The sequence below is a fragment of the Ruegeria sp. CH6 genome, from assembly GCF_056537005.1.
Genome location: NZ_JBQFQS010000005.1, coordinates 1 through 57039, shown reverse-complemented (window position 1 = coordinate 57039; position 57039 = coordinate 1). Strand labels below are relative to the sequence as shown.

Here is a 57039-nt window from a genome sequence, read left to right as displayed (position 1 = left end):
GACGCGGACGTAGTAGAACGCCCGTTGTGACGGATCGAAGTCGGGGTCCTGCCAATACGTGATCAGTTCTGGTGCACCTATTGTGTTGGTCCAAGTGGCGTTTTCCACGTCAACGGTGTTGCCGACCGAGGGCAGCTTGCCGTCTGCTCCGGGTGCGCGATCACCGCCCCACGCCACGTTATAGACCTTTTCGCCGCGCGTCCCGTCGGCGTTCAACCAGCCTTTGATGACCTGAACGCGGTCAAGGTTTCCGCTGTAGGGGTCTTTCAGCGCTGCAATCAGGAAGTTTGGCGCACCGTCACTTGGGTTGTTTGGCAGGTCCGATCCCATCGGAACACCCTTGGCATAGCCGATATCGGCCGGCAGTCGGGACAGCGCATCCTCTTCCGCAAAGTCCCAACCTCCGAAGAACCGTACAAGGATACGAGAGCCAGTAGTGCCGTAGACTTCGCGCCGCTCCAGCGCATCAAAGATAGCTTCACGCGTGTTTTCGACGGCCCAAACTGCCGCGTAGCCGCCTGAGGCCTGTTTCCATCCATAAATCGAAAACTCGGGGTCCGGCGCCTCGATAACCAGATGCTCCCACCGGTTTGGTTCAGGTTCAACGCCGGAATGCTTGCCAAAGAAGTTTTCTTCTTCCACAGCCGCCATACCCGTATGTGCATCGGTCGAGCCAATCTGACCGACCTTATAGGGATTGATGCCCAGTTGCTCTTCCAGCATCAGCCCGGTTTTGTAGGCCTCGCGCGAGTATTCGTACTGCAGCATGTCCTGAGTTTTGGCCTCGGTACCGTTCAGGTTCGACGCATCCCAGGTGTCGAAATCAGCAAACTCGTCGTCTGGGCTCAGGAATGGATGCGCCTCACTGTCACCTTTGATCTGGGTTGTTTCGATGACCGGTTCGAACCGGGCACGCAAACGCGCGTTTTCTTCTGTCAGCGGGGTGCCGTCGAAATTCGACACAGAAAACAGCCGTCCATTGGAGAGGTTGCCGTTATGCGGAATCGCCAAAACGTCGCCACCGGTTCGATCTTCGTAGTCAGCCAGATGTGCCCAGAGATCTTCGGGGTTTTTGCTGTCGAATTGCGAGAACGGCAGCACCTGATTGGCCATGGCCGCGCCATCCCTGAAGATCACGTTGCGGTGGATGTTGTCTCCACCTTCAGACGTCCATTCGTACCCGATCAGCGCTGTAAATACGCCCGGCTCGTTATAGTGATCTGCGAGCGCCGTATAGTTTTGCCAGGCATCCTTGATCGCTCTGGGGTTATCTATCGGCGGTTCATCACCTGACAGTGAGGCGACAATTTCCATTGCGGTCGCAAAGACCAGATCGGAATCGTTGCTGGTCAGCGCATCGTACCAGGCTTTGCCCTGTGGCGTGGACAGGACATTCTGATCGCCCCCAAGCAACTGAGGCATCAGCCCATACATCTCTGCATGGTCCGAGATAACAAGCCAATCAAGTGGTCGAGACAGTTTCGCCTGAAGCCCGTGCGTCGTGGTGACCTCGTGACCACGCGCGAAGCGGAAGGCATCTTCCTGACTTAGCCGGGTCATCGTTCCAGCGTCTACAGATACTTCAGTGTGGAGATGGGTATCACCCCACAGAGGCTGCGTCGGGAAATTTCGGCCCGCATAGGGTGAGAAATGATCCGAAGTGAACCGTTCGGCGACATCGTCCTTGCTGGGCAAAGTGTCCTGTACCTGCGCATACGCAGCGCAGCTGCAAGCAATTCCGCCAATCGTTGAAATCAAGGTTGCTGATAATCTGTAACGCTTGGTCATCATTGCAGGCTCCGTTGAACTGATCGCTGGCAAGTGACCCTGAACTGAGGTCACTGGCGACGAGCCTAGCATAGTTTGCGTTCAAATTCTAAAATTCGCATTTTGTAAAACGAAAACGGGGCTCCGATGGAACCCCGTTTCAAAATCAGAACAGTCGAAACTGAACTTATTCTTCAGCTTCCTGACCGACGACTTCAACTTCGTCTGCGGCCACTTCTGCTTCATCACCTTCTTCGTCGTCGCTGGTCGACAGGCCGGTCGGTGCCGAAACGTTCGCGATCACGAAGTCACGGTCGATGGTCGGCTTGGTGCCTGCGGGCAGGTCAACCGACGAAATGGTGACAACGTCGTTGATGTTCATTCCGGTTACATCGACAACGATCTTCTCAGGAATGTCACCTGCGGTGCACATCAGTTCGACTTCCGGGCGGACAACGGTCAGAACGCCGCCCTTTTTGATGCCGGGAGCTGCATCTTCGTTGATGAACTCAACGGGGATGAACAGTGCGATCTTTGTGGTCCGACGCAGGCGCATCAGGTCCAAGTGGGTCGGCAGGTCTTTGACAACGTCACGCTGAACGTCGCGGCAGATGACGCGAACATCTTCGTGGCCTTCGACCTTCAGGTTCCACAGGGTCGACTTGAACCGGCCTGCTTTCAGGCGCTTGAATAGGACGTTGAATGGGATCTGGATCGGCAGCGGCTCTTTGTCACCACCAAAAACAATGCCCGGAACCATGCCGTCGCGGCGTGCTTGACGAGCGGCGCCCTTGCCTGTCCCCGTCCGTTCCAGAGCTACGAGATCAGGAATCTCTCCAGCCATGATAATTCTCCAATGTTAGGGCGGGCATCCTCCAAGGCTGTATGCCCGCGTGAAGGCTGCCGTTTAAACCGGATTGACGAGGTTGAAAAGGCCTAAAATGCTATGGTTTTGGCTGGACGAGCGCAATTGGCTGTGTCAGCGGTAGCGTATGCGAATTAAGGACGATCTGTACGCGTCACGACGGGCGCTGGCCGGTTTTGTCGTGATTGGGTTGGGCTGGGCAAGTTTCTCGGCCCAGATGCCTGTGATCAAGGCGCAGGTGGACGTAAGCGATGGGTTCTGGGGTGCCCTGGTTCTAATGGGGTCGACAGGGGCCTTGATGGCGATGTGGCTGGCTCCTCTGGTCTATCGGGTGTTGGGGGCATGGGCGATGATCGCCGGTGCCTTCGTGATGGCAAGTGGCTTTGTGTTGGTCGGAATGGCACAGGGGCCGTTCGTCCTGGGCCTGGCGCTGTTCCTTGCCGCGGGTGGGTCAGGTGTGGCGGACGTGTTGGCCAATGCCGAGGTCAGCGAAGCTGAGGCTGAGACAGGTCGGAGCCTGATGAACCTGAACCACGGGTGTTTTTCGTTGTTCTACGCCTTCGCCGCTGTTTGCGTAGGTGCAGCGCGAGGCGCTGGATTAGGGCCGGTGATGATATTCACTGGGACCGCGATGGCGATCGCAATCCTCGCGATCTGGATGAAACTGCCAGATCGTCAAGAGCATGATGATGACCCTGCCCAAGCGAAAGGTATGCCCTACGGGCTTGTTTGGGTCGGTGGCTTGGTCGTGCTGTCCGCATTTCTGGGTGAGGCCGCTTCGGAAGGTTGGTCGGCCCTGCATGTCGAGCGCACATTGGGCGGTGGTCCTGCCGAGGGTGCGATGGGCCCGGCGCTTCTGGCCGCAGGTATGGCCGTTGGTCGGCTTGGTGGACACGTGATCGGGGCAGGCTGGCCGCCAATACGAACGATGATAATCGCCTCGTGTATTGCTGGGTCTGGATTGGCGCTGTCAGGGATCGCGCCAGATATTCCAGTCGCCTATGCGGGTTTCTTGCTGGGCGGGCTGGGAGTTTCTGTAGTAGGCCCCTTGGCCCTGGGCCTTGTCGGTCAGGCAGTGCCGGGGCATTTGCGATTGGCTGCGATTTCGCAAGCCGCAGCACTTGGCTATGCGGCGTTTTTCCTAGGGCCAGTTTTGATGGGCTATGTGGCAGAAGGTTTCGGACTGCGGGTTTCGTTTTATGTAATCGCCGCGGTGATGTTTATTGTCGCTGCAGTGCTTGTCCCATTGTGGGCGCGACTGTTGGCAGGGCAGCGCGCAGGTCGGCACATCCGTTCCTGAAACTGACGCGTGCCGACCAAGAGTGGGCAGGATTATTCCTGCCAGCGACCTTCAAAATCTTCGGGGACAAGCAGATTGTGACGTCCCAGATCGCTGACATTCCGCTCTCCGCAGAGCGCCATGGTGGTGTCCAGCTCTTTCTGGATAACCTCCAGTGCTGTGGTCACGCCCTTTTGCCCCATCGCGCCAAGCCCATAGACAAAGGCACGCCCGATATAGGTGCCCTTGGCCCCCAGAGCGAGAGCCTTGAGGACGTCCTGTCCAGAACGTATGCCGCTGTCGAGATGTACTTCAACGTCATCGCCCACAGCGTCCATGATCTGGGGCAGCATGCGGATCGAACTCAGCGCGCCGTCCAACTGCCGACCGCCATGGTTAGAGACGACAATCGCATCTGCGCCAAGTTTGGCCGCCATTTTGGCATCTTCGGCATCCAGAATACCTTTGAGGATGACCTTGCCACCCCATTGCTCCATCAGCTTTTCGATCTTGTTCCAATCGAGGCTTGGATCAAACTGTTCAGCAGTCCAGGCGCCCAGCGAAGATGCGTCTGAAATGCCTTCGACATGACCGACGATATTGCCGAATTCACGTCGCTTGGCCCCCAGCATCTCGATACCCCATGCCCATTTGGTCATCAGGTTGGCAATGGTCTTCGCAGTCAGCTTTGGTGGAGCGGACAATCCGTTTTTAAGGTCTTTGTGGCGTTGGCCAAGAATCTGCAGATCCAGCGTAATTACCAGCGCAGAACATTTTGCATCCTTGGCGCGCTGGATCAGGCGGCTGACATAATCCTCGTCTTTCATTGTGTAGAGCTGGAACCAGAACGGTGCGCTGGTGTGTTCCGCCACATCTTCGATCGAGTTGATCGACATTGTGGACAAGGTGAATGGAACGCCGAACTCCTCGGCTGCTTTTGCGGCTTTCATTTCCCCATCAGCATGCTGCATGCCGGTCAGGCCCACAGGTGCCAGGGCCACGGGCATCGATACATCCTGACCAATCATTTGCGAGGCTGTTGATCGGCCTGCCATGTCGACGGCGACCCGCTGGCGCAGGCGGATATCTTCGAAATCCGAGCTGTTCTCACGAAATGTCTGTTCGGTCCAGCTGCCGCTTTCAGCGTAGTCGTAGAACATGCGAGGCACACGGCGTTCGTAGATACGCTTCAGGTCTTCGATGTTGGTTATAACGGGCATAAAATCAGACCTCGGGGATTTTTGGTTAGGTTTTCTTACCAATTCAGGGGTGCGATCGCAATGATCTAGCTTGTCGCAGGATTCAATCACCGCAATTCAACAAAAAAAACCGCCGCAGAATTGGGTTCTGCGGCGGTTAGTCGATTTGCTCTCTTAAGCTCTGTATCAGGCGCTGTGTGCACCATCCGAAAGCGATTTTACAAACTCAAGCACTTCGCCAACGGGTTTGCCCGCGCCGATCTGGCTGACGATTGCAGAGCCTACGACTGCGCCGTCAGATACACTTGCGATATTGCGGGACTTCTCTGGTGTGTTGATCCCGAACCCGACAATTACTGGCAGATCGGTTGCTGCTTTGATACGTGCGACTTCCGGTCCGACATCAGTTGCCTGCGCTTCGGCTGCGCCTGTGATCCCGGTGATCGATACGTAATATACAAAGCCCGAGGTGTTCTGAAGAACGCGCGGCAAGCGCTTGTCATCGGTGGTCGGGGTGGCCAGACGGATAAAGTTCAGGCCTGCAGCCTGAGCAGGCAGGCACAGCTCCTCATCTTCTTCGGGCGGCAGATCCACAACGATCAGCCCGTCGATGCCTGCATCTTTTGCGTCGACCAGAAACTTATCGACGCCACGGCTGTAGATCGGGTTGTAATACCCCATAAGAACAATCGGCGTGGTGTCATCGGTTGCCCGAAACGCCTTTGCCAGATCCAGCGTACGCTGCAGGGTCATGCCGCTGTCCAGCGCCCGCTGTCCGGCAGCCTGAATTGTCGGTCCGTCCGCCATCGGGTCGGTGAAGGGCAGACCCAACTCAATTACATCCACACCCGCGCCGGGAAGACCTTTGACCACCTCAAGAGAGGTTTCATAGTCGGGATCCCCTGCCATGACATAGGCGACAAAGGCTTTTTTCCCTTCGGCTTTCAGGGCGGCAAACTTGGCGTCGATACGGGTCATCGGATGTCCTTGCGATCAGGTTTCGACCTGATGTGCAGAAACTTTGCCCGAAAATCAATCCCGCTCCTGACAGGATAAGTCAGAAGCCGTAGTGATACCGAACCAGAAGTGAGTTGACGCCCGGGTTATCATCCTGCGTGCTGGCGTTGGATTTGTGGGTAATAGCCATCGAAATCTTGTTGCCGCTGTTCAGTGTGTAACCGACGCCGAACAGGCTGCGGATCTGAAAGCTGCCACCCAGATCATTCAGAGCGTTTGACTCATCATAGTAACCGGGCATGACGCTGCCCTCGAGGAACCAGCGGTCAGCAAAGGTGTAGATCCCGATCAGGCCAACACCGACATGTGTATCGCCGTCCTTGTCGACCGAAAGCGCACCGCCCCATGTGGCGCTGAAACGGGTGGCTTCGTGAAAGGGCCTGTGCTGATATTCAAGCGAGAAAATCGCCTGATCAACTGATTGGCTGTCGGAGTAGTCCGCATATCCGGCGCCAAAGATTAACGACTGGGCCTGCGCCGCTGATGCAGCGGCCAAAATCGCAACAGAAACGAGTAAAGATCTCATGATGGGGCTTCGCTAATTGTTTGTTCGCAAATCGTTAGGTGGTCATCCTAGGGATCAAATTTCAATGTGCGCAACTGCGCAGGGCGACAACAATTTTGTGATGTTGCCAATTGATCCTAGTTCTGCAGGTCGTTTGTCTGGCTTGCGCATCGACGCTGACCTGCATAGAAGCAGCCGTCGAATGGCTTCAGGAGACCGTCATGGGCTTTAAAATGGGAATCGTGGGTTTGCCGAATGTAGGCAAGTCGACCCTCTTCAATGCGTTGACCAAAACCGCAGCCGCACAGGCGGCGAACTTCCCGTTCTGCACCATCGAACCCAATGTGGGCGATGTGGCTGTACCTGATGATCGTCTGGACAAACTGGCGGCTATTGCCAGCTCAAAACAGATCATCCCGACCCGGATGACATTCGTGGATATTGCGGGCCTTGTGAAGGGTGCGTCCAAGGGCGAGGGGCTGGGCAACCAGTTTCTGGCTAACATCCGCGAAACCGACGCCATTGCCCACGTGTTGCGTTGCTTCGAAGACGGCGACGTAACCCACGTGGACGGCCGCGTCGATCCCGTGGCCGATGCTGACACGATCGAGACCGAACTGATGCTGGCGGATCTGGAAAGCATCGAAAAGCGTCGCGCCAATCTGGTGCGTAAGCTAAAGGGCAATGACAAAGAGGCCCAGCAACAGGACCGTCTGCTGGCCGAAGCGCAAGCGATGCTGGAAAACGGCAAGCCCGCGCGACTGGTCGAAGTATCGGACGAAGACGCCAAGGCCTGGAAGATGCTGCAACTGCTGACCACCAAGCCAGTCCTCTACGTCTGCAACGTTTCCGAAGAGGAAGCGGCAGACGGTAACGAGTATTCTGCCAAGGTTGCCGAGATGGCTGCGGCACAAGGCAACTCTCACGTCATCATCAGCGCCAAGATCGAAGAAGAGATCAGCCTGCTGGAGGATGATGAGGCGCAGATGTTCCTTGAGGAAATGGGACTGGAAGAGCCCGGTCTCGACCGTCTGATCCGCGCCGGCTATGACCTGCTGAAATTGGAAACCTATTTCACCGTTGGCCCCAAAGAGGCCCGCGCCTGGACCATCCGCACCGGTACCGCTGCACCTCAGGCGGCGGGTGTGATCCACGGTGACTTCGAAAAGGGTTTCATCCGCGCCGAGACCATCGCCTATGACGACTACATCGCCGCAAACGGTGAGCAGGGCGCTAAAGAGGCTGGCAAGATGCGCGCCGAAGGTAAGGGCTACATCGTCAAGGATGGCGATGTGATGCACTTCCTGTTTAACACCTGATTAGTGCTGAATTGCCCGGCCTACTGGCAGGCCGGGCGCACTGTATTCGCGGCTCTTAGTTTTCCAAACCAAGCTGTTGTCGCTGCGTGAAGAAATCCCACACAACCCAGCTTTCTGCTATTTGGCCATTAGAAAACCGGTCGATCTGAATGCCGGTCCAGTCAACCGACCGCCCAGTAGCGGGCAGCCCGAGATAAGTGCCATTCTGGGTTCCGTAAAAGCGCCAGTGGGTGGATACACGGTCGCCTTCGGCGGTTTGCCCCAAAATCTCAACCTTCAGGTCTGGAAAGGCCTTATGGTTCTCTTGGACAATGCTGACCCAGGTGGTCAGGTCGATGCTGCCGGTCCCTCCCGTAGCCAAGGGGGCCTGATGGTTCTGATAGCCATCAGTGAAAATCGTTTCATCAATCGTGGAATCTGCGGCCCACATTTCGAGGACCTGTCGGGACAGGTTTTTTGCTGTTGAAATGTCGTTCTCCTGTGCCATGGCACCTCCTACTGCCGTAAAAGCAAGCAATACTGTCAGTATCCATACATGCGCGACCAAGCCGATATGCTGTCTGACCATTGAAACCTCCGCCTGTCATCTCGACTCTGTTTCAAGATAGCGCGCTGTTCGTGAAAGAAGAAAGCGCGTTTCACAGCTCAACTTCATAGTCGGACTACAACTATAGCTTTCACCGCGACGCAAACGCGTTACTGTGCATCTGGTCAGATTTGGGACAACGCTGAATGATCGAAATCCGCGATTTGCAATTGCTCAGCGCTTTGGCGCGGCATCGACACTTTGCCAAGGCAGCGGAGGAATGTGGGATTTCTCAGCCTGCCTTTTCCATGCGCATCCGCAACCTTGAGGATCGTCTGGGAGTCTCCATCGTCCGTCGCGCCAATCGGTTTCAGGGTCTGACTGAGGAAGGCGAGATGATCGTCCAGCGGGCACGTCGTATACTGGATGATACCAAGGCACTCGAACAGCAGGTGCTGGCGGCCAAAGGTGAGATCACGGGTACTCTCATCCTTGGTGTGATCCCAACTGCAATTGCATTTACCGGGCGGCTCACCAAGCGATTGCGGCAGGCGCACCCGCGTATTGTGACGCGCATCGAGACGATGTCCGCTTCCGCCATCCAGCATCGGTTGGACGAGGGGAGTCTGGATGCAGGCGTGACCTATGGCGACAGTATTGGGACTGATCTTCGTCAGGTACAGCCGCTCTACGAGGAAACGTACGTATTGCTTGTTCCGACGCATATGACAGACGAAACCGGGCCGGTTCCCTGGGCGCGAGTGGCCGAGTTTCCTTTGAGCTTGCTGGAGCCTCAGATGCAGAACCGGCGCATTCTCGACCGAATCTTTGCTGATCAGGGGCTGCATCCCGATGTTGTTGCCGAAACCAGCGGATTTACAGCGTCCATGGTCATGGCACGCGAAGGATTGGCGGCAACTGTTGTACCCCGTGTACTGGTTCGTGCGCTGGGCGATCTGAAGGGGACGAAAGTTCTGCCCCTGGTCGATCCTGTTGTAAGTAAACCAATTTGTCTGGCCACACTGACGCGGGATCCGGAATTGCCAACTGTCGAGGCTTTACGCGCTGTTGTGACGTCTTTACGGTGATAACCTGTCGTTATCGTGCGATTGAGATTTGCGATTTGACGATATGCTACTCTGATGAGAGACGGATGTCTCATACGGAGGAAAGCATGGCACCACTGGATACCAAGCCATCCGACGCAAAGGGCGTTTGGAAGTCAGGTAAAGGCAAGGGGCGGCACACGCCCAAAGGCCGACAGTTTACGGATGAAGCACAGGCCGAAATTGCGCGCCTGTTGGGCGATCGCCCGCGCCGCCGCGACCTGCTGATCGAGTTCCTGCATTTGATTCAGGATGAGCATGGCCATATCAGCGCCGATCACATCGCCGCTCTGGCCGTCGAGATGCGGATCGGGCAGGCCGAGGTTTACGAAACTGCGACCTTCTATGCCCATTTCGATGTGGTCAAAGAGGATGAAACGCCCCCTCCGGCGTTGACGATCCGTGTCTGCGATTCCCTGTCCTGCGAAATGGCTGGTGCTCAGCAGTTGCAGAAGGCGCTGGAAGATGGGCTTGATCCTTCCGAAGTTCGTGTGCTGCGCGCGCCGTGTATGGGCCGTTGTGACACCGCTCCAGTGCTCGAGATCGGTCACAACCACATCGACCACGCGACACCGGAAAAAGTGAAGGCTGCCATTGCTGCCGATGATACCCATGCTCACCTACCCGACTACGAAACCTTTGCGGCCTATGAGGCTGATGGCGGCTATGCCAAGCTGAAAGAACTGCGCGACGGTGGCGACTGGGAAAAGGTACAGGAAGATGTCCTGTCCTCGGGCTTGCGCGGTTTGGGCGGTGCTGGTTTCCCGTCCGGCAAGAAATGGGGCTTTGTTCGAATGAACGAAGGTCCGCGCTATCTTGCCGTGAACGGCGATGAGGGCGAGCCCGGTACATTCAAGGATCGCTACTATCTGGAGCGTACGCCGCATGTCTTTCTTGAGGGCATGCTGATCGCTGCCTGGGCGGTCGAGGCTGAGACCTGCTTCATCTACATGCGCGACGAATATCCGGCCGTTTTGGAAATTCTTCGCCGCGAAATCACCGCGCTGGAAGAGGCAGGAATCGTTGAGCCAGGCTACATCGACCTGCGCCGCGGTGCTGGTGCTTACATCTGCGGTGAAGAATCCGCGATGATCGAGTCGATTGAGGGCAAAAAGGGCCTGCCGCGTCACCGTCCTCCGTTCGTGGCGCAGGTTGGGGTGTTTAACCGTCCAACGCTCGTGCACAATGTTGAGACACTCTATTGGGTCTCGAAGATCTGCCGCGAAGGGCCGCAGATCCTGAATTCTGTTGAAAAGAATGGCCGCAAAGGTCTGCGCAGCTACTCGGTTTCGGGCCGTGTGGCGAAGCCTGGTGTTTACCTGCTGCCAGCAGGGTCGACCATTCTTGACGTGATTGATGCCGCCGGCGGCATGGCCGAAGGTCATGTATTCAAGGCGTATCAACCGGGCGGGCCGTCGTCAGGTCTTCTCCCCTCCAGCATCGACGACGTCCCGCTCGACTTTGACACACTGCAGCCGCTGGGCACCTTCATCGGTTCTGCCGCGGTTGTGGTTCTGTCTGATCAGGACACGGCCCGCGATGCGGCGCTGAACATGCTGCGGTTCTTTGAAGATGAAAGCTGCGGCCAGTGTACGCCCTGCCGGGCGGGTTGCGAAAAGGCGGTAAAGCTGATGCAGGCCGACAAGTGGGATCAGGACCTGTTGGAAGACCTGTGCCAGGTCATGGGCGACGCGTCTATCTGCGGTCTGGGGCAGGCCGCTCCGAACCCGATCCGCCTTGTCATGAAACATTTCGCTGACGAAATCTGAGGGAGACAGAGCCATGCTTGATGCAAGCCCAACCAAGACCGTCACCTTCAACCTGAACGGCGAAGACGTTACCGTCCCCGAGGGCTGGACCATCTGGGAAGCCGCCAAGGGGCAGGGGTTCACTATCCCCCACCTGTGCCACAAGCCACAGCCGGGCTATCGCCCCGACGGCAACTGCCGCGCCTGTATGGTCGAGGTGGAAGGCGAGCGCACTCTGGTCGCCTCGTGTATCCGTCCTGCAGCCGAGGGAATGGTCGTCAAGACCGACAGCGACCGCGCCGAGAAATCACGGGCCATGGTCATGGAACTGCTGGTTGCCGACCAGCCCGAGGAAGCGCATGACAAATCGAGCCACTTCTGGGATATGGCCAAGCTGAACGATGTCAGCGACAGCCGTTTCCCGGCAAAAGAGGCCGACAAAATCCCGCTGCTGGACGACAGCCACGTTGCAATGCGCGTCAACCTGGACGCCTGTATCAACTGCAACCTCTGCGTGCGTGCATGCCGTGAAGTGCAGGTCAATGACGTGATCGGCATGGCTGGTCGTGGCCACACCTCACAGGTTGTGTTTGACCAGAACGACCCGATGGGCGCATCAACCTGTGTGGCGTGTGGCGAATGCGTTCAGGCCTGCCCAACCGGTGCGCTGATGCCTGCAACTGTCTTGGACGACAAGCAGCAGGGCGACAGCAAGGACTATGATTCCGAGACCGAAAGCGTCTGCCCATTCTGCGGTGTGGGCTGCAAGGTCTCGCTGAAAGTCAAAGACGGCAAGGTCAAGTATGTCGAGGGCATCAACGGCCCTGCGAACGAAGGTCGCCTGTGTGTCAAAGGTCGCTTTGGCTTTGACTATATCCACCACCCGCACCGCCTGACCAAGCCGCTGATCCGGCGTGAGGATGCGCCTGAGAAGGGCCTGAACGTAGATCCGGGCAATCTGTCGACCCACTTCCGCGAAGCAACGTGGGAAGAGGCGATGGATTTGGCCGCCACTAAACTGAAAGCTCTACGCGCCGAAGATCCGCGTTCAGTTGCAGGTTTTGGTTCGGCCAAATGCACGAACGAAGAAGCTTATCTGTTCCAGAAGTTCATTCGTCAGGGCTTCAAGCACAACAACGTCGACCACTGCACCCGTCTGTGTCACGCCTCTTCCGTGGCGGCGTTGATCGAAAACGTTGGTTCAGGAGCGGTGACCGCGACCTTCAATGAGGTCGAAAATTCGGACGTGGTGATCATCATCGGGGCTAACCCGATCGAGAACCACCCGGTTGCGGCGACTTACTTCAAGCAGTTCACCAAACGTGGCGGCAAGCTGATCGTGATGGACCCGCGCGGCGTTGGCATGCGCAAGTTCGCAGACGAGATGCTGCAGTTCCGTCCGGGTGCTGATGTCTCGATGCTCAATGCGATCATGAACGTGATCGTCGAAGAGGAACTGTACGACAGCCAGTACATCCACCGCTGGACCGAAAACTGGGAAGCCGAGAAAGAGCACCTGCGTCAGTTCACGCCCGAGGCGATGGCGCCGATTTGTGGCATCGAACCGGATCAGTTGCGCCGTGTCGCGCGCACCTTTGCGCAGGCCAAGGCCGGCCTGATCTTCTGGGGTATGGGGGTTAGCCAGCACATCCACGGAACGGACAACTCGCGCTGCTTGATCAGTCTCGCGTTGATGACCGGCAATGTCGGTAAGCCCGGTGCCGGTCTGCACCCGCTGCGTGGTCAGAACAACGTGCAGGGCGCGTCTGATGCAGGCCTGATCCCGATGTTCCTGCCGGACTATCAGTCGGTCACCGATGACAGTATCCGCGCGAAGTTCAATAACGTGTGGGACTCGGACGATTTCTCGAACGAGAAGGGCCTGACAGTCACCGAGATTATCGACCAAGCCTATGCGGGCAACATCAAGGGTATGTACATTCAGGGTGAAAACCCGGCCATGTCAGACCCGGATGTTAGCCACGCGCGTGATGCGCTGGCCAAGCTGGAGCTGATGATCGTGCAGGATATCTTCCTGACCGAGACCGCGAACTATGCGGACATCATCTTGCCCGCCTCTGCGCTTTATGAAAAGAACGGAACCGTGTCGAACACCAACCGTCAGGTGCAGCGGGTGCGTCCGGCCGTGGCACCTCCGGGTGAGGCACGCGAGGACTGGAAGATCACAGTCGAACTGGCACAGCGGATCGGTCTGAACTGGGATTACACCGATGTGTCTCAGGTCTTTGACGAGATGAAGCTGACGATGAACTCGCTCGACAACATCACTTGGGATCGTCTGAAAACCGAAACGATCACCTACCCCTCGCTCAGCGAGACTGACCCTGGGCAGGCGATTGTGTTTGGTGATGGCTTCCCGCGTGCTGACGGCAAGGCCAGGTTCACTCCGGCCAGCGTCATCCCACCGGATGAGGCACCGGATGAGGAATATCCGATGATCGCCACCACGGGTCGTCAGCTGGAGCATTGGCATACGGGTTCGATGACCCGCCGGTCGAATGTTCTGGACGCTGTTGAGCCGGAAGCGAACTGTTCGATGAACCCGCGAACGCTGAAACTGATGGGGATCGAGCCGGGTGAAATGATCCGTCTGACGACTCGCCGTGGCTCAATCGAGATCATGGTGCGGGCTGACCGAGCCATTGCCGAGGATATGGTGTTCATCCCGTTTGCCTATGTTGAAGCAGCGGCGAACATCCTGACCAACTCGGCCATAGACCCCTATGGTAAAATCCCCGAGTTCAAGTTCTCGGCGATCCGGGTCGAGAAGATCAAAGACGCCATCGCGGCGGAGTAATACCACTACCACTCACGAAGCAGGATCAGGCGGCCCGAAAGGGTCGCCTTTTTCACTTCTTGACAGTCGCTTACGCGCAGCCAACCCTTAGGTGGAGTGCAGCCGGGGAGGAATTCATGCCGCGCCGTTTTGTCGATCTGTCCGTACCTTTGGAAACCGGTATCGTATCGGACCCGCCGATCATGTTGCCGGATATTGAGTACATGAGCCATGACCAGACTGCAGAGCAGGTCATGTCATTCTTTCCAGGATTGAAAAAAGAAGACCTGCCCGGTGGGGAAGGTTGGGCCATTGAGCGGCTTCAGATCGCGACACATAACGGAACCCATCTGGATGCGCCGTATCACCATCATTCGACCATGAACAAAGGCGAGCGTGCGATCACAATCGACGAAGTCCCATTAGAATGGTGCATGAACCCCGGCGTAAAACTGGATTTCCGCCATTTCGATGATGGCTACGTCGCCACCGCAGCCGATATCGAAGCCGAACTGAAACGCATCGGTCACGAGTTGCAGCCGCTTGATATCGTTGTGGTCAATACTGCTGCTGGGACGCGCTATGGCGAGGCTGACTATCTGATGAAAGGCTGCGGGATCGGGCGCGGGGCGACGCTTTATCTAACAGAACGTGGGGTACGTGTAACCGGTACCGATGCCTGGAGCTGGGATGCCCCATTTCCTTTGACCGCGCAGGAATATGCAGAAACGCATGACCCCTCGATCATCTGGGAGGGACACCGCGCCTCGATGGATATCGGGTATTGCCACATTGAAAAGCTGACCAATCTGGAAGACCTGCCACCAACAGGGTTCGAGATTTCCTGTTTCCCTTTCAAGATCAAAGGTGCTTCTGCCGGGTTTGTACGGGCCGTGGCTATTTTTGAGGAATAGGTCTCTTTTCATGTGATTAGGTGTCTGATGCGTCCAATCTGGTCAGCGTACCGAATAACGCTGCGGCCCGGGTAGCGATACAGGTTTTCGCGGCGGGCGCTCTGCTGCATCATGAGTGCATGAACACACGGAGGAAGACGTACGTGTCATCAGCTGAAACGACAGGAGCGGGATACGACGGGCCCTATCCCGCGCCGATCGAAGTTCACGGTTTTACCGCAAAACCAGAGTGGATCGACTACAATGGCCATATGAACGTCGGCTACTACGGGGTCGCCTTTGACAACGCGCTCGAGCTATTCATGGTTGACCATCTGGGTCTCGGTGAAGTGCAGGTGGCTCAGTCCGGGCAGGGCCCATACATCATCCAGTCGCATCTGCATTTTGTGCGAGAGGTCTTGGAAGGTGAGGCGTTTTATATCCGAGTTCGCCTGCTGGATGCCGATCACAAGCGCGGGCACTACTTCGCTGAGATGTTGACTGAGTCCGATCACAGCCTGTGTGCAACGCAGGAAGCGTTGTTTATGAATGTCTGCCACGAAACGGGGCGCTCCATACCCTATCCCGGCTGGGCCGCCGCTCGACTTGCGCAAATGGTGCAGGATCACAGCGGACTGGAGCCGGTATCTCAGATCGGCCAACCAATCGGAATTCGCCGGAAGTAGGTGGGTTTAGCGCCCAATCGCATAGGCCTGCATCAGGCGCGGAGTCGCTGCGGCATGCAGCAGGCCGTCAGGCTGTCGGCGCGCCGCCGTCAATCTGCCCACAGTCCAGGGCTCTGCCTGTTCGATTTTGTGGCCGCGGGCCTGAAGGTTAGCGATGGCTTCGGGCCCAAATCCCGGCTCGATCATCAAATGCCCGGGCCTTGTTTCGCGAGGATAGAACGAACTTTGGAAGTGAGCTGTATGGAACAGCGGTGCATCAATAGCTTCCTGAAGATTCATGCCATGATGAACCAGTCTTAGCAGATAGATGAGCTGCCACTGATCCTGTTGGTCGCCACCGGGTGTGCCAAAGGCAAGTTCGCTGCCATCAGGTGCACGTGCCATGCTGGGCGACAGGGTCGTGCGCGGGCGTCGGCCTGGAGCTAGTGAGGTTGGCAATCCCTCCTCAAGCCAGAACATCTGAGCGCGCGTGTTGAGCGGCATTCCAAGCCCGGGAACAACCGGAGAAGACTGCAGCCACCCGCCCGAAGGTGTGGCGGACACCATGTTGCCCCAGCGGTCGATTACGTCCAGATGTACCGTGTCGCCGCGCTTTTCAGTCAGATGCGCCATGGTAGGCTCACCCGCGCCGATCTGATCTGCTGGCTGATAGGCTTCGGCCGCATGGGTAAGCGTCGCATCGACCCAATGCTCATATCCGGGAAGACGACCCGGTCTTTGATCGGTTGATGCAGAAGCACTGATCAAAGCGCGGCGCGCATCTGCATATTCTGCTGACAGAAGTGTATCGATGGGAATGTCTATCTGTGTCGGGTCCCCGTAGTAAGCCTCACGGTCGGCGAAGCTCAACTTCATTGCTTCAGCCACGAGATGGACAAACTCGACATCATCTGCGGCGTTCAAATCGAACCCAGCCAGCAGATTGAGCGATTGCAACAGCGTGGGTCCTTGGGTCCAGGTGCCACCCTTCCAGACAGTCCAGTCGTGATAGGTGGTTGAAACTGGGGGCTCATAACCGGCCTGCCATTCGGCCATGTCCTGCCCAGTCAGAACGCCCTTGTGCCGTTGGCCCGACGCATCCATAACGCAGGCTTCGCGTAGAAAATGGTCGATGGTCTCGGCAATGAACCCGCGATAGAAAACCTGTCGCGCCTTTTCGATTTGTGCGGTTCTATCGCCAACCGTTTCCGCTTCGTTCAGCAGCCGCTGCCAGGTTGCAGCAAGCTGCGCATTTCGCATCAACGCCCCAGCGTGCGGAGCCGATCCGCCCGGTACCCACGTATCATAGGAAGTTGGCCATTCATCGCGAAAAAACTCAGCCAAACCGGCAATCGTATTGGCAACACGGGGCAGGGCCGGATGTCCAAACTCGGCATAGTGGATGGCTGGTTCCAGTATGTCGCGCAGAGGCAGTGAACCATGATCACGCAGCGTGATCATCCACGCATCAAAGGCGCCGGGAATAACGGTGGCCAAAAGCCCCGTGCCAGGTATGCGCTGTAAACCCTGATCCCGGTAATGCGCGATCGTGGCCCCGGCAGGCGCGGTACCCTGACCGCAGACCATGGTTGGTGTTTCCGAGCCTGCAGGTTTGATCAGCATTGGCATATCGCCAAGCGGGCCGTTCAGATGTGGCTCGACCACATGCAGGACAAACCCCATGGCAGCGGCGGCATCAAAGGCGTTGCCGCCTTGTTCAAGGATCTTCATGCCGACGGCAGATGCAATCCAGTGCGTGCTTGTCGCGACACCGAATGTACCGGCGATTTCGGGGCGTGTGGTAAAGGTCATAATGGCTCGGCTGCTGTTTCAAGCCGATCCTGCATGCCCCTGACAGAGGGTCAAGTCACCGCTTCGAGAGGCATTTAATAGTCGCGTTCAAAAAAGATACCAATGCCGGTTTCTCCACGTCCGTCTACCGTGCCACGTACCGTGAAACTGTCTGTGACATCGAGGTTCAGGTTCACCTCAGTGTCGCCCTCAGTATTCACAGTGAAATCGGTGTAGAGATTGTCACTGAGATATGCGCCGGCGCCCAGACGGCCAGCGCCGCCTTCGGTTGCGCCAATATCGATCGTATCGACACCGGTTGCGTCCCTCAGACCTTTGGTCGCGTCCCCGCCTGCGCCGCTCAGCTGCGCCAGAGAAGCTGCCATCTGGGCGATGACGAATGGGGAGAGCTCTGAGAAACGATTACCGAACAACAGCATCGCCAGCGCTTCTTCTGCCGGGCGTTCCGGGTCTGAGAAGACATCAACTTCGGGTGAATCCAGCGGACCGGCGATTTCGATTGTGGCAGTGCCATCAGACGTACTGGTCGAAGATTCGAACTCGATATAGGGCGTCAGGTCGCCTTGCAGCGTGACGATGCCTTTGGTCAGGGCCAGTCGGCGCCCGAGAATGTCGATGTTACCCCGGATCAGTTCGATCTGCCCTGATGGAACGACAGCGGCCGTTGTCCCTCCGATCTGGATGCGGCCGCCGAGTTCAGCGTTTACACCGCGACCGCGTACAAAGACTGCTTTGGGTGCCGATAGGCCAATGTCCAGAGAGATGCGCGAGTTACTTTTTTTGGCGCCTTCCACTTCGACCAGTCCGGCCCGTTCCCGGGTGACATAGCTGGCGTTGCTTTCGTTCAGGTGTTCGATCTCGGGGATCGGTGCCGCGCCGACGGCACCGGTAGCCGCGGCAAGATTGATATTGGTTTCGCCAAAGTTGATCTGCCCGGCGAGCGAGCTGTTCCCCGCCAGTGCCCCCGTCAACGCAATTTGGCCGTTCAGGATCGTTTCGTACAGCAACTGATCTGTCAGCACGAGATTATTGAGCGCTGTCGTGATCTGCGCATTGAAAGGTGGTTTGAGATCTACTGGGCCACTGACAGTAAAGGTCCCTCCGGCACGGACCCCACCCTGCAGAGAGACCGTGGCCCGGCTTTGCGCCAGATCGACCGATCCTCCGATGCCGGTAAAGGTCAGGCCGACATCCGGGATTGCCATCGAGGTGCCCGAAGTGGTGACCGACCCGCTCAGCGCATCCAGCGACGGTTTACCTTTCAACGCCAGATTAAACTGAGCGGTTCCGTCGATCTTGTTGGGGGTGATAAAGATATTTGCGATACCGATATTCACGCTGCCCTGAGCGGTCAGGTCGGCCTCGGTTGTTGCCTCGTCAAAGGTGCCGGCCACTTTTCCATTGATGCCTGCCGGGCCTTCTGCGCTCGCATCGATCGTCCATTCACCGTTGTCGCTCTTGGCGCTGCCTTTGGCTGCAAGGCTGCCCGGGAATTCTGGTGCAAAACGTTCGATACGATTGAATTTCGCATCGAAGTCCAGATCGGCTGCGCCGTTGGTGTCGACAGTTCCCACGAGATTGGCGTAGGAGCTGTCAGGCCCCTGAAGCCGTGCAGTGCCCTCAATCCCGGTGTCTGTCGGGGCCACGTTGCCATCCAATTTCAGCGGTCCAGACAAAGTGGCCGACAGACGGCTGAGATCATCCAATGCAGCAGAGAAATTCAGTCCGCCAGCGTCCCGGTCCAGTTGACCTGACGCGTTGGCGGACAAGGCCGTTCCGCTGAGGCGGAAGTTTCGGATATTCAGCCCCTGATCGTCATTCAATGCGTCTACCGTGAGTGTGGTGCGCCCCTGGATAAGAGAATCGACTGTATCGATGCCGGTTTTGATGTCGTTGGCATCCACACTGCCCTGAATATCGAAGGTCTTGCTGCCCTTTGCACCTTTGCCTTTTGCATTCGCTTTGACCGATCCAGCCAGATCACGACCGGCAAGACCAGAGAATAAAGACAGATCAGGTGCGTTGACCTGCGCCTGCCCATCGACGGACAGGTTGCCAGTAAGGTCATCGATTGTAGCCGCAACACGCGCGGTCAGCGCTTTGCCATTGACGGTGGCATTTCGGATTACCACCTGATCGCCGGATTTGGCGCCGTCAAATTTGATGGTTGTACGTCCGGTCAGCAGCGGGTCAAACTCTGTCATGCCGGTTTGGATGTCATCACCGGTTACGCTGGCCGTGCCGTCAAACTCGAGTGTCTGAACCGTTCCCTTGCCGTCGAGCTGCGCTTGCAATGCACCTGACAGATCTCGCTGCGCGAGGCCTGAGAAGATCGACAAATCGGTGGCGTTTACACTGGCTTGCCCGTCAATGGTCAGGTTCCCATCCGGGGTGGTGACATCGCCATTCGCCTGTGCATTGAGGGTTTCACCAGTGATGGTGAACTCCCGAATGGTCACACCGTCAGATCCGCGTTTGCCATCCAGTACGATGTCGGTTTCTCCGGCAATTACCGGATCAATGTCATCGCGACCGGTGGAAAGGTCGCGCCCGCTGACAACCAGTTTACCGTCAAAACTGCCTTCCAGCGGCGATCCGTTGCCTTCAACCCGAGCCGAAGCGGATCCGCCAAAGTCGAGTTTGGCGAGTTCGGAAAAGCGCGACAGATCGGTCGCCTGTAACGAAGCTGAGCCATCGATCTGCAGACCGGTTGCGAGCCCACTGATCAGCGCATCGGCCCCAAGTTCATAGTCGCTGCCGACCAGTTCAAAGCCCGACAGCCTAAGCGACTGATCGCTTCCATAGTCGAACTGACCATCTAGAGTGATGCGGTCACCAATGGCGGTATTGAGCGCGGGATCGGCCATATCAATCCCGTCGAGCGCCGCCTGCAGGTCACCATCGACGCTCAGGCCGCTGGTCTGGTCCAGGGTCCCCTGACCGGTAATACGCGCGTGGTTCAGACTGATCTGACGCGCGTTGACGTCGTCTGCCGTAACGCTCAAGTCCCAGAGATTACCGTTCTTTGCGTCGAACAGTGCCGAAATCTGGGCTGCACCAATCGAAGTGTCACCACCGCTGACCGGCAAAACTACCTTGTCTCCATCAGGCGGCGTGATGCGGCCCTGCAATGCAGCCAATTGCAATTTGCCACCTGCTGCAAGACTGAGTTGGCTTTCCAGTTTCAGCGCCTGCGAGGTGATTTCGATATCCGAAATATCCAGCGCGCCATCGGAATGGGTTTGCCCATCGACGAACAAGCGTGTGTCTGTGCCAAAGAACGTATCCATGTTCTCAGCCAGAAACGGGGTCAGGTCGCCATTCAGATCGGCAGTGAAGGCGATGCCATCGGTGGATGTCTCATTTGTCTGGTCTGCACTGCGCAATCGAACCTGACCGGAGACCCGATCAACATTGTCGCTGCTCAATCCGATGTCGGCAGTAAAATCGGTGACCGGACCTGATCCCTTGGCCGTCAACCCGATTGGCGGACTGTCGGGAATACCCAGCGCAGTCGAGATCAGGCCGCCAGACGCTTCGGCCACAGTCAGATCCAGATCGATCTGCCGCGTTTCATTCTGGAACCCGGCGGCTAGATTGATTGAATCTCCGGATCGATCCAACCGGTTGATGGCTAGATTTGTATCAAGCGCGCCATCCGCGAGCGATAGATTGCCGTTCACCGCAAGGTCAGCGGCCACGCCGATCAACGGTTCGCCCAGCGAGACTTCGTCAATACGTATCTCGCCAATTTCGATGGATACGGGGAGCTCGGGAAGCTGAAAGGGCTGGGTCTCTGCCGAGGTGGGTTCTGCCTCTTTTGTTGTCGTACCGGGTGCCCGGGCGACATCAATTTCTTCTGCGGTCAAAGCGTTTACCGAAAACCGGCCGCGTATAAGTGCCAGCCGGTTCCAGTCCAGTACCGCGTTTTTAACCGTTAGCCAGACGCCTTCGTCATCCGCGACCGTAATCTCTTCGATAGTTGCACGAGAACTCAGCGCGCCCTGCAGCCCGATAACCTTGATGTTCCGGTCTTCCCCGGACAGCGTGTCCTGCAGGAAATTTTCGAGCATGCTGCCGCCGCCATCCTCCTGCGCCTGCACTGCAACAGGCGCTGCGACCATCATGGTTGTAAAGACCAGAGGATATGAAACGCGTCGCATCAAAAGGCTTGTCCGATCCCAAGATAGAATTGCAACCCATCGCCGGTATCGCCCTGAACGGGGTAGGCCAGATCAAACCGAAGCGGCCCGAAGCCGCCCAGATCATACCTGACGCCGATCCCCGCACCTGAATGGAATTCTGCGTCTGCGGTTACGAAGGACGAAGTATCGACCATACCGTAGTCGTAAAACCCAACCAGCGACAACTTTTCTGATACTTTGCCGCGCACTTCACCCGAGAAGCCAAGGAAAGACTTACCGCCCGCAACCCCTGTGCCAACAGGAATGCCCAGACTCTCATAGGGTTGACCGCGAACCGTTCCGGCCCCGCCCGAGAAGAACAGAAAGTCAGGTGTCACCCCATCTGCCGGAGGTCCGATTACAGACCCAAGCTGTATGCGACCGGCCAGTACCAGCCGACCAGAAGTGCGAAGATCCGTGTAGGCGCGACCGTCAAAGAATAGCCGCAGACCTGATTTGGTTCCTGAAACGCCAACGAATGGCATGGCCTGGCTATCCAGATAAAAGCCGCGCGTAGCACTTACCTTGCTGTCGCGTTCATCCCATTCAGAACGGAACGGAACGATGAAGTATCGAAACTTGCGGCCATCACCATATGCGTCATCTGCGTTCGATACCGAGAAGCCAACGGCTGCTTCGGCATAAAGCCTGTCAGAGAATGTGCGACGTGCACCATAGGCCAACGAGGCAACGCTCACATTGTAATTCTCTGTGTTTCTGCGCTCCAGCAACGCGCTCCAGAAAGTGTTGTCATCCGGCCCCAGACGATCGGGTTGATCAAGACGCAGGCCGATGCGACCATCAATATCTTCGGCCCCGCCTATGTTTCGGATGGCAGCTTCAAAGCGTAGCCGCTCGGCCCGTTTAAAAACGTTACGGTGGGTCCAGGTTGCTGTGATGTCGAGACCATCCCGGGATGCAAGCTCGACACCGAACGTCAGTCGACGTTTGGGCAGATCTTCGAATGTTGCATCAAAATCCAGCGTACCATCGGGATTGGGTGTATCGCGCTCCTGAATCGAAACGACACTGAATGTTCCGGTGCGGCGCAACCGGGTGCCGACCTTTTGAATCTGTTGCGGTGAATAGACCTCGCCCGTCGGAAAACCGGCGATCTTTTCAATTGAACGGGTGCGGACATCCGTGTCGCCATGGATGAACATCTTGCCGAATGTCAGCCGACGTCCGGGATCAAGATCAATCTGAGCATCCAGACGTGCCTGAGCGTGACGTGCGATGACCTTTTGATCGGCCACATCGGCCTTCGCGTGACCTGCATCCCGCCAGCCCTGAACTCCGGCCGAAGCGGCCTGTTGAATCGCACCGGTGGTTGCTCGTTTTCCGGTGGCAAAATCAGCAGGCAGTTCGGTTTCGGGGGCCAGTGGTTGCACCACCGCGGTTCCGAAGTTGTATGGAGGCCCGGGATCAACAGTGATCGTGGCGCGGTTGATTTGCGCAGGCACGGTCAGAGAGCTGATGGTCGCGGCCTCTTGCCCATCCAGTTTGATGCTGACAACCGGGGCGAAATACCCCTCGTCATACATGATCTGAACGATCGTGCGGTAATCGGACAGGGCGGCAGACAAAATCTCCAGAGGCGTATCGAGCCCACGCGCTTCGGCAGTTGTGACCGAGGAGGTTTCCTTAAGACGCTCAACCAGTTCCTTGGGGGCGCCGGGGGCCGTCAGTGTGGTTTCAAGTGCGAACAGAGCGGTTGGCGCCAAAGCCGTCAGAGTGCCCAAAAGCCAGCACCCCAGAATGCCTCGCGGCCTGCTTCTCTGCATCAGATGGCTCCAACTGCCCCTAGTCGAAATCACTCGCGCCGCATTGTATCGTGCTGCAGCTCGTTAAATTCATGTTAGAGCATTTGAACCCGTTCAGGGAAAGAGGTTTAGTGCGCTGGCCGGTATTTTGACCTGAACTGTGGTCGCTTTACAGGCCCGCGTTTCTGAACCAGCGAATGATGGCTTCGCGATCTTCGGGTTCCATATAGGTCACGTTGGCAGGGGGCATAGCATGTGTAACGCCCGCCTGCAGATAGATTTGCTGCGCATTCCGCGCGATGTCACCTTCGGTTTCCAGCAGAACACCTTTGGGAGCCCATAGAATGCCTTCCCAAACCGGTTCGCGGGCGTGGCACATGGAACAGCGACCCAGCACGATATCGTGCGCCTCTTCAAACCCGTCCGCGGCCGCGAATTTCTGTTCATAAGGCGTCAACGGCTGTGCTTCGGCCTCTTCCAGCGGTTTGTACATGGGGGCAGTGGACAGCCACATGATCGCGATGAACAGCAGTGCGGTGACCAACCACGTCCATGTCGGGTCACCTGCACGTGCGTGCCGGGTGTTGAAGTAGTGCCGGATTGTGACGCCCATCAGGAACACCAGCGCCGCAATGATCCAGTTGTATTCGGTCGCGAAGGCCAGCGGGTAATGGTTCGACAGCATCAGGAACACGACCGGCAATGTCAGGTAGTTGTTGTGCGTCGACCGAAGCTTGGCGATCTTGCCGTATTTCGGGTCGGGCGTGCGGCCGTTTTTCAGGTCGTCCACCACAATCCGCTGGTTCGGCATGATAATGAAGAACACGTTTGCAGTCATGATCGTGGCGGTGAAGGCACCAAGGTGCAGCATCATCGCGCGGCCGGTGAAGATCTGGTTGTATCCCCAACCCATCGCCACCAGCAGAACGAACAGCAGCACCATCAACAGGGTCGGACGCTCTCCCAGACCGGATTTGCAGAGGAAATCATAGACCAGCCAACCCACAGTCAACGACGCAGCCGAGATCAGGATGCCCTGCCATAGGGCCAGATCGGCTTTCTGCGCGTCAATCAGATAAAGCTCTCCGCCCACCCAATAGATGATCATCAGCAATCCGGCCCCGCTGAGCCAGGTTGCATAGCTTTCCCATTTGAACCAGGTCAGGTGGTCCGGCATCCGTTCGGGTGCCACAAGGTATTTCTGGATGTGATAGAACCCACCACCGTGTACCTGCCATTCCTCCCCATCAGCGGGTCCGGGAATATCCCGGTTCAGGCCAAGATCCAGCGCGATGAAATAAAAGGACGATCCGATCCACGCGATGGCGGTAATCACGTGCAGCCAGCGCACAGCGAATGCCATCCAGTCCCAGAACACGGCGAAGTCGTACATGCAGATGTCTCCGATTGCTTGCGGCCACACTAGGCAAGCGGGCTTTTCTTCGGTATTCCCGTATATTGTCAAACTGTATCAAAAAAAACGAGAAGATGTCCTACCTCGATAACATCCGAACCTTTGTCAGGGTCTACGATCTGGGCAGCATGTCTGCAGCCGGTCGCGATTTGCGTATCTCGCCTGCGGTAACTTCGGCGCGGATTTCGCAGTTGGAGGACCATTTGGGTGTGCGTCTGTTCCAGCGAACCACCCGGAACCTGACGCCGACCGAACAGGGGCGGGCCTTCTATCCCGGTGCTGTTGGGGTTCTGGATGCCGTAGACGAGGCCGAAGCGCAGGTCGTGCATCTGACCGAAGCGCCGCGGGGGTCATTGTTTGTCGCTGCACCTCTGGGGGTGGGGCGTCGATTACTTGCGCCGCATGTCCCTGACTTTCTTTCAGAATATCGTGAAATCGATGTCCGGCTGCGACTGACGGACCGATCAGTTGATTTGACGACCGAGGGTCTGGATCTGGCGTTTTTCATCGGACAGCCCGAGGACAGCACGTTGCGTATCCGCAAGATTGCGGACTGTCAGCGCGTGCTGTGCGCGGCACCAGACTATATTGAACGTCGGGGTATGCCGGAAACAGGGGCGGACCTGATCTCGGATGGGCATGAGTGTCTGAACCTGCGTTTCCCCGGGGCTACCGAGTTTCAATGGCTGCTTGAAACGCCCGAAGGGCCAAAGCGGTTCGCGGTGTCGGGTCGTTTTGAATGCGATGATGGTGATGTGCTGACCGATTGGGCGCTGTCGGGGCAGGGCATCGCGATGAAGCCGGTTTTTGAGGTGGCTGATCATCTCAAAGCCGGACGCCTGGTGAAGGTAGCTGCACAAACGCCTCCGGTTCCGGTGCAAATGGCGTGTTTGTACACCCATCGCCGCCATCAGGACCCGAAGGCGCGTCTGTTCATGGACTTTATGATTTCGCACATCGCGAAAGTGGTTAAGAGTGCAGAAACCTGAGCGATCAGCTGCCGCGATAGGTTGAATACCCAAAGGGCGACAACAAAAGAGGCACGTGATAATGAGCCTCTTCGTCTGACATGCCAAAACGGATTGGGACCTGATCCAGGAACAGAGGATCCTCTGCCGCCTGACCTGTCGCACGCAGGTAATCACCGGCGAAAAAGATCAACTCGTAGGTGCCAGGCTTGAATTTCTCCTTTGGCAGGATCGGGCTATCTGTCCGGCCATCGGCGTTGGTTTCCATTTCGACCAGTTTCTTGTGCGAGTTGCCGGATACCCGATAAAGCGCGATCTTCAGGCCTTCTGCCGGGCAGCCGCGGGCCGTGTCCAATACATGGGTTGTCAGATAGCCTGCCACGGTCATCTCCTGTTATCCTGTCGGTATTCCCGTCTGCCGCATGTCGCCAACCTTGGCAAACAGGTTTGGTTTGACACAATCTCAATTGAATTCACAGACTTTGGGAACGCAGAAAGAAATGGAAACAGCGTTCGGATTGATTTGATAATCGTCTGCCGTTTTCTGCGCTATTGATTGAATATTGCAACAAGACGAAGACGGAACACAGCATGCAGCCCCCTCGTTACCCCCGTGATCTGATCGGATACGGAGCCAACCCGCCTGATGCGCAATGGCCTGGTGGTGCAAAGCTCGCTGTACAGATTGTACTGAACTACGAGGAAGGTGGTGAAAACTGCGTTCTGCATGGGGATGCCGCGTCCGAGGCGTTTCTGTCTGAGATCGTGGGCGCGGCGCAATGGCCGGGTCAGCGCCACTGGAACATGGAATCCATCTATGAATACGGCGCGCGTGCAGGGTTCTGGCGATTGCACCGGTTGATGAAGGACTTGCCAATCACTGTCTATGGCGTGGCGACTGCACTGGCGCGCTCACCCGATCAGGTTGCCGCGATGCAAGATGCAGGCTGGGAAATTGCCAGCCATGGGCTGAAATGGGTCGAACACAAGGACATGCCCGAAGACGAAGAGCGTGCACAGATTGTCGAGGCGATCCGTCTGCACACCGAAGTCGTGGGGGAACGCCCGCGTGGCTGGTACACAGGCCGCTGTTCAGAAAACACCGTTCGGCTGGTCGGTGAAGAAGGCGGGTTTGCCTATGTCGCGGATACCTATGCTGATGATCTGCCTTATTGGACGCAGTCAGATGGGCACGATCAGTTGATCGTGCCTTATACGCTGGATTGCAACGATATGCGATTTGCAACGCCGCAGGGGTTCAATTCGGGCGATCAGTTCTATTCCTATCTCAAGGACAGCTTTGATGCGCTGTACGAAGAGGGCGAGGCGGGTGCACCCAAGATGTTGTCGATCGGCCTGCATTGCCGCCTGATCGGTCGTCCCGGGCGTGTCATGGCCCTCAAGCGGTTCCTGGATTATGCGCGCGGCTTTTCTGATGTGTGGTTTGCCACGCGGTTGCAGATTGCCGAACATTGGGCCGAGGCCCATCCGCCACAGCATCATCCAAAACCCTCGCAGATGGAGCGAGAAGAGTTTGTGCAGACCTATGGTGGGATTTTCGAACATTCGGCATGGATTGCCGAGCGCGCCTATGACCTTGAACTTGGCCCTGCACATGACACGGCCGGAGGATTGCACAGCGCCCTGACCCGCATGTTCCGCTCAGCCTCCGAAGCGGAGCGGTTGGGGGTACTGACGGCGCACCCGGATCTGGCGGGTAAGCTGGCACAAGCCAAGCGCCTGACCCAAGAAAGCACGTCTGAGCAGGCCTCTGCCGGTTTGGATGCGCTGACCGATGAGGAACGAACCACGTTCACCGAGCTGAACAGCCAGTATACGGAAAAATTCGGTTTTCCTTTCATCATTGCTGTACGGGATCACGATAAGGCGTCGATCCTGCAGGCTTTCCACCGGCGGATCGACCACGATCGTTCAACCGAATTTGCCGAAGCCTGCCGGCAGGTTGAACGGATCGCCGAATTCCGTCTGCGGGATGTGCTGCCGTCATGAGCCGCCAGATCGTAATTGAGCCGATCTCGGCAGAGGCATTCGCCCCGTTTGGCGATGTTATCGACACATCCGGAACGCCCGATAAGATCATCAATCAGGGGCAATGTGGTCGATATCATGACCGGGCCGCACTTGATTTCTCGGACGGGCGCGCCGGTATCAGTCTATTCGACGCCAGCCCACGGGAACTGCCCTATCAGTTGGAGATGGTTGAACGGCACCCCGATGGAAGTCAGGCGTTCATTCCGATGACGCACCAACCCTTCTTGGTCATCGTTGCGCTGGACGAAGGTGGCAAGCCGGGTCAGCCAAAGGCGTTTTCAACGCTGCCCGGGCAGGCGGTGAACTATCATCGCGGTACATGGCATGGTGTTCTGACGCCATTGCACGGACCCGGTCTGTTTGCTGTGGTCGACAGGATCGGCGCAGGAAGCAATCTCGAAGAATACTGGTTCGACACGCCCTATGAGGTCGTGCCGTAACCCAATGAAGCCGCGGGATAAGCGGCAATAACCCCGTGAAATCTGAACTGGGAGGACAGTACTCATGGCCGAAACTTCAATAGGAACACCCGAACAGCTTCGGGATCCAAACTATACACCGGCACTGCACAAGGCGATCCCGTTGGGTATCCAGCATGTGCTGGCGATGTTCGTCTCGAATGTTACGCCTGCCATTATCGTTGCAGGGGCGGCAGGCTTCGGGTTCGGATCGAATTCGCCCGATTTCCCTGAACTTTTGTATCTGATCCAGATGTCGATGCTGTTTGCCGGTGTGGCAACGTTGTTGCAGACGATCACTCTGGGCCCAGTAGGGGCGGCCCTGCCCATCGTTCAGGGGACAAGCTTTGCCTTCTTGCCGATCATGATCCCGCTTGTGGCGGGTAAAGGCGTCGATGGACTTTCCGCGCTGTTCTGTGGCGTGATCGTCGGTGGAGTGTTTCACGCTTGCCTGGGGGCGGTGATCGGTAAAATCCGGTTCGCATTGCCACCACTTGTCACTGGCCTCGTTGTTACCATGATTGGTCTGGCGCTCGTCAAAGTCGGTATCCAGTATGCAGCAGGTGGAGTGCCAGCCATCGGAACGCCGGAATATGGCTCAATGCTGAACTGGTCTGCGGCGATGGTTGTTGTTGTCGTTACCCTCGCGCTGAAGTTCTTTACCCGGGGGATGCTCTCGGTATCGGCTGTTCTGATCGGTCTTGCGGTTGGTTATGCCTATGCGCTGATGGTGGGGATGGTTACCTTCGAGGCGATCGGCACAAGCTGGAGCCGTGCGTCGGCCTTTGCGCTGCCCGTTCCGTTCAAATACGGCTTCGAGTTCTCGTTTGCAGCGGTGATCGGCTTTTGTCTGATGGCGTTTGTCTCGGCGATTGAAACCGTAGGGGATGTGTCTGGTGTGACCAAAGGTGGAGCCGGACGCGAAGCGACGGATAAAGAGATCGCAGGCGCCACCTACGCTGACGGTTTTGGTTCGGCGCTGGCCGGTGTGTTCGGTGGATTGCCTAACACGTCCTTTAGCCAGAATGTCGGCCTGATTGCGATGACTGGCGTGATGAGCCGCCATGTCGTCACCATCGGTGCCTTGTTCCTGATCCTGTGCGGTCTGGTTCCCAAGGTTGGTGCAATCATCCGCACCGTCCCGATCGAAGTGCTGGGTGGCGGTGTGATCGTCATGTTCGGTATGGTTGTGGCGGCCGGTGTCTCGATGCTGTCCGATGTCGACTGGAACCGGCGCAACATGGTGATCTTTGCCATCTCGCTTTCCATCGGGTTTGGTCTTCAGCTTGAACCGGATGCGGTGCAGCACTTGCCGGACACGCTTGGCATTCTGATGAAAAGCGGCCTGCTGCCTGCAGCGTTGATTGCCATCGTCCTCAACCTGATCCTGCCCGAGGAACTGGCCGAAGAAGCAACCGAAGAAGTGTCGGGCGGTATGGCTGGCCATGGGTCAGGAAGCCTGCCTGGCGAATAGTGTCGAGATGAGAAAGCAGATCGCAGCGCGAGCCAGCGCTGCGGTCTGATCAGGTATCAGCCATCAGACGGGCAACATCCAGCATGCGTGCGGAAAAGCCCCATTCATTGTCATACCAGCCAAACACGCGAACCTGGTTCTGGCCCACCATTCGGGTTTCCGGACCTGCAATGACCAGAGATTCTGGGCGCGCGCGCAGATCAGATGACACCAGCGGCAGATCGGTCCAGCCGAGCACAGGTGAGTCCTCGATAGCATTGCGCAAGCTCGACAAGAATTCTTCAGCGCTCATGCTTTTCTCTAGCCTCACAATCAGATCCACTGCCGAAACACTGGCGGTTGGAACACGCACCGCTGCACCGGATATGCGACCCGCCAGATGCGGTAAAACCACATCGATCAGATGTGTTGCGCTTGAAGTCGTTGGGACCATGGACATGGCTCCGGCGCGTGAGCGGGCCAGATCCCCACGCGGGGCATCCACCATGGGCTGGCTGTTGGTGTAGCAGTGGATCGTGGTCATGTGGCCCGATGCGATGCCACCCAGGCCATCCAGCAACTTGACCAGCGGCGCAAGCCCGTTGGTGGTGCAAGAAGCGTTTGAGACGATCCGGGCGGTGCCCAATTCATCTTCGTTGGCACCCAACACAATCGTTGTCTCAGCAGCAGGCGACGGGCCCGAGATCAGGACTTTGCTGGCACCCGCGCTCAACCCCCTGCGCGCGACATCGGAGCTTCGTGCAATTCCGGTGCAATCAAGCATCACATCGACGCCAGTCAGGTCCACTCGTGTCAGGTCGGAGCTGTGGGACATCGGAATGACATGGCCGTCAATCACAAGCGCCGCGTCACCTTCCAGCACTGTCCCGGGATATGGGCCAAATGTGCTGTCGTACTTGAACAGATATGCGCAAGTTTCCAGCGGTGCGATGTCGTTGATCAACACCAGCTCGATGTCAGATTCTTTTGGCAGGGCCAGAACCTGCCGCAGAATTGTACGACCGATACGGCCGAATCCGTTGATTGCGAGTCTCATGCGCAAGCTATGGCAGGCCGCCGGGGCGACCTCAATGGCCGTTCTGACGCAGTGTCAGTTGCAGCTGACTTGCGAGAAGAACTGACCCGAGATGTTCTGATACATGCTGGGCACAATCGGTCTACACCCGGTTGCTTTCTGGATCGCCGCAATCGCCTGAATTGTGCGCAGGCGTGGCGGCGGCCCAAAGGGATTTAGGTTGTTGTTGTCGCGGGTTGCGCGATAAATGACCGGAGAGTCCGACACCTGAGTAACAGCCCAGGTGCGGCTCATGACAAAGACGGATTTGGTCGTTTCCTTGGCTGCGACGGGAGCAGCGTCGACAGCTGCAAGCGTGGCAATCGCGGCAAGTGTCATCAAAGGTGTACGCAGTTTCATGGACCAATCTCCAATACTCGAAAAAGGAATTTAGAGTTATTTCAGCAAATTCCAGCGCTTATGTGAACCCCCGCACCGAAAAATGGCCCGAAACCGGGCCACTCTAAGCTATCGTGATGAAAGGGACAGGGGCATGTGCCGATTTACGTCCTTATAGAGCAGATAGCGGAAACGCCCCGGACCCCCGGCATAGCAGGCTTGCGGGCAGAAGGCGCGCAACCACATGTAATCGCCTGCTTCCACCTCGACCCAATCCTGATTGAGCCGGTAAACTGCCTTGCCCTCCAACACGTATAGTCCGTGTTCCATGACATGGGTTTCGGCAAACGGAATCACACCGCCCGGTTCGAAGGTAACGATGTTCACATGCATGTCGTGGCGCAGATCTTCGGGATCGGCAAATCGGGTGGTGGCCCAGCGCCCCTCGGTCCCTGGCATCGGAGTTGGGGCAATGTCCTGTTCATTGGTGATGATTGGATCAGGTGCGGGCAGGCCCGGCACTGTTTCGTAAGCCTTGCGTACCCAGTGGAACCGGGCAGCTGCGTCAGACCGATTGTGCAGGGTCCATTCGATTCCTGCTGGAATATAAGCGTAACCGCCGGTTTCCAATACATGTTCCGCTCCGGCAATTGTCAGTGACACCGTTCCTTCGACCACAAAGATCACGCCTTGCGCTTTGGCATCGGTTTCTGGCTGATTGCTGCCGCCGCCCGGTTGAACTTCCATGATGTACTGAGAAAATGTTTCGGCAAATCCGCTTAGAGGACGGGACAGCACCCACAGGCGGGTACCCTCCCAAAAAGGCAGATAGCTGGTCACGATATCGCGCATCGTGCCTTTGGGGATCACTGCATAAGCGTCGGTGAACATGGCGCGGTCAGTCAAAAGCTGATCCTGTCCGGGATGTCCGCCATTTGGAGCATAGTAGTTTGGTTGTGCCATCGAGTGCCTCATCGTTTCAGAGGTACTATGAAGGCAACGATTGCCCTCTCCTAGCGCTGGTCATGCAATAGGTTTGTTCGGGATAATTTGAAGGTGCAGATCCGGGGCTTGGCCATGCCTGCGCAGAGGTATATCCTTGAGGGTAAATATATTTCAAAAAAGTGAGGCCAGCATGAAAGCCTGGGTTTCGTCCGCATTGATCGCGATGATGTTGTTGGGAACTGGAGCAGCGGCTCAGGCCAAGTCACTTTCCCGAATCATTGCTGAAATGGGCCTTAGCCCTGCGGATTTCGAAGTTCTCAACGCCGCGTCAAACTCGTTGCTGACCACGGGTACACCAAGAGTTGGTCAGGAGCGGTCGTGGGTGAACGATCAGACCGGATCAAAAGGTACGATCCGAGTGCGAGACATTCGGAACAATTGTGTTCACCTGCAGCACTTCATCCAGCCGGAAGGCACTGACAAGACCCGTGAAATCAGAACGCGCCGTTGTAAGGACGCCAGTGGCAACTGGATACTGACGCCCTGAGACGAATAAGTGTCACTCTAGGCCTTCAATCAACGCGATATCCGCGAGACAGGCACTGGCACGTTTTCCTCGCGCTGCCCGGTATTCATCTGAAGCATAGCACTCACGCGCTTGTTCCATGCTGTCGAATTCGATGATGACCCGTCTCTGCCAATGTTGACCTTCAAGTGTTTCCGCTTCCCCTCGCGCCAGAAAACGGGCGCCGTATTTGCGGAAGGCTTCGGGAGCGATCGCCTGATAGCCCTGATAGGCTTCGGGGTCAGTCACGGTCACATTAGCGATCCAATAGGCTTTGGGTGTATTAGTCATCGCTGTTCTTCTCTTCTTCAGCAAGCAAACGGTCTGCGATTGAGGTTGTGTCATCCAGATGCATTTCGACGGCGACCCGTGCAGCATCAGGATTGCCCGAAATGATGGCTTCGCAGATCCGTTCCATATGGGCGATGCCGGGGCGGTCACGGTCGGTGGCCGACAAGGTCATCATGCGCAGGCGGCTGATGCGACCGTTCAAGCGCTGGACGACATCCCAGGCGATGTAGTGTCCCGCGCCGTCAAAGATCTCGGAATAGAAATCGGCGGTGGCACGAAACAGCGCCCCGGGGGTCCGATCAGAAAATCCCTGTTTCAGACGCTTCAAGGCATCTTTGAGAGATCGCGCGCGTTCGGGCGTGATCTTGCGGGCACAGTTTTCGGCTGCAGCTGTCTCGAGCATTCGGCGGATATCGTAGATTTGGCGTGCGTCTTCGCGGCTCATGGTGGCTACTATGGGTCCGCGTCCCGGCAGAATTTCCACCAGCCCCTCGGCCTCGAGATAGCGGATGGTTTCGCGGATCACTGTTCTGCTGACGCCCAGCTGGTCGCAAAGCGGGCGTTCGACAAGCCTTTGACCGGGCTCGAATAATCCTTCGATGATCGCCTCGCGCATGCGTTCCTGTACCATGTCTCGCAGGGTGGCAGGGGGGTGATCGATTTTCGTCAGTTTGGGTGTGCTCATGGCGGCGACGCTATCGGTTTGGCATTTTTTGCACAAGGTATGATTGACAGTTGGTATGATGGTATACCATCTTACAGCGCAACGAATCGCAAGGAATACCGACATGCCCGCCGAAATTCGCAAAACACTGCTGCACGTTGAAAACACCCTGATTGAAGGGGGCAAGGTCGCCGAGCAGCCATTGAAGATGATTGCAGCGATTGCGGTGATCCGGAACCCGTGGGCTGGCCGTGGCTTTGTTGACGATCTGAAGCCCGGGATTCACGATTGTGCACCGGGCCTTGGCAGCTTGTTGACCGACATGGTGCTCGACGCCGCAGGTGGCGGGGACAAGGTCGAAGGGTACGGCAAGGCTGCGATCGTTGGTGTAAATGGCGAGGTCGAACATGGTTCGGCGCTGATCCACACCCTGCGTTTTGGTAACTTTTATCGGGAGGCGGTTGGCGCAAAATCCTATCTGGCGTTCACCAACACGCGTGGCCCTGCAAATGCCTCGATGCAAATCCCGCTGATGGACAAGAATGATGGCGGTCGGCGCAGCCATTACCTGACCATCCAGCTGCAGGTTGCAGATGCACCCGCGCCAGATGAGATCATGATCGCGCTTGGCGCCTCGATCGGTGGCCGTCCGCATCACCGCATCGGCGACCGTTATCAAGATCTCAAGGAACTGGGCCATGACGTCGACAACCCTGCAGCTGTCTAAGCCGTTCGGCACTGTCGCCTATCGTGAGGCGGGGCTTTCCCACGTCGGGAAAGCTGCCCCCGTTGTGCTGATCCATGGCGTGGGCATGCAGTCGGCGGCATGGGGCCCTCAGATCGAGTTTCTCGCGAAATCGCATCACGTGATTGCGCTGGATATGCCCGGCCATGGCGGCAGCGATCAGATACCAGCAGGTTCCGAACTGCCGGTGTTTTTGGATTGGCTGCTAGCGGTTCTGGATGCGCTGAAGCTGCAGCGTATCAATCTTGCAGGCCATTCAATGGGCGCGCTGATTGCAGGTGGATTTGCTGTCCGCAACCCGGGCCGGGTTGAGCGGGTCGCGCTGCTGAACGGAGTATTCTGCCGAGACGAGGCTTCAAGCAAATCCGTGATCGAGCGCGCCAAGCTGATTGGCACCGGGTCTTTTGACGTCGAAACCCCGCTGCGGCGTTGGTTTGGTGATACGCCTGTCGAACGGGCTGCTCGTGACGATGTTGCGGCATGGCTTTCAGCCGTTAATATCGAAGGCTACGCCACCGCCTATAACGCTTTTGCACGCGGAGACGCCCTGTATGCGAAAGGGTTCGGGACAATTGCCTGTCCACTGCTGGCCCTGACCGGGGATGGCGATCCGAATTCGACGCCGGCCATGTCTTACGCAATGGCAGAGGCCGCGCCGAACGGGACGGCCATCGTGATCGAAAATCATCGGCACATGGTGAATCTGACCGCGCCGGAAACCGTGAATGCAGCTTTGGAAGCCTGGTTGCAAACCCCATCGGAAGAGGTTGACCCAAAATGATCGAATTCGACCCGCGCATGCTGAGCAACCCGCGCGCCCTGCGCAACGCGTTTGGCACTTATATGACCGGCGTCACTGTCGTGACCGCACATGATGAGGGCGGAAACCCGCTGGGCTTCACCGCAAATTCCTTTGCCTCGGTTTCTCTCGAGCCGCCTTTGGTGCTGGTGTGCCTTGCCAACACCTCAAGCAACTATGAAACCTTCGCGAACACGTCGAAATTCGCGATCAACATTCTGTCCGAAGGCCAGATTGAGGTGTCGAACACCTTTGCCCGCCCGGTCGAGGACCGGTTTGCGACTGTTGACTGGCAGCCTGGCCCCAACGGATCACCGATCCTAGATGACGTCTCAGCCTGGTTCGACTGTGATATGTCCAGAACCGTTGATGCAGGCGACCACTTGATCTTGGTCGGTGAAGTCAAAGCCTTTGATCACAATATTGCACCTGGCTTGGGCTATGCCCGCGGTGCCTATGTAACCCCCGCTGCCGAAGCCAAGGCCCTGAGCAAACGGACAGGATTGGTCGTGTCCGCCCTGATCGAACGGGATGGGAAAATCTTGCTGCAGGGTGACGGCAATGGCCGCCTGACAATCCCGTCCACCGATGATGTTGCCGATGGTGCCAACGCCGCCCTGAGCCGTCTCATCAGCGAGAGCGGCGTACAGGCGGAGCCGGGGTTTATCTACTCAGTTTATCAGGATGAAGCGCGCAAACTTCAACACATCTCGTTCCTGTGTCAGGCCGATGATGGCGATCCGGAAAATGGTGTTTTCACCGAGATCAGCGAGTCCACTCTGATGGATATCGCCGATCCGGCCATCTGCACCATGCTCGAGCGGTTCGCCAAAGAAAGCCGCATCGGGAATTTCGGGGTGTATTACGGAAATGAGGTGAGTGGCGAAGTCAAACCACTCACTGCGGGGAGCTAACTGGCATGAAATTCTCACTTTTTGCGCATATGGAGCGGATCTCTCCTGATCAGGACCAGAAGCAGCTGTATGATGAGTTCATTCAGCTGTGTAAAATTGCCGACGAAGGCGGGATGCACGCGGTCTGGACCGGCGAACACCACGGGATGAACTTCACCATCGCGCCGAACCCGTTTCTGAATCTGGTCGATGTCGCGCGCCACACCAAGAACGTGCGGCTGGGGACGGGTACAGTGATCGCTCCGTTCTGGCATCCGATCCGTCTGGCGGGTGAGGCCGCGATGGCCGATATCATCACCGACGGGCGTCTGGATCTTGGCATCGCGCGCGGAGCTTACAGCTTTGAGTATGAGCGCCTCATGCCCGGCATGGATGCGTGGGAAGCCGGGCAGCGTATGCGTGAGCTTATTCCCGCCGTTCAGAAACTGTGGCAGGGTGACTATGCCCATGAGGGCGAATTCCACCAGTTCCCCAAAACCACCTCCGCACCTTTGCCATTGCAGCAGGATGGTCCCCCGATCTGGGTTGCGGCCCGTGATCCGAACAGTCACGAGTTCGCGGTTCAGAATGGCTGCAACGTTCAGGTGACACCGCTGTGGAATGGTGATGATGAGGTCGCAGACCTTATGTCCAAGTTCAACGCAGCCTGCGAGAAATTCCCCGACATCGCGCGGCCGAACATCATGCTTCTGCGTCATACCTATGTGGCTGAAGATGAGGCGGATGTGAAACAGGCGGCGATTGAGCTGAACCGTTTCTATTGCTATTTCGGTGCCTGGTTCATGAACAAGCGCGACATCACGCAAGGTCTGATCGAGCCGCTCACAGACGACGAAATCGCCGCGCATCCGTTCTATACCCCGGAAAACATGGAGCGTGATCTGGTCATCGGCACCGCTGACACAGTCATCGACCGCCTCCGTATTAGCGAAGAGCTTGGGTACGACGAATACTCGTTCTGGATCGATTCAAGCATGCCGTTCGAGCGCAAGAAAGCCTCGCTGGAGCGGTTCATCAAAGACGTCATGCCGGCGTTTCAGTAAGGGATTGACGTAAAATGCAGCAGTTTCAACAGTATATCGGCGGCACATTCTCGGATGGTTCAGGGCATTTCGAAAGTCTTGATCCCGCCACCGGCGCGGTCTGGGCCCGGATGCCCGATGCGAGCGCCGAGGACGTCAACCAAGCTGTTGAAGCTGCTGATCAGGCATTCTTCTCGCCCGAATGGGCGGGTATGACCGCAACAGCGCGCGGTAAGCTGCTGCACCGTCTGGCCGACCTGATCGCGCAAAACGCTCCGCGTCTGGCCGAGTTGGAGACCCGCGATACCGGCAAGATCATCCGCGAGACATCGGCGCAGATTGCCTATGTAGCCGAATATTACCGGTACTATGCGGGGCTGGCCGACAAGATCGAAGGCGCGCATCTGCCGATCGACAAACCGGATATGGAGGTGTGGCTGCGCCGTGAACCAATCGGTGTTGTGGCCGCTATTGTGCCGTGGAACTCTCAGCTTTTTCTGTCGGCAGTCAAAATTGGTCCGGCCTTGGCGGCGGGATGCACGGTCGTCCTGAAAGCCTCGGAAGAAGGGCCCGCGCCGATGCTGGAATTTGCGCGCATCTTCGATCAGGCCGGGTTTCCCAAGGGCGTATTGAACATCATCACCGGTGGTCCTGTGGCGGGGGCCACGTTAACCAGCCATCCGAAAGTTGCCCATGTCGCCTTTACTGGCGGGCCCGAAACAGCGCGTCACATCGTGCGCAACTCGGCCGAAAATCTGGCCTCAACCTCGCTGGAACTGGGTGGCAAGTCCCCGTTCATCGTCTTTGACGATGCCGACATCGAAAGCGCCGTGAATGCGCAGGTCTCCGGAATCTTTGCTGCCACCGGCCAGAGCTGTGTTGCGGGCTCGCGCCTCGTGGTGCAGGCCTCAATCAAGGACGTGTTTCTAGCGCGGCTCAAGGAAAAGGCCGAGGCTGTCATTATCGGAGCACCCGATGATATGGCGACCGAGGTTGGCCCGCTGTGTACTAAGCGTCAGCGGGACGTCGCAGTTGATCTGATCGAGCGGTCGATTGCGCAGGGGGCCAAACTGGTAACGGGTGGTAAGCCACTTGACCGCGACGGGTTCTTTTTCCCACCGACCATTCTGGATTGCTCGGACGTACCGGATGCGGACAGCCTGACCAATGAGTTCTTTGGGCCTGTTCTCTCAGTGACTTCGTTTGAGACCGAAGCAGAAGCCATCGCAATCGCTAATGACACAAAATTCGGGTTGGCCTCGGGCCTCTTCACCCAGAACCTGACCCGTGCGCATCGCATGATCCGCGTCATTCGGGCGGGCATCGTCTGGGTCAACACATATCGTGCCGTCAGCCCCATCGCTCCGTTCGGAGGTCATGGTCTTTCGGGACATGGGCGCGAGGGCGGACTGCAGGCCGCACTGGATTACACCAAGATCAAATCAGTCTGGCTGCGCACCAGTGACGATTCGATCCCGGATCCGTTTGTCATGCGCTGATCTGAAACTCTTCACCGCGAACAAGGGCAAGCGGTGCGTTTATCTATCAATGGGAGGAATACCAACATGGCTGACATCCAGCCCCCCAATAGTGGTGACCATCTGGTCTCTGACAAGGGGATATTCAAAGGGTTGCACAACGGGATGAGCATCGCTTCCAAAGCGATGGTCGCGGCCTTTGTGCTGTTCACAATTCTCAACGTCGACTTCGCCAGCGGTGTCTATAAAGGCGTCCGGTCTTGGGTCGAGGGCGCGCTGAGCTGGTACTATATCAGTTCGGTCGTCATTCTGTTCTTTGTCTGTCTCTATCTGATGTTCAGCCGGTTCGGCTCGATCCGTCTGGGTGACGACGATAGCCGCCCGGAATTTTCCAACTTCTCATGGTTCGCGATGCTGTTTTCGGCAGGGGTTTCCATCGGCATCCTGTTCTTCGGTATCGCCGAGCCGTTGTTCTACTTCGACAACGCTGCGGGCTGGGGCTATCCAAACAACCCGTTCGCTGACGCTGCTGGGCACACCGAAATGAACATGCAGCGGGCTGTGGATGCGGTGGTTGTCACGAACTTCCATTGGGGTCTGCATGGCTGGGCGATCTATACGATGACGGGTCTTGCGCTGGGGTATTTTGCCTTCCGCAAAAAGCTGCCGCTGACCTTCCGCTCGGCGCTGTACCCGATCCTGGGCGACCGCATCTATGGACCGGCCGGGCACGCCGTGGATCTGTTGGCCGTGTTTGGCACAGTGTTTGGTATCGCAACCTCGATGGGTCTTGGTGTTACGCAAATGGCCGAAGGGCTGAACGTTCTGTTCAACACGGGCACGAGCACGATGCTCAAGGTCGGGCTGGTCGTTGGTATCTCGATTGTTGCCACCCTTTCAGCGGTTTCGGGGATCGGTAAAGGCATCCGCATCCTGTCGGAGTGGAACATCATCCTGTCGATCCTGCTGGTTCTGTTCTTCCTGTTCGCGGGTCCGACCCAGTGGCTTATCGGATTCTTCATGAACGCCATGGGTGACTATGCCACCGGTCTGTGGTCGATGGGTTTCTGGACCGCGTCCGAGCCCGGCGACGTTGCATGGCAAGGTGCGTGGACCATGTTCTATTGGGGTTGGTGGCTGAGCTGGGCACCCTTTGTGGGCATGTTCGTAGCGCGTATTTCCAAAGGGCGTACAATCCGTGAATTCATGCTGGGCGCCATGTTTGTTCCCACCACCATGGCCTTCATCTGGATTTCGATCTTCAGCGGCAACGCGTTGTTCATCGAAATGAATGCCGCAGATGGTGTCGGCACCGCCGGCCTGATCGAAATGGTCAATAGTTGGAACCTGGGTGGTACGCTTTACGGAACGATTGACCTGTTGGCCTCCAACGGCACGCTGTCCTGGTTGATCTCGGCTCTGGCCACCTTCCTGCTGGCGACGTGGTTCATCACAAGCTCGGACTCGGGCACTCTGGTCGTGACCACGATCTTGTCTATGGGCAATGCGCACCCGCCGAAATTGCACCGCGTCGTGTGGGGCGCTGCACAAGGTCTGGTTGCTGCCGTTCTTCTGATCTCTGGTGGCCTGTCTGCCCTGCAAACCGCAGCCATCGCAGCCGCGCTTCCGATCTCGATCCTCGTGGTCCTAATGGCATGGGGTGTCATCAAGTCCCTCTACGAGGACAGCTCGGCTACCACGGTTTCGTCCGAGGTTGCACCGGATGGAACAGCGCTCGACGGTGATCTGCACGCCTGAACCGGCATCACCAACCAATTTGAACGGGCGGGGAAATCCTCGCCCGTTTGCAATCACACAGGAGACACCAATGCTGACTTTAAAGCGTGCCGATCTTTTGATTGAAGCGGCCTATCTGAACGGAGAATGGGTGGCGCGCGATACCCGGTTCGATGTCACAAACCCTTCGACCGGAGAGGTTATTGCGCAGGTCACGGATTGCTCGGTTGCTGACGCAAATGCGGCCATCGATGTCGCGCAATCTGCCCAAAAGGACTGGGCCGCACTGACGGGCAAGGAACGTGCCGCAATATTGCGCAAGTGGTTCGACCTGATGGTCGCAAACGTGGATGATCTGGGTGCGATCCTGACCGCCGAAATGGGTAAGCCACTGGCCGAGGCCAAGGGCGAAATCATGTATGGTGCCAGCTTTGTCGAATGGTTCGGCGAAGAGGCCAAACGTGTCTACGGCGATACGATCCCAGGCCATCAACGCGACAAGCGCATTGTGGTTATGAAACAGCCCGTTGGCGTCGTGGGTGCAATCACCCCTTGGAATTTCCCCAACGCGATGATCGCGCGCAAAGTGGCCCCCGCGCTGGCCGCTGGTTGCGCCATGGTGGTCAAGCCTGCAGCAGAAACGCCTTTGTCCGCGCTGGCAATGGCGAAGTTGGGAGAAGAGGCTGGCATCCCACCCGGAGTATTCTCAGTTGTGACGTCAACCGACAGCATCGGTATCGGCAAAGCGTTCAGCGACAACCCCGTGATGCGCAAGATCAGCTTTACCGGTTCGACCCGTGTCGGAAAAATCCTGATGCAGCAGGGTGCTGATCAGGTCAAAAAGCTGTCACTGGAATTGGGCGGCAATGCGCCATTCATCGTGTGCGACGATGCTGATCTGGATAAGGCCATCGAAGGCGCGATGATCTCGAAATTCCGCAATGCCGGGCAAACCTGCGTCTGCACCAATCGGTTTTATGTGCAGGATGGCATCCATGATGCCTTTGTCGAGAAACTGACACAGGCGGTTGCTGCGCTGCCGGTTGGAGATGGGTTTGCAGACGGTTCGGCCATTGGGCCGCTGATAACACCGGCAGCCGTTTCCAAAGTCCGTGAGCACATTGCTGATGCGGTGGATAAAGGCGGAGAAATCTCCACTGGTGGTTCAGAGCATGAACTGGGCGGGACCTTCTTTCAGCCGACCGTCATCACGGGCGCAACACAGGACATGGCGGTTGCGCGGGAAGAAACCTTTGGTCCGCTGGCACCAGTGTTCAGATTCTTGGAGATTGGCGAGGCCATTGCCGCCGCGAACGATACCGAATTTGGGCTGGCATCATACGTCTACACCCAAAACCTGTCGCAGGTCTGGCAATTCATGGAAGAGCTTGAGTATGGCATGGTGGGAGTAAACACGGGTCTGATCTCTACCGAAGTGGCACCATTTGGCGGCATAAAGGAAAGCGGACTGGGGCGCGAAGGATCAAAGTACGGGATCGAAGACTATCTCGAACTCAAATATTGTTGCCTGAGCATCTGACGTGAAGAGCAAGAGCCGGTGTCAGGACTCGTTTTGCCACATAGCAGAACATGGTGTTTGCTATGAAGGCGACCGTCGATAGACAGACTTTGGGATATCTTTTGCACTGAGTGGCAACGCGCCGCCAACCATTGGACCTGCCGAACATGATCGCTGTTCGCGTACGGTGCTTATGGCGGCGCTTGTCTAATTGCACAGATATCTTGCTTTGTTTCCGTCCAGGGATGCGGTCTATTACGTCAGACGCACCAACACTCTGTCTGAACGATCTGACAGCGTGACTCCACAATAGGGCACGGAAATGATGCGCAGACTGACGTTCAATGGGCATCAGTTGCGTTTGCAGAAAGTCGCCAACTTAACGATGCGGACGTTCGTGGCCCCCTGCTGAAAGGCAAGTATGCAGGCCGAGATCTGGTAGTTGGACTTGGCCCCTCAATACCCACCAGAATTGAGAACGTCCTTAAGCAACTCTTGGAATCTGGGGCATTCCAGGTGGGAAGGTGCCGTGCAGGCGGCGATATGATCCAGAAGGTCTGCAGTTGCCTGCAATTTTTGCGCCTGATTGCGCAAGTTGCCCGCCTGGTTTCGCAATTCGTGCCGACTTAGATCCAGCTTACCTCCCTGGGGCCGAAACAAAGCCGCGATTTCATCCAAGGTGTAACCAGCCCGCTGACCCAATGAGATCAATGCGAGCCTGGTGAGCACACTATCATCATATTGTCGACGTAACCCTTGCCTGCCATCTGAGGCGATAAGGCCTCGCTTTTCGTAGTAGCGCAAAGTGGATGGGGGGAAGCCGCTGCGCTGGGCGACTTCGGCGATATCAAGGCGAAACATGTTGACTTAAACCCAGCTTCAAGTTGCACAAAAAATGTAAGGATTCGACATGAAAAGGAAAGATCATGAATGTCGCAGAGTTATTGATTTGGGGCGCGGTTGTCGGTTTTTGCGCGACAGTTTTCACTGATCTTGTTGGGCTGTTGCGCCAGGGATGGCCTGCAACACATGGGTTCTACTGTTTGGTTGGACGTTGGATAGGATCGGTTCCTCGCACCGGCTTCTTACACGCCGACATTCGCACCACAGCACCTGTAGATGGAGAAGCGGTGCTGGGGTGGGGCGCTCATATTTTTCTGGGATTACTCTTCGGGATCGGTTTCGTTTTTCTGTTTGGGCCGACAGCACTCGATGCTCCTAAAGCCTGGCAAGGTCTGAGCTTTGGCCTGGGAACGGTCTTGGTGCCTTGGCTGATTTTTCAACCGCTCTTTGGTTGGGGGGTAGCTGTTTCAAAGGCACCGGAAGCTTGGAAACTGCGGTTGCGTAGTGTTTTTACACACGCGGTTTTCGGGATAGGTCTTTGGTTAAGCGCGTTGGCGCTAAAGCCTTATTTCTGATCTGTACCGCAATGCAGAAATATTGTGATTGGGATATATTGCCTCCATTGAACCAGTCTTCACCTTTCTTCGAGCGACGTGTTGCCAGAGTGCGAAAATCGATCTTCGACCTGATTTAGTGCAAGACAGGTAAGCACAACAAAGCTGCCATTGCCCTCGTGGCGCTTATGCTTCTCGTTATGCAAAATTTGTAGGTGGAAGAGGGATGTCTGTTTCATAGTTGGCCTGTTGCCAAACGGACCAACGCAGTACCGTGCTTTGGGAGGAGTGTGTCATGACGTCCAAGACCGCAGGTTCTACACCACCAGACAACCCAGCGCCGCAGCAGCAGGGCATGCCCAAGATAAACACGGTGACGGCGGGCGATATCACAGCATCTTTGAAAGCAGGGTTTTCGGACTTTCTGGCGCGCCCTTTAATGAGCGGTTTCTTCGGCTTGTTTTATGCGGTTTTTGGGATCCTTTTCGTCTGGAGCCTGATCTGGCTCGGTAAGATCTGGATGATCATCCCCGCTGTAATTGGGTTTCCGCTGGTTGCGCCGTTTGCTGCTGCCGGGCTTTATGAGATGTCACGACGAATGCAGAAGGGGGAGAGTTTCGGCTGGTCTGAAATCCTCACCGTCATGGCCGATCAGCGCAAGCGCGAAATGGGCTGGATGGCCTTTGTCACCCTATTCATTTTCTGGGTGTGGGTTTACCAAGTACGGCTATGGCTGGCGATTATCCTGCAGAAGGTTTCGTTTTCGGATTTTGACGGGTTTTTGAATGCAGTCCTCTTCACGCCGCAGGGTTGGACATTCCTTGCAGTTGGCACATGCGTTGGCGCGTTTTTGTCGGCTGTGTTGTTCTCGGTGACCGTCGTCGCGATGCCCATGCTGCTCGACCGGGAAACCAATTTTGTTTCCGCCATGTTAACGTCGATCCGTGTCGTGACTGAAAACCCGGTTGTCATGCTCGGTTGGGCAGCAATCATCTCGGTTACCATGCTGTTGTCGATGATTCCGGCGTTTCTAGGCCTCATCTTCACTTTGCCAATCCTCGGCCACACCACATGGCATCTTTATCAGCGGGCCGTCTCACCTGCTGAGGGGTGATCAATCCGGTCATCATCTTGGGAAGCTACCATTTGCTGCGGCTAATTGGGGCGCCTGCTCAACGAGGCAACTGGTCTATGACTGCACCTGAATGAATGCTTGGACGATGCAACTACCACGCTGAAGCGGAAAAGAACGAATTCGGTGTCGCCGATTGATCTTGCCTGCTTGTCACTATTCACAAATAGACACGAGACCAACTTCACCTCACTTCAGGCTAATTCGAGGGTAGGACTCTGATCGACGAGTTCGCGAGCAACCTCCGATAATGCCGTTTCAAATTCATTTGGTGTTTTTCGTCGGGATATTGGGAACAATAAGCCAAAGGTCATCCAGCGCTCGGGCACAATGGGAACAAGAGTAATCCGCTCGAGACCGGTTTGGGCTGCGACAAGTTCATCGGCGATCGTGAGGCCCACACCCTCTGCAACGAGCGAACAGGCAAGTTGGGATGCGGCAACCTCGCAGGTCTGCCTTGGTGTTACGCCTGCTGAGCGGAAGATGTCGTCTAGTTGATCCCGCAGCAGCAGGCCGTGCATCAGACGTATGATCGGTTCCTGTGCAATATCGCGCGCATTCAGTTCGTTCCGGTCAGCAAGCGGGTGCTCGTTGGGCAAAACTACCTGAGCACGAACGCGAAGAAGGGGTTTGGTCGCTATGCCCGGATGATCTACGGGCAATGCGCCGATTCCGATGTCATATTCTCGCCCTGCGAGCCATTTCCCGGCCTCCCGTCTGGCGCGAACATCCAGGCTGACATTGGTTTCTGGGTTAGTTTTCAGGAACTTTGCAACGGCTGGAACAGAAAGCGAGTGCGCAATCCTGGGCATCGTCACAACGCGTAGTGTCTCGGTGCGCCCGGCTCGAATTTCTGCAGCTATGCGCGGAACTTCATCCAGATTGTCGAGGATACGGCCCGCCTCGCGATAAAAGGCCAGCCCCTCTGGCGTTGGTGTTAATGCGCGGCCACTGCGATCAAAGAGCTTGAGCTTCAACTCAGCTTCCAGACCAGAGATCAGTCGACTCACGGCCGGCTGGCTCAGGTGTAATCTCTCCGACGCCGCGACGAGAGAGCCCTCGGACAGTGTTGCTGTGAATGCGCGGAGCCCTTTGATGTTCATCTCAATAATTCCATATTTTGCAAGAGTAGATAACATCTTTGCAATTTTTGCAATTGTGGTTTGGGTATAGACTGCGGGCGACCGAGTTAGGGAGGACCCGATGAAAAGACGTAGTATTCTGACCACCGCGTTTGCAGCGATTGCGATTGCCGCAACAGCCACGGCCAGCTTTGCCGCTGATTGGCCCAAACGACCGATCAATCTGATTGTGCCTTACAAAGCCGGTGGCGGTACCGATGCATATGCCCGGGCCATCTCGGCTGCAGCAGAAGGTATTCTGGATGTGCCTGTAGTGGTTGTGAATAAGCCTGGGTCTGGCGGACTGAACGGAGCAAACTCGGTCGTGGGCGCACGCCCAGACGGCTACACCATGATGATGACCTCGGGTGGTTCGTTCCTACTGTCGACGATGACGCGTGACACCGACATTGACGCGCTGGAGAGCTTTGAGTTCGTCGCACAAGTCGGCCAGTTGCAGACCTCGCTTATGGTGCCCAAGAACAGCCCGTTCCAATCAGTTCAGGATGTGATCGACGCAGCCAGGGCGGAACCGGGCTCACTGCGTTGGGCACATTCGGGTCGCGGTGGCTTCCATCATGTCGGTGGGTTGGGCTTTCTGGCCAATAACGGAATCGAAGCTCAGGATGTGCCTTTCAAGGGCGGCGGACCAACCCGCGCCGCTTTGATCGGTGAGCAGGCGGATTTTGGCTTTCTGGGCGTCCAGCAACTTGCCGGTTTCGAAGATCAACTGCGCGCGCTGGCCGTCAACAGTCAGGAGCGTGACGGTATCATGGCCGAGGTGCCGTCCTTCGGTGAACTGGGTATTCCGTTTGCCGCTGTTTCTTCGCCGGTCATCGTCTTCGCCCCCAAAGACACACCTGCGGAAGTGGTGGCAGCCATGGAAGTGGCGTTGGAGCAAATCGCAGCCAAACCGGAATTTGCTGAACTCCTGGCCTCTCGCGGAACCGGCCCGGTATTTCAGAAGGGTGCAGATGCCAAGGCTACGCTCACCTCAATGAAAGCGGACTCCCAACCGCTTGTTGAGAGCCTTACCAACTGACCCAAAAACGGATCGGGCGGATATGCCACCCGATCCAGTGCTTTTCGCAGAATACAGGGAGGATGCCATGCGCGCCTATGTCGAAGGTTTGGTGCTTGCGACCCTATCACTTGTTGCTGTCTGGGGGGCCTGGCAGGTTCCGGCCGCCTCGCCTGGTGATACATGGGCTGGGATTGTCCCATTCGCAGCATCAGTTGCTCTGCTGTTTCTGTCGATCCTGCTGATCTTGGGCGCATCGCGCCAAACTGCAGGGATCGCGCCTGTCAGCACAGACAAAGGTGCTGCGTTTCAAGTTATCGCGTTGTTCGTAATTGCGCTGATCTATCAGCAATCGTTCCGGTGGTTCGGCTACCTTCTGCCCACCGCGATTGTGGCACCCGTTGTGTTTTATATGTTCGGTGTGCGCAGCTGGACCGGACTGGTATCGTCCGCCGTTCTGTGCCCGCTCATTTTCCACATCATTTTCTTCGTGCTGTTGGGCGTCTTTCCGCCCTACGGCGAAGTGTTCGACCTGCTCAGCTGGATACAGGGATAATTCTTATGGAAATCTTCCCAGCTCTCCTTTCAGTTATCACTGATCCGATGCTGCTCTTTGCCATTGTTCTTGCAGCCGTAGTTGGCATGATCGTCGGGGCCACCCCGGGCCTGACCGCCTCGGCCGCGATTGCAATGTTGTTGCCGATCACTTTCTATATGTCGCCGCTGTTTGCGTTGGCCTTTCTCTATGTGATCGGTAAGTCGGGCCGATATGGCGGTTCTATAGCTGCCATCCTGTTTAATACGCCGGGAACCGCCGCGAGCGCTGCTACGCAGATCGACGGCTACCCGCTGGCACGCGCTGGGAAGGCTGGCAAAGCGATGAAGGTTGCCACGATTTCGTCCGTCATCGGCGATTTCATGGGAGATGTTCTGCTGGTCGTCGGCGTAGGATTTATCGCAGCCATCGCGCTGAAGCTGGGGCCACCAGAGACCTTTGCCATTTACTTTGCCGCCTTTGTGGTCATCGGGTCGGTCATTGGTAAGTCGATTGTCAAAGGACTGGCCTCGGCTCTGTTGGGCATTTTGGTGGCCATGGTCGGCCTCGACCCGATTTCAAGCGAAGAACGCTATACCTTTGGCTCGTTCAACCTGTCGAATGGTATCGGTCTTGTCCCCCTGATGATCGGTGTGTTTGTTTTAGGTGAGGTTTTTGCCCAGCTCGAAGAACGCCGCAAGGCGACAGGTGAGACCCAGGAAAACGAAAGCTCAGCCAGTGGCAATGAGCTGACATGGGAAGAATACAAGCCCTGTCTGCCTCACGCTCTGCGCGGTGGATTCATCGGCGCGGGTATCGGCGTGCTGCCAGGGCTGGGCTCCGCTATCGCGGCATTCATCTCATACGGTGAGGGTAAGCGCCGGGCCAAGAATCCGGAACAATGGGGCAGGGGCGCGCTGGAAGGCGTTGCTGCGCCTGAGGCTGCCAACAACGCAGTTTCCGGGCCATCCATGGCACCATTGCTGACGCTGGGTATTCCGGGCTCGACCATTGGTGCGATCCTTCTGGGTGTGTTCCTGATCCACGGTATTCAGGTTGGTCCGACTCTGTTTCTGACGGATAAGGAACTGGTCTACAAACTCTTTGCCTGCGGGATGTTGGGGATCTTCGCATATGGCCTGATCGGCTATTTTGGTGCCACGCAGGTTGCACGTCTGATCCTCAAAATTCCGACCAATGTGCTCTATCCATTGATCTTCATGACAGCTTTCGTCGCTGCCTATTCCGCGCGCGGGTCGATGTTCGACGTCACCGTGATGACCTGTGCTGGTTTCGCTGGCTGGCTGATGCGCAAGTTTGACTTCAACATTGCGGCCTTTGTGATCTCATTCGTGCTGGCGAAGGGTGCAGAAGAGACGTTTCGCCAGGCGTTGCTGATGTCTGATGGTGGCGCGATGATCTTTGTCGAGCGCCCTATCGCATTGGCATTCCTGATCCTTGGTGTTGGCGCGATAGCCTTCCGTATCCGAGGCATCATGAAAGAGCGCAGGATCGCCGAGGGGGGGCTGGGCGATGCTTGATTTCGGCCTCTATCGCGACTGCCTTTCGACTTCAGATATGCGATCAATCTGGTCCGAACACGCCACGCTCTCGGCTTGGCTGAAGGTTGAGCAGACGCTTGCGAGCTGTCAGGCGAAGGCTGGGCTGATCCCGGCTGAGGCTGCAAGTGCGCTAAACGCGATCTCAGTTTCCGACCTGAACCAAAGCCAATTGCACGATGACATGATGCTTGTCGGTCGGCCCATAGTCGGATTGGTGCGGCAACTTAGAACGCTGATGGGAGACTTTGCCGAGTTTGTCCATTTCCGGGCTACGACACAGGACATTATGGATACGGCCATGTCCATGCAGATGAGGCATGGGAATGATCAAATCAACGCGGGGATCACACAACTCATTGCAGAGTTGGATCGGCATATCCAAGACCACAGTGGAGCGCAGATGATGGGGCGGACCAATGGGCAGCATGCTTTGCCCATTCGGTTGGAAACCAAGTTGGGCGTCTGGCGTTCAGAACTGGAACGTCGCCGGGCCGCTTTGTCTGATGCTGCCGCACGAGGGCTGAACGTTCAGGTTGGCGGGCCGGTGGGAGATTTACAGGCCTATCAGAACGATGACGGCCAAATAATCAAAAGCGACGTCGCCAAGGCCTTAGGGCTCAACACGATTGATCCGCATTGGCAGAACGCCCGCGACGGAGTGGCGGAAGTTGTTACTATGCTTGGGTTGCTCTGTAGCAGTTTGTGCAAGATTGCCCATAATGTGAATCTGCTGTCCACTTCGGATATTGGTGAGTTCTATGAGCGCCCGGTTAACGGTAAAGGCGTGTCTTCGGCCATGGGGCACAAGAAAAATCAGCGAGCTTCGGAGTTCGGTGAAGCTGTTGCCCGATTGGGACGTCAACGTGCGGACCAGATTGGAGAGTTGACCCTCCACGAACATGAGCGTTCGGGCGGAATGTGGATCGCTGAGTGGATCGTGGTACCTGAAACTTTCCTGCTGACGTCAGGTGCCCTGGAATGGTCAAATAGAATGTTCCAGTGTCTGATCGTCGATCAAAAAGCGATGGGGAGGTTGCTTCTTGGAGAGAAAACAAACATTGGAACTCAGTCTCATTGATGTTGTGTGATCGGTTGCTGACGCGCCTCGCGTACACTGGTGCTTGTGATGTGAACCACCGCAGGCTGTTTGGTGTTTGCTTCTAAGGGTTGCCGAGTGTCACTGAACTATAACGACCAACTAACGGCGCGCGCACCATCCTCAGACAGTTAGGTGCAGCGGAATGACCTCGCTCTCTATTGTCATTGCTTTCAATTGGATGATCCAGGCATTGCCCAGAGTATTGGATTTTCTGCTCGTTTAGGGAGACTGAAAGATCAGCGACGTGTCGTCACCAGATGTGGCAGGTGCCCGAATGCTATCGAGTCCGCAATCGCCCCGGATGCTAACTTCATTTCCCGGTTAGGAATTCTGAGCCCATATCGAAGTTGATCAGTAGAAAACGGCCTCTTCGTCAGAGTAGGTGATACTGTAATCATCATAGCGGGCAGGGAATTTGCTCACGAGTGTTCGAAAAAAATCTTCTTGTTGAGTGACTTCATTTTCATTGCCAAGAATTTTTGTTTCGGCTTCCACCTCATACGGGTATGGATCTTCTTCCTCGGTTTCTCGGGTGATTTTATAGCCTTTGCTTTCGAGCATAGCGGCAACGCCGTCAGCGTCATCAGAATTGCGGAAAGATATGTAAAATGTGAAGGGTATGGGCTCTGAGAGATCCACGCCTTGGTCCGCAGCGGATGATAACATTTGTGCATTGGACGGCTTAAATAACTGATCGACGATCCTGGCATGAATGTCTCTCAGGAGTGACTTCACTGGTTCATATCCTCAACCTTGATGCCTCCGAACTTTAAACAAATGGAACCTCATTCTTCAACTAAGGTTGTCCCCGTTCTTCTTCCTTACCCTACTTGACCAGTGTATTCGGCCTTTTGAGACACGCTGCAAAAGCGCAATTCCAGGTGGCAGTGAAGGTCCGGCTAGGGCTTTTCGTGCCGATGTGCCTGATGAACTCACTTTATGAAGTGCTCAATTGAACCGAAAGGAAGTTTCCGATCAGTATTTGAGTCAGTATTTGAGGGTGTCGTCAAAACGACAGCGCTAACCGCTGCTGAATCAGATTTTGCGCAAATATGCCCAAGAGACATATCCCTTTAGGCCACGCGCGCGTTGCAAGGACACCCGGCACCAACGCGTGCTGCCGGTCTGTTCACAACTGTGGACTCGTAAAGCTGTTCCATTTGGAAGACCCACGATCACATTGAAACCGATTCCGGGTCCCGCCCGCAGTTTCAGCATGTCACCGTCTTCAACGCCAAAAACCTCGTATTGTCCAAGAGAAGCTGCCGCTGCAGTTTCAGCTTGAACAATGACGCCAAGGAAAAATGCTGCCAAGGGTAAGAAGATTGCTTTGCGCATCACGTTAACCTGCCTGTTGCCTCGAGCGCTATTGTAATGACTCAGAGCATCAAGCGGAACTACCTGACAACAAAAATGCATCCTTCTTGTGCTGCCACTGAAGAAAATTTCTCAGTTGTGCCAGAGGTAAGGTGTGAACTCTTTTTCCGCTCAACGTTCAAAAAACGAGCTGGAATTGATCCTTGCCCGAAGGTTGCTGCAACACCGGACCGCGTTTCAGGTATTGGACAGATTTGAAACCGTTTTGCAGCGGGCTGACGAACTCGGCAACGTCGATGCTGACTTCGACTTATAGGCTTATTTGGACGAGATGTGGGGAGATAAGTGAAAACTGACAGGATGGTTTCTTGAATTGGTGTTTCCTACCTCGAAGACACTCTCCTGCGGCTGAGCCATTCTCGCTACGATAGGCGTCGCAATTGTTCCGCGACGCTCATGTCTTGCTAAAAAGCTTGGACGAAAACTTCCGTCGTGTATCTGTCTAGAGGTAGCCGCACCATCCCGCCGATACAGTTTTCAGACAAACTGATTCGTCGTTTGAGAACCCTAAAGCTGGATCGGCTGTGTTCCGGGTAAGTTCGGAATCGTTAAAAGCTCAGACATTTTGTTTTCGTGTGTAAAAATGTGGCGACAAAACGACCGTTCAGGGCTCCTCTCGTAGCGTCGCGCCACATTGCGGTCACAGACCAAAGGCGTGTAACTTTTTAGTGAAGTTCGATTTGATTTTCCCCCTTAACGTGTGTTTCGACCTTTGTTAGCCAGAAGATAATAAGGCAATCAAAAGGTTACGGAATGCGTATTTTGAAGTCCGCTTTTGGCGGAGCAGTGTCCGCATCTATTGCGTGTGCTGCATTTGCTGACGTTCCTGCGGGCATTGCCGCCCTTGAAGCTGGTAATGTTTCGGGCGCAGTCGAGGAGTTTCAGGCTGGTTTTGACGACGGTGACGCAGATGGTGCGTTCTTCATCGGGCGCTTGTTTGAGATGGGCTTGGGAACTGAGCGCGACATGCGCCGCGCTGTCGAACTCTATAGCGCGGCAGCTGAACAGGGCAGTGCGTTGGCGCAGAACCGGCTCGGTTTGATGTATCTGAATGGCGAATTGGTCTTGCAGGATTATCAGCGCGCTGCGGAGTTGATTTGTGCGGCGGCTGAGTCAGGAGATGCTAACAGCGCATTCAACTGCGGGTTGCTGTTCGCAGATGGACAAGGTGTGGAACAGGATGCGGCCAAGGCGGTGGCATTCTGGCAGCAAGCCGCAGAGCAGAACCACGTGGCTGCAATCAACTATCTGGGCCAAGCCTACCGTGATGGCACGGGTGTAACGCAGAGCTATGAGACGGCCTTCGACAACTTCTCTCGCACCGGGGAAGCCGGCAACCCGTTAGGACTCTTTGAATTGGCCAAAGCTTATCAGTCAGGAAATGGCGTGAACCCGGATCTCATCAAGGCGCATGGGTACGCCAACCTGGCGGCTGCACGAGGGATGGAGGAGGCTCGAATTCTCAGAGACACCCTGAATACACAATTGAACCGCAGCGATCTGGAGGCCGCTCAAAGCTTCGCCCGCGAGTGGGAAGCTACGCCACTGGATCAGGCTGCGCAGTAGCCGAGCTTTCAAGTTCTCGAGTTCTCGTCAGTTCAGGTTGATTCAGCTGTAATGAAAAATCCTTTCTTACTAACCATTTCTTTTCTGTGTGGCCTGAGCGGTTGCTCAGAGACTTCTCCTGAGCAGCTCAGAGAAATCTACAGCGTTTCGCGATCGAGTGACGGCGGCTACACCGCATCCATAGAAGTGCGCGCAAACCATGCCGCTCAGCAGGACAAGTTCAGCCAGAACGCATTCAACGAGATTTGTGCGGGACAAGCGACTATCACGTCCCGCTCTGTCTCCGCCCCGTTCGACAAACAGACCACATACACACAAAAAACATGGAACCCAGCCATTGGCCAATTGGTCCAAACAGCAAGTTTTCCGGTGAACACGCCACACGTTCGCATGACATACAGGTTTGAGTGCGCATGAGGAGCGGTTCTCTATACCGGCTGGCCATGAGTATCGGTCTCGCCCTCTTCCAGTCGGCGGCTTTGGCGCAAGTGGTTGAACCCCAGCCCACGGAAGAGGTGTTTTCAGATTGGCTGGTTCTGTGCCAGCCGGCGGAACAGGATACCGTCTGCCAGATGATGCAGAGCGTTGCCGCCGAAGAGAATGGCCCGCCTGTCTTTTTGATGAGTGTGTCTGACGATGAAAACACGGATCGTAGCTATGCAGTCATGACGGTTCCAGTTGGTGTCTATCTGGCCCCGGGCATCGAGCTACATGTAGACAACCGTCGCCCCTTCAAGGTCCTGTATGAAGTCTGTGACCAATTTGGTTGCCACGCTGGATTTCGGATGGAAGGGGATGTTCTGTCAGCCTTTCGCAAGGGGCTAGAGGTTAAGGCCCGAGTTTGGACCGCCCGCGACAAGGCCGTTGATTTTCCCGTTTCTCTGCGCGGGTTCACAGCCGCTTTTAGTCGGTTCAGCACTGCGGGGGACAACTGATGGGTTTGCGATCCCACTCTGTGACCGCAGCATTTGGTTTCAGCGCTATCCTGTCGATGGCCACCAGCGCTTGGGCGCAAGGCGTCTCGCCCGGTGATTTGCAGCGCATCGACAATGATATTCTTCAGCAACAAACTCAGCAGACCGAAGAACAGGAACGTCGCCGCAGGCAATTCGAAGAGCGTGAGGATGTGGTGCAGGATCAAACCGCTGGGGAGGAGTTTTATATCCCACCTCCCGGTGGTCCTTGTTTCGATATCCGCAGCATTAACCTCGAAGGTTTTGAAGCTTTCAAACATCAGCCCGAAGGGTATCGCGATCTGATTGGCACCTGTGCGACAGCGGCCGACATTGCGCAGACACTGAACCTGATCAACACATTCTATCAGGAGCTGGGTTACATCACGACCCGCGCTTATGTGCCGGAACAGGACATTGCAGATGGATCGCTTGCGATCACCATCGTGCCGGGCCGGATCGAAGGGTATGTCTACGGAACCGGCAAACCAGCAGATATGCGTCTGAATGCGGCCTTTCCGACTGCACGCGGTGACCTTCTGAATTTACGCGACCTGGAACAGGGGCTGGAGAACATCAATGCACCCCGGTCGGCGAGCGGACAATTCCAGCTAGTGCCCGGAGAGACACCTGGTGGTTCGTTCATCCAGGTTGATGTGCAGGATCGACGCCCGTGGTATCTGGATTTTCAGTTTGACAATTCCGGTTTCGAATCCACCGGCCGGATCAAAGGCACCAGCACCTTTGGTCTCGACAATGCATTGAATCTCAATGACCAGCTGCGGATTGGGATCACCACCACCCCCTTTGAAGAACGCGGTGAGCGTTATTCGGATTCTGTTTCTCTCAACTGGGGTCTGCCGGTGGGCAATTGGTTGTTCAATGCGGATCTTGGAGCCAGCGACTATCGCTTCATCACCCAGGGCATCAATCAATCCTTTGTCACAGAAGGGCGCAGCCAGTACCTGATCCTTCTGACCGAACGGCTATTGATGCGGAACCAGACCTCTAAGGTTTACGCCTATGGTGATTTGAAACTGAACAGAACCAAAACCGCGATCAACGGCATCGAGATCACCAGCCAACGTCAGCGCCTGACGATTGCTTCGCTTGGCCTGAGAGGTGAACAGACCATCGGACAGGGTCGGCTGTTCTGGAACATAGGCTTAAAGGCCGGACTCGACGCGCTGGGAGCTGATATTCCGGAACGGAGCGTCATCGATCAGGATTTCCGCCTGGTAAAACTCCGCGCTGATTTCTCTACTCCGATTGGGAAAAGCGGTTTGACCTATCGGGGTACGCTGGCCGGGCAATATTCGGACGATATCCTGCCGGGGATTGAGCAGTTCGGTATCGGTGGCTGGAGCACGGTTCGCGGCTTTCACGACAATAGCCTCTATGGCGATACCGGTGTCTATCTGCGCAACACCGTCGAATGGGGTGCTTACAAGGCACCCAGATTTGAGGTCCGCATGAATGCTGGCCTCGATCTTGGGTATATCAAGCCGTCGGCGCTGCGACGCTGGTCACAGGACCATCTGGCAGGTGTCAGTCTGGGTGCGGATGTCATCATGAACAGTCAGGTCACGTTGCAGATGCAGGTGGCGCACGCGCTAAGCCGACCTGAGGATTCCCCACCCAACACCAATCCAGCCTTCGAGTCCGACAAGACCGTTGGGTATGTCAGTCTGAGGTTGCAATTCTGATGAGATTTCTGCCGTTCAAAGTAATTTGGGAAGTGTTGTCCATGCGTAGACGTGTATTTGAGAAAGTCGTTTCTTCAATTCTGACGCTGGCGCTTACGATACAACCTGCGCTGCTTCATGCGCAGAACATCCAACCTGTGAACCCAGGTGCAGGTCCGCGTCCACATGTCGACCAGTCTCTGAACGGCACCACCGTAATCAACATCTCGACCCCGAATGGCGCGGGTGTCAGCCACGATGTCTACACCGACTTCCAGGCTAATGACCTGATCCTGAACAACTCGGCGACGATTACCAATACGCAACTGGGCGGCGTGATCGAAGGCAACGGCAACCTGGCGCCGGGACAAGAGGCCAATCTGTGAATCGGTGAGGTTGTTGGCGGAAATCAGACCCAGCTGGGAGGTATTCTGGAAGTCGCCGGAAAGCGCATGGATGTTGTGGTCGCCAACGAGTTTGGCATCACTTGCAACGGCTGTGGTTTCATCAACACGGGCCGTGCGACCCTGACAACAGGAAAGCCGCAATTCGGTAGCAATGGGGCACTGACTGGGTTCGATGTACGTCGAGGCACGGTTACAATCGGTGCCGGAGGTCTGAACCCGGAAAACCGGATAGGCCTGACCGACACCAGCCGCGTCGATGTGATTGCACGAGCGGCCGCGATTTACGGCAAAATGCGAGCGGATCAGCTCAATGTCGTCGCCGGTGCCAATCAGGTGGACTATAACTGGTCCTACGATCCTGAGACCGGCGCCGTAACAGGGATCACCGAGCAGGCCGGAGAAGGTGCGGCCCCGGCATTGGCTGTGGATGTCGCCGCTCTTGGTGGCATGTATGCCAATGCGATCCGTTTGATTGCCACCGAGAACGGCGTGGGTGTGCGTCTGAACGGGGACATGGCTTCCTCGACCAATATTGCGCTGCGGGCCGATGGGAAACTGACTCTGGGTGCTCCTGCTGGTGGTCACACACCGCAAATTCGTGCGGGTGGTCGCATTCAGGTCCGCAACCAGGGGCCAATCCTTCTTGAAGGCGCGATCACTTCCGAGAGCGGCGATCTGATCGACATCAGAACCAGCAACGGAGACCTGACCTTCAACGGTCAGGCAGCGGGCGGTGCAATCCGTCTGGAAAGCGCCGGTCTGCTAAACATCTCCGGCGCGATTGTTGCGCGCGAGGCGTTTGAGGCAGCATCAACCGGTGCTTCCGTAGCGCTGAACGGCACGTCCGAAATCTTCGCACAGTCCATTGATGTGAATGCGCTGACACAGCTGACATTCGACGGAAAGGCAGCTGCCCTGGAAGCGGCTTCGCTGACGGCCGGAACTGAGCTTGTAACAGGTGCCAGCTCAGAACTGGTCGCGGAATCTGCGGCTCTTACCGGGGGTGACGCTCGGATTGAAGGCCAGGTGCAAGCACTTGAAAACCTGACCATTGAAGCGACAGATGGGAGCGTCGACCACAGGGGTAAGTCTCGCGGGCAAGCTGTCACAATAACAGGTGACGACGTTCAAACGAGCGATGGATCGCAGATCGCGGCAGTAGGTGATTTGAGCGTAACCGCCGCAGAGCAAGCCAAGATCAGCGGAGAGCTAGAGCGCGTCTGGCTTTATCAGATTCAGTCTTCCCCAGTTTTCTGATCCGTGATTCCATATCTTTGAGCAGATATGGAGGTAGCAGATGG

At 56.4% G+C, this 57039-nt stretch carries 51 protein-coding genes (1 of these 51 only partly in view); 31 read left to right on the top strand and 20 right to left on the bottom strand.

Annotated features, from left to right (window positions below; translation table 11 throughout):
* Positions 1–1788, bottom strand: the 5' portion of a protein-coding gene (locus ACR0CW_RS12810) for a DUF3604 domain-containing protein (RefSeq protein WP_480788095.1). The gene continues 132 nt to the left of window position 1, outside the view; 1788 of the gene's 1920 nt are visible here — the first part of the coding sequence; it begins with the start codon at positions 1786–1788; its stop codon lies off the left edge, out of view.
* Between the two features lie 166 nt (positions 1789–1954).
* A complete protein-coding gene (locus ACR0CW_RS12805; protein ID WP_155148972.1) occupies positions 1955–2611 on the bottom strand; it encodes a 50S ribosomal protein L25/general stress protein Ctc in 657 nt (218 codons plus the stop codon).
* 148 nt (positions 2612–2759) lie between these two features.
* On the opposite strand from ACR0CW_RS12805, the gene ACR0CW_RS12800 reads away from it, so the two are divergent.
* Entirely contained in the window at positions 2760–3932 is a 1173-nt protein-coding gene (locus tag ACR0CW_RS12800; protein ID WP_480788094.1) for an MFS transporter, read from the top strand.
* Between the two features lie 32 nt (positions 3933–3964).
* Here the strand turns inward: ACR0CW_RS12800 and ACR0CW_RS12795 are convergent, their stop codons facing one another.
* From ACR0CW_RS12795 to ACR0CW_RS12785, 3 genes are all read right to left on the bottom strand, one after another.
* Positions 3965–5131: an alpha-hydroxy acid oxidase gene (locus ACR0CW_RS12795; protein WP_480788093.1), complete on the bottom strand. Its 1167-nt coding sequence runs from the start codon at positions 5129–5131 to the stop codon at positions 3965–3967.
* Between the two features lie 165 nt (positions 5132–5296).
* The gene (trpA, locus tag ACR0CW_RS12790) at positions 5297–6088 is read right to left on the bottom strand and encodes a tryptophan synthase subunit alpha (protein WP_480788092.1); all 792 of its coding nucleotides are present in this window, start codon (positions 6086–6088) and stop codon (positions 5297–5299) included.
* 79 nt (positions 6089–6167) lie between these two features.
* The gene (locus tag ACR0CW_RS12785) at positions 6168–6653 is read right to left on the bottom strand and encodes an acyloxyacyl hydrolase (protein ID WP_480742238.1); all 486 of its coding nucleotides are present in this window, start codon (positions 6651–6653) and stop codon (positions 6168–6170) included.
* A 200-nt stretch (positions 6654–6853) separates the two neighbouring features.
* On the opposite strand from ACR0CW_RS12785, the gene ychF reads away from it, so the two are divergent.
* Complete coding sequence (gene ychF / locus ACR0CW_RS12780) at positions 6854–7951, top strand: redox-regulated ATPase YchF (RefSeq protein WP_480742236.1); 1098 nt, start codon at positions 6854–6856, stop codon at positions 7949–7951.
* Positions 7952–8006: 55 nt separating this feature from the next.
* Here ychF and ACR0CW_RS12775 read toward each other — a convergent pair whose 3' ends face one another.
* Positions 8007–8438: an ester cyclase gene (locus ACR0CW_RS12775; RefSeq protein WP_480788091.1), complete on the bottom strand. Its 432-nt coding sequence runs from the start codon at positions 8436–8438 to the stop codon at positions 8007–8009.
* Between the two features lie 245 nt (positions 8439–8683).
* Here ACR0CW_RS12775 and ACR0CW_RS12770 point away from each other — a divergent pair, with 245 nt between their 5' ends.
* The 5 genes from ACR0CW_RS12770 (at position 8684) to ACR0CW_RS12750 (ending at position 15707) form a co-directional block, all read left to right on the top strand.
* A complete protein-coding gene (locus ACR0CW_RS12770) occupies positions 8684–9565 on the top strand; it encodes a LysR family transcriptional regulator (RefSeq protein ID WP_155148986.1) in 882 nt (293 codons plus the stop codon).
* An 86-nt stretch (positions 9566–9651) separates the two neighbouring features.
* Positions 9652–11352, top strand: coding sequence for an NAD(P)H-dependent oxidoreductase subunit E (locus tag ACR0CW_RS12765; RefSeq protein ID WP_480788090.1), 1701 nt, complete (start codon positions 9652–9654; stop codon positions 11350–11352).
* 13 nt (positions 11353–11365) lie between these two features.
* Positions 11366–14149 carry a formate dehydrogenase subunit alpha gene (gene fdhF / locus ACR0CW_RS12760; protein ID WP_480788089.1) on the top strand — a complete coding sequence of 928 codons (2784 nt, stop codon included), beginning with the start codon at positions 11366–11368 and terminating at the stop codon, positions 14147–14149.
* A 116-nt stretch (positions 14150–14265) separates the two neighbouring features.
* The gene (locus ACR0CW_RS12755; RefSeq protein WP_480788088.1) at positions 14266–15042 is read left to right on the top strand and encodes a cyclase family protein; all 777 of its coding nucleotides are present in this window, start codon (positions 14266–14268) and stop codon (positions 15040–15042) included.
* A gap of 143 nt (positions 15043–15185) precedes the next feature.
* On the top strand, positions 15186–15707 hold the full coding sequence (locus tag ACR0CW_RS12750) for a thioesterase family protein (protein ID WP_480788087.1): 522 nt from the start codon (positions 15186–15188) through the stop codon (positions 15705–15707).
* A 6-nt stretch (positions 15708–15713) separates the two neighbouring features.
* Here the strand turns inward: ACR0CW_RS12750 and ACR0CW_RS12745 are convergent, their stop codons facing one another.
* The 4 genes from ACR0CW_RS12745 to ACR0CW_RS12730 all read right to left on the bottom strand — a co-directional run bounded on the left by ACR0CW_RS12745 (position 15714) and on the right by ACR0CW_RS12730 (position 24838).
* On the bottom strand, positions 15714–17498 hold the full coding sequence (locus tag ACR0CW_RS12745; RefSeq protein ID WP_480788086.1) for a gamma-glutamyltransferase family protein: 1785 nt from the start codon (positions 17496–17498) through the stop codon (positions 15714–15716).
* Positions 17499–17572: 74 nt separating this feature from the next.
* Positions 17573–21661, bottom strand: a complete 4089-nt coding sequence (locus ACR0CW_RS12740) for a translocation/assembly module TamB domain-containing protein (protein WP_480788085.1) — start codon at positions 21659–21661, stop codon at positions 17573–17575.
* Entirely contained in the window at positions 21661–23466 is a 1806-nt protein-coding gene (locus ACR0CW_RS12735) for an autotransporter assembly complex protein TamA (RefSeq protein ID WP_480788084.1), read from the bottom strand. Before ACR0CW_RS12735 ends, ACR0CW_RS12740 begins: the two co-directional genes overlap by 1 nt.
* Before the next feature lie 148 nt (positions 23467–23614).
* The gene (locus ACR0CW_RS12730; RefSeq protein WP_480742219.1) at positions 23615–24838 is read right to left on the bottom strand and encodes a urate hydroxylase PuuD; all 1224 of its coding nucleotides are present in this window, start codon (positions 24836–24838) and stop codon (positions 23615–23617) included.
* A 95-nt stretch (positions 24839–24933) separates the two neighbouring features.
* On the opposite strand from ACR0CW_RS12730, the gene ACR0CW_RS12725 reads away from it, so the two are divergent.
* Complete coding sequence (locus tag ACR0CW_RS12725; protein ID WP_480788083.1) at positions 24934–25848, top strand: LysR family transcriptional regulator; 915 nt, start codon at positions 24934–24936, stop codon at positions 25846–25848.
* Between the two features lie 4 nt (positions 25849–25852).
* On the opposite strand, the gene uraH is transcribed toward ACR0CW_RS12725, so the two are convergent.
* Complete coding sequence (gene uraH, locus ACR0CW_RS12720) at positions 25853–26209, bottom strand: hydroxyisourate hydrolase (RefSeq protein ID WP_480788082.1); 357 nt, start codon at positions 26207–26209, stop codon at positions 25853–25855.
* Between the two features lie 209 nt (positions 26210–26418).
* Here uraH and puuE point away from each other — a divergent pair, with 209 nt between their 5' ends.
* The 3 genes from puuE to ACR0CW_RS12705 all read left to right on the top strand — a co-directional run bounded on the left by puuE (position 26419) and on the right by ACR0CW_RS12705 (position 29811).
* Positions 26419–27837, top strand: a complete 1419-nt coding sequence (puuE, locus tag ACR0CW_RS12715; RefSeq protein WP_480788081.1) for an allantoinase PuuE — start codon at positions 26419–26421, stop codon at positions 27835–27837.
* Positions 27834–28319: an ureidoglycolate lyase gene (locus tag ACR0CW_RS12710; RefSeq protein WP_480788080.1), complete on the top strand. Its 486-nt coding sequence runs from the start codon at positions 27834–27836 to the stop codon at positions 28317–28319. Before puuE ends, ACR0CW_RS12710 begins: the two co-directional genes overlap by 4 nt.
* A 64-nt stretch (positions 28320–28383) precedes the next feature.
* The gene (locus ACR0CW_RS12705; RefSeq protein ID WP_480788079.1) at positions 28384–29811 is read left to right on the top strand and encodes a nucleobase:cation symporter-2 family protein; all 1428 of its coding nucleotides are present in this window, start codon (positions 28384–28386) and stop codon (positions 29809–29811) included.
* Between the two features lie 49 nt (positions 29812–29860).
* Here the strand turns inward: ACR0CW_RS12705 and ACR0CW_RS12700 are convergent, their stop codons facing one another.
* The 3 genes from ACR0CW_RS12700 to ACR0CW_RS12690 all read right to left on the bottom strand — a co-directional run bounded on the left by ACR0CW_RS12700 (position 29861) and on the right by ACR0CW_RS12690 (position 32167).
* Positions 29861–30847 carry a type I glyceraldehyde-3-phosphate dehydrogenase gene (locus tag ACR0CW_RS12700; protein WP_480788078.1) on the bottom strand — a complete coding sequence of 329 codons (987 nt, stop codon included), beginning with the start codon at positions 30845–30847 and terminating at the stop codon, positions 29861–29863.
* A gap of 54 nt (positions 30848–30901) precedes the next feature.
* Positions 30902–31225, bottom strand: a complete 324-nt coding sequence (locus ACR0CW_RS12695) for a hypothetical protein (protein ID WP_480788077.1) — start codon at positions 31223–31225, stop codon at positions 30902–30904.
* 108 nt (positions 31226–31333) lie between these two features.
* Positions 31334–32167, bottom strand: coding sequence for a bifunctional allantoicase/(S)-ureidoglycine aminohydrolase (locus ACR0CW_RS12690; protein ID WP_480788076.1), 834 nt, complete (start codon positions 32165–32167; stop codon positions 31334–31336).
* 172 nt (positions 32168–32339) lie between these two features.
* Between ACR0CW_RS12690 and ACR0CW_RS12685 the strand changes: the two genes are divergently transcribed.
* Complete coding sequence (locus ACR0CW_RS12685) at positions 32340–32696, top strand: hypothetical protein (protein WP_480788075.1); 357 nt, start codon at positions 32340–32342, stop codon at positions 32694–32696.
* Between the two features lie 12 nt (positions 32697–32708).
* On the opposite strand, the gene ACR0CW_RS12680 is transcribed toward ACR0CW_RS12685, so the two are convergent.
* Entirely contained in the window at positions 32709–33005 is a 297-nt protein-coding gene (locus ACR0CW_RS12680; RefSeq protein ID WP_480788074.1) for a DUF1330 domain-containing protein, read from the bottom strand.
* Entirely contained in the window at positions 32998–33690 is a 693-nt protein-coding gene (locus ACR0CW_RS12675) for a GntR family transcriptional regulator (RefSeq protein ID WP_170334083.1), read from the bottom strand. Before ACR0CW_RS12675 ends, ACR0CW_RS12680 begins: the two co-directional genes overlap by 8 nt.
* Positions 33691–33793: 103 nt before the next feature.
* Here ACR0CW_RS12675 and ACR0CW_RS12670 point away from each other — a divergent pair, with 103 nt between their 5' ends.
* The 7 genes from ACR0CW_RS12670 to ACR0CW_RS12640 all read left to right on the top strand — a co-directional run bounded on the left by ACR0CW_RS12670 (position 33794) and on the right by ACR0CW_RS12640 (position 41904).
* On the top strand, positions 33794–34396 hold the full coding sequence (locus tag ACR0CW_RS12670) for an amino acid synthesis family protein (RefSeq protein ID WP_480788073.1): 603 nt from the start codon (positions 33794–33796) through the stop codon (positions 34394–34396).
* Positions 34368–35195, top strand: coding sequence for an alpha/beta fold hydrolase (locus tag ACR0CW_RS12665; protein ID WP_480788072.1), 828 nt, complete (start codon positions 34368–34370; stop codon positions 35193–35195). Before ACR0CW_RS12670 ends, ACR0CW_RS12665 begins: the two co-directional genes overlap by 29 nt.
* Positions 35192–36127, top strand: a complete 936-nt coding sequence (locus ACR0CW_RS12660; RefSeq protein ID WP_480788071.1) for a flavin reductase — start codon at positions 35192–35194, stop codon at positions 36125–36127. The genes ACR0CW_RS12665 and ACR0CW_RS12660 overlap by 4 nt, the downstream gene beginning before the upstream one ends.
* A gap of 5 nt (positions 36128–36132) precedes the next feature.
* Positions 36133–37170 (top strand): LLM class flavin-dependent oxidoreductase, encoded by a 1038-nt coding sequence (locus ACR0CW_RS12655; protein WP_480788070.1) that lies wholly within the window; start codon positions 36133–36135, stop codon positions 37168–37170.
* 14 nt (positions 37171–37184) lie between these two features.
* The gene (locus ACR0CW_RS12650) at positions 37185–38648 is read left to right on the top strand and encodes an aldehyde dehydrogenase (protein WP_480788069.1); all 1464 of its coding nucleotides are present in this window, start codon (positions 37185–37187) and stop codon (positions 38646–38648) included.
* A gap of 66 nt (positions 38649–38714) precedes the next feature.
* Positions 38715–40385: a BCCT family transporter gene (locus ACR0CW_RS12645; RefSeq protein WP_480788068.1), complete on the top strand. Its 1671-nt coding sequence runs from the start codon at positions 38715–38717 to the stop codon at positions 40383–40385.
* Between the two features lie 70 nt (positions 40386–40455).
* Positions 40456–41904 carry an NAD-dependent succinate-semialdehyde dehydrogenase gene (locus tag ACR0CW_RS12640; protein ID WP_480788067.1) on the top strand — a complete coding sequence of 483 codons (1449 nt, stop codon included), beginning with the start codon at positions 40456–40458 and terminating at the stop codon, positions 41902–41904.
* Between the two features lie 435 nt (positions 41905–42339).
* On the opposite strand, the gene ACR0CW_RS12635 is transcribed toward ACR0CW_RS12640, so the two are convergent.
* A complete protein-coding gene (locus ACR0CW_RS12635; protein ID WP_480788066.1) occupies positions 42340–42744 on the bottom strand; it encodes a helix-turn-helix domain-containing protein in 405 nt (134 codons plus the stop codon).
* A gap of 65 nt (positions 42745–42809) precedes the next feature.
* Here ACR0CW_RS12635 and ACR0CW_RS12630 point away from each other — a divergent pair, with 65 nt between their 5' ends.
* Entirely contained in the window at positions 42810–43301 is a 492-nt protein-coding gene (locus ACR0CW_RS12630; protein ID WP_480788065.1) for a DUF2938 family protein, read from the top strand.
* Positions 43302–43575: 274 nt separating this feature from the next.
* Positions 43576–44394, top strand: coding sequence for a DUF2189 domain-containing protein (locus tag ACR0CW_RS12625; protein ID WP_480788064.1), 819 nt, complete (start codon positions 43576–43578; stop codon positions 44392–44394).
* Between the two features lie 212 nt (positions 44395–44606).
* Here ACR0CW_RS12625 and ACR0CW_RS12620 read toward each other — a convergent pair whose 3' ends face one another.
* On the bottom strand, positions 44607–45677 hold the full coding sequence (locus tag ACR0CW_RS12620) for a LysR family transcriptional regulator (RefSeq protein WP_480788063.1): 1071 nt from the start codon (positions 45675–45677) through the stop codon (positions 44607–44609).
* Between ACR0CW_RS12620 and ACR0CW_RS12615 the strand changes: the two genes are divergently transcribed.
* The 4 genes from ACR0CW_RS12615 to ACR0CW_RS12600 all read left to right on the top strand — a co-directional run bounded on the left by ACR0CW_RS12615 (position 45616) and on the right by ACR0CW_RS12600 (position 49729).
* Positions 45616–46575: a tripartite tricarboxylate transporter substrate binding protein gene (locus tag ACR0CW_RS12615; RefSeq protein WP_170334060.1), complete on the top strand. Its 960-nt coding sequence runs from the start codon at positions 45616–45618 to the stop codon at positions 46573–46575. The two genes, ACR0CW_RS12620 and ACR0CW_RS12615, sit on opposite strands and share 62 nt — an antisense overlap.
* A 67-nt stretch (positions 46576–46642) precedes the next feature.
* Positions 46643–47110, top strand: a complete 468-nt coding sequence (locus tag ACR0CW_RS12610) for a tripartite tricarboxylate transporter TctB family protein (RefSeq protein ID WP_196223545.1) — start codon at positions 46643–46645, stop codon at positions 47108–47110.
* Between the two features lie 5 nt (positions 47111–47115).
* Positions 47116–48630, top strand: coding sequence for a tripartite tricarboxylate transporter permease (locus ACR0CW_RS12605; protein ID WP_480788062.1), 1515 nt, complete (start codon positions 47116–47118; stop codon positions 48628–48630).
* Complete coding sequence (locus tag ACR0CW_RS12600; RefSeq protein ID WP_480788061.1) at positions 48623–49729, top strand: lyase family protein; 1107 nt, start codon at positions 48623–48625, stop codon at positions 49727–49729. The genes ACR0CW_RS12605 and ACR0CW_RS12600 overlap by 8 nt, the downstream gene beginning before the upstream one ends.
* Positions 49730–50101: 372 nt before the next feature.
* On the opposite strand, the gene ACR0CW_RS12595 is transcribed toward ACR0CW_RS12600, so the two are convergent.
* Complete coding sequence (locus tag ACR0CW_RS12595) at positions 50102–50485, bottom strand: ribonuclease E inhibitor RraB (RefSeq protein ID WP_480788060.1); 384 nt, start codon at positions 50483–50485, stop codon at positions 50102–50104.
* Positions 50486–50785: 300 nt separating this feature from the next.
* Positions 50786–51088 (bottom strand): SH3 domain-containing protein, encoded by a 303-nt coding sequence (locus ACR0CW_RS12590; protein ID WP_480788059.1) that lies wholly within the window; start codon positions 51086–51088, stop codon positions 50786–50788.
* A 36-nt stretch (positions 51089–51124) separates the two neighbouring features.
* Here ACR0CW_RS12590 and ACR0CW_RS12585 point away from each other — a divergent pair, with 36 nt between their 5' ends.
* The 6 genes from ACR0CW_RS12585 (at position 51125) to ACR0CW_RS12560 (ending at position 56995) form a co-directional block, all read left to right on the top strand.
* Entirely contained in the window at positions 51125–51325 is a 201-nt protein-coding gene (locus ACR0CW_RS12585; protein ID WP_480788058.1) for a hypothetical protein, read from the top strand.
* A 555-nt stretch (positions 51326–51880) separates the two neighbouring features.
* On the top strand, positions 51881–52693 hold the full coding sequence (locus ACR0CW_RS12580) for a tetratricopeptide repeat protein (protein ID WP_480788057.1): 813 nt from the start codon (positions 51881–51883) through the stop codon (positions 52691–52693).
* A 413-nt stretch (positions 52694–53106) separates the two neighbouring features.
* Complete coding sequence (locus ACR0CW_RS12575; protein WP_480788056.1) at positions 53107–53628, top strand: invasion associated locus B family protein; 522 nt, start codon at positions 53107–53109, stop codon at positions 53626–53628.
* A complete protein-coding gene (locus tag ACR0CW_RS12570) occupies positions 53628–55352 on the top strand; it encodes a ShlB/FhaC/HecB family hemolysin secretion/activation protein (RefSeq protein WP_480788055.1) in 1725 nt (574 codons plus the stop codon). Before ACR0CW_RS12575 ends, ACR0CW_RS12570 begins: the two co-directional genes overlap by 1 nt.
* Before the next feature lie 41 nt (positions 55353–55393).
* Complete coding sequence (locus tag ACR0CW_RS12565; protein ID WP_480788054.1) at positions 55394–55717, top strand: hypothetical protein; 324 nt, start codon at positions 55394–55396, stop codon at positions 55715–55717.
* The gene (locus ACR0CW_RS12560; RefSeq protein WP_480788204.1) at positions 55718–56995 is read left to right on the top strand and encodes a filamentous hemagglutinin N-terminal domain-containing protein; all 1278 of its coding nucleotides are present in this window, start codon (positions 55718–55720) and stop codon (positions 56993–56995) included.
* Positions 56996–57039: the final 44 nt, after the last annotated feature.

Excerpts from the sequence above, each read along its gene's own strand:
- ACR0CW_RS12570 (WP_480788055.1), top strand. The coding sequence starts at position 53,628 with ATGGGTTTGCGATCCCACTCTGTGACCGCAGCATTTGGTTTCAGCGCT.
- ACR0CW_RS12700 (WP_480788078.1), bottom strand. The coding sequence starts at position 30,847 with ATGAGACTCGCAATCAACGGATTCGGCCGTATCGGTCGTACAATTCTG.
- ACR0CW_RS12575 (WP_480788056.1), top strand. The coding sequence starts at position 53,107 with ATGAGGAGCGGTTCTCTATACCGGCTGGCCATGAGTATCGGTCTCGCC.
- ACR0CW_RS12725 (WP_480788083.1), top strand. The coding sequence starts at position 24,934 with ATGTCCTACCTCGATAACATCCGAACCTTTGTCAGGGTCTACGATCTG.
- ACR0CW_RS12805 (WP_155148972.1), bottom strand. The coding sequence starts at position 2,611 with ATGGCTGGAGAGATTCCTGATCTCGTAGCTCTGGAACGGACGGGGACA.
- ACR0CW_RS12590 (WP_480788059.1), bottom strand. The coding sequence starts at position 51,088 with ATGCGCAAAGCAATCTTCTTACCCTTGGCAGCATTTTTCCTTGGCGTC.
- ACR0CW_RS12580 (WP_480788057.1), top strand. The coding sequence starts at position 51,881 with ATGCGTATTTTGAAGTCCGCTTTTGGCGGAGCAGTGTCCGCATCTATT.
- ACR0CW_RS12740 (WP_480788085.1), bottom strand. The coding sequence starts at position 21,661 with ATGCGACGCGTTTCATATCCTCTGGTCTTTACAACCATGATGGTCGCA.
- ACR0CW_RS12665 (WP_480788072.1), top strand. The coding sequence starts at position 34,368 with ATGACGTCGACAACCCTGCAGCTGTCTAAGCCGTTCGGCACTGTCGCC.
- ACR0CW_RS12800 (WP_480788094.1), top strand. The coding sequence starts at position 2,760 with ATGCGAATTAAGGACGATCTGTACGCGTCACGACGGGCGCTGGCCGGT.
- ACR0CW_RS12795 (WP_480788093.1), bottom strand. The coding sequence starts at position 5,131 with ATGCCCGTTATAACCAACATCGAAGACCTGAAGCGTATCTACGAACGC.
- trpA (WP_480788092.1), bottom strand. The coding sequence starts at position 6,088 with ATGACCCGTATCGACGCCAAGTTTGCCGCCCTGAAAGCCGAAGGGAAA.
- ACR0CW_RS12670 (WP_480788073.1), top strand. The coding sequence starts at position 33,794 with ATGCCCGCCGAAATTCGCAAAACACTGCTGCACGTTGAAAACACCCTG.
- ACR0CW_RS12765 (WP_480788090.1), top strand. The coding sequence starts at position 9,652 with ATGGCACCACTGGATACCAAGCCATCCGACGCAAAGGGCGTTTGGAAG.
- ACR0CW_RS12675 (WP_170334083.1), bottom strand. The coding sequence starts at position 33,690 with ATGAGCACACCCAAACTGACGAAAATCGATCACCCCCCTGCCACCCTG.
- ACR0CW_RS12735 (WP_480788084.1), bottom strand. The coding sequence starts at position 23,466 with ATGCAGAGAAGCAGGCCGCGAGGCATTCTGGGGTGCTGGCTTTTGGGC.
- puuE (WP_480788081.1), top strand. The coding sequence starts at position 26,419 with ATGCAGCCCCCTCGTTACCCCCGTGATCTGATCGGATACGGAGCCAAC.
- ACR0CW_RS12600 (WP_480788061.1), top strand. The coding sequence starts at position 48,623 with ATGCTTGATTTCGGCCTCTATCGCGACTGCCTTTCGACTTCAGATATG.
- ACR0CW_RS12655 (WP_480788070.1), top strand. The coding sequence starts at position 36,133 with ATGAAATTCTCACTTTTTGCGCATATGGAGCGGATCTCTCCTGATCAG.
- ACR0CW_RS12615 (WP_170334060.1), top strand. The coding sequence starts at position 45,616 with ATGAAAAGACGTAGTATTCTGACCACCGCGTTTGCAGCGATTGCGATT.
- ACR0CW_RS12565 (WP_480788054.1), top strand. The coding sequence starts at position 55,394 with ATGCGTAGACGTGTATTTGAGAAAGTCGTTTCTTCAATTCTGACGCTG.
- ACR0CW_RS12680 (WP_480788074.1), bottom strand. The coding sequence starts at position 33,005 with ATGACTAATACACCCAAAGCCTATTGGATCGCTAATGTGACCGTGACT.
- ACR0CW_RS12755 (WP_480788088.1), top strand. The coding sequence starts at position 14,266 with ATGCCGCGCCGTTTTGTCGATCTGTCCGTACCTTTGGAAACCGGTATC.
- ACR0CW_RS12685 (WP_480788075.1), top strand. The coding sequence starts at position 32,340 with ATGAAAGCCTGGGTTTCGTCCGCATTGATCGCGATGATGTTGTTGGGA.
- ACR0CW_RS12730 (WP_480742219.1), bottom strand. The coding sequence starts at position 24,838 with ATGTACGACTTCGCCGTGTTCTGGGACTGGATGGCATTCGCTGTGCGC.
- ACR0CW_RS12640 (WP_480788067.1), top strand. The coding sequence starts at position 40,456 with ATGCTGACTTTAAAGCGTGCCGATCTTTTGATTGAAGCGGCCTATCTG.
- ACR0CW_RS12645 (WP_480788068.1), top strand. The coding sequence starts at position 38,715 with ATGGCTGACATCCAGCCCCCCAATAGTGGTGACCATCTGGTCTCTGAC.
- ACR0CW_RS12605 (WP_480788062.1), top strand. The coding sequence starts at position 47,116 with ATGGAAATCTTCCCAGCTCTCCTTTCAGTTATCACTGATCCGATGCTG.
- ACR0CW_RS12745 (WP_480788086.1), bottom strand. The coding sequence starts at position 17,498 with ATGACCTTTACCACACGCCCCGAAATCGCCGGTACATTCGGTGTCGCG.
- ychF (WP_480742236.1), top strand. The coding sequence starts at position 6,854 with ATGGGCTTTAAAATGGGAATCGTGGGTTTGCCGAATGTAGGCAAGTCG.
- ACR0CW_RS12585 (WP_480788058.1), top strand. The coding sequence starts at position 51,125 with ATGACTCAGAGCATCAAGCGGAACTACCTGACAACAAAAATGCATCCT.
- ACR0CW_RS12690 (WP_480788076.1), bottom strand. The coding sequence starts at position 32,167 with ATGGCACAACCAAACTACTATGCTCCAAATGGCGGACATCCCGGACAG.
- ACR0CW_RS12625 (WP_480788064.1), top strand. The coding sequence starts at position 43,576 with ATGACGTCCAAGACCGCAGGTTCTACACCACCAGACAACCCAGCGCCG.
- ACR0CW_RS12710 (WP_480788080.1), top strand. The coding sequence starts at position 27,834 with ATGAGCCGCCAGATCGTAATTGAGCCGATCTCGGCAGAGGCATTCGCC.
- ACR0CW_RS12630 (WP_480788065.1), top strand. The coding sequence starts at position 42,810 with ATGAATGTCGCAGAGTTATTGATTTGGGGCGCGGTTGTCGGTTTTTGC.
- ACR0CW_RS12650 (WP_480788069.1), top strand. The coding sequence starts at position 37,185 with ATGCAGCAGTTTCAACAGTATATCGGCGGCACATTCTCGGATGGTTCA.
- ACR0CW_RS12695 (WP_480788077.1), bottom strand. The coding sequence starts at position 31,225 with ATGAAACTGCGTACACCTTTGATGACACTTGCCGCGATTGCCACGCTT.
- ACR0CW_RS12635 (WP_480788066.1), bottom strand. The coding sequence starts at position 42,744 with ATGTTTCGCCTTGATATCGCCGAAGTCGCCCAGCGCAGCGGCTTCCCC.
- ACR0CW_RS12610 (WP_196223545.1), top strand. The coding sequence starts at position 46,643 with ATGCGCGCCTATGTCGAAGGTTTGGTGCTTGCGACCCTATCACTTGTT.
- ACR0CW_RS12660 (WP_480788071.1), top strand. The coding sequence starts at position 35,192 with ATGATCGAATTCGACCCGCGCATGCTGAGCAACCCGCGCGCCCTGCGC.
- ACR0CW_RS12705 (WP_480788079.1), top strand. The coding sequence starts at position 28,384 with ATGGCCGAAACTTCAATAGGAACACCCGAACAGCTTCGGGATCCAAAC.
- fdhF (WP_480788089.1), top strand. The coding sequence starts at position 11,366 with ATGCTTGATGCAAGCCCAACCAAGACCGTCACCTTCAACCTGAACGGC.
- ACR0CW_RS12770 (WP_155148986.1), top strand. The coding sequence starts at position 8,684 with ATGATCGAAATCCGCGATTTGCAATTGCTCAGCGCTTTGGCGCGGCAT.
- ACR0CW_RS12785 (WP_480742238.1), bottom strand. The coding sequence starts at position 6,653 with ATGAGATCTTTACTCGTTTCTGTTGCGATTTTGGCCGCTGCATCAGCG.
- ACR0CW_RS12775 (WP_480788091.1), bottom strand. The coding sequence starts at position 8,438 with ATGGCACAGGAGAACGACATTTCAACAGCAAAAAACCTGTCCCGACAG.